The following is a 57113-nucleotide window of genomic DNA, read 5'->3' as shown; positions in this document are numbered from 1 at the left end:
ATCGAGCCCCATCTGGTGCCGGTGTCGTGGGTGGTGGCGTAGACGAGTTGCTGGCCGTTGTACGGGGCGACGGTGAAATCCTTCAGCGACACCCAGCCCGACCTCGGGGTCGCCAACTGGCCCGTCGAGGACCAGCGGTACGTCGACGGGAGGTTGCACGTGTCGGTCGGAGGCGGGGTGGTCGGCGGCGGATCGGTCGGTGGTGGGGTCGTCGGCGGCGGGGTCGTCGTTCCACCGGTGCAGGCGACACCGTTCAGAGCGAAGCTCGTCGGGTCGGGGTTGCTGCCCGTCCAGGACCCGTTGAACCCGAACGACACCGTGCCGTTGGTCGGGACCGAGCCGTTGTAGCTCACGTTCCTCGCCGTCACCGCCGACCCGCTCTGCGTCAGCGACGTGTTCCAGGCCTGCGTCACCGTCTGCCCGGCGCCGTACGACCAGGTCAACGTCCAACTGCTCAGCGGATCGCCCAGGTTCGTGATCGCCACGCTGGCACCGAAACCGCCCTGCCACTGCGACGACACGGCGTAGTTCACCGAACAACCCTCGGCCGCGGCGACGGCCGGCAGCGCCGCGACAACTGTCGACGACACCAGTAAGCCGATGCCGGCCGCCACCAGACCGACATTGGTGGCTCTGGATCTGGTCATATAGCACCCTCCTCGCGGGACGGCGGCCCAGACATTGGTGGTGGCCGCTGCGCGGCGACTGATTGTGAGCGTTAACAGGCCGCGTCAGGTATGGTACGGGAGCGCTCCCATACCATCAACCACCATCTATATTCGGCTTCGCCCACGGTTGGCTTTCCCGGTGTGGCGGCCCGGGAGAACGGACCGCACCCGGCCTGAGCAGCCGTGCTCAGCGACGATCGGTCTCCGCCACGGCGATCGCGACGGGAGTGCCGAGCTCGACGGTACGGGCGACGGTGCACAACCGATCGTGCGACTGCTGCAGCGACCGGGGCAGGGCCGCACGGGCCGCGTCGCCCTCCGCGCCCTCCGGAAACGTCACGGTGAACTCGACCCGCAGGTTCCGCATCCGGTTTCCGCCGGCCTCGTCCCGGACCTTGTCACCGGTGACGGCGACGGCGAACTCGGTCGGCTCGGCACGACGGCTGGTGATGTGGTCCACGTCCACCGCCGTGCAGCCGCCGATGGCAGCCAGCAGCAACTCCACAGGCGTGAAGCTGCCGTCCTCGCCCGTGCCCAACGACACCGACCCGCCACGGGTGTTCCGCACGACGTAGTTGCCCAGGCTGGTGCGCTCGATCTCCACCGAGCGGAAGGTGTCGTCAGTCATGACAGGAAACTACCGGCATCCGCGATCAGGAGTACATGAGATGCAGCGTCATCCCGGCATCGGCGTGCGCCAGGTTGTGGCAGTGGTTGGCCCACATCCCCGGGTTGTCGGCCCGGAACGCCACCTCCCACACCTCGCCCGGGCGCACGTCGAACGAGTCCAGCCAGAGCGGGCTTCCGGCCGCCGGCTCTCCATCGCGGGCCAGCACCAGGACGTGGTGGCCGTGCAGGTGCCACGGGTGCACGATCTGCGACCGGTTGACGATGGTGAACCGCACGACGTCGCCCAGGCGTACGAACTGCGGTGGGATGTCCGGGTCGGCCGCGCCGTTGACGGTGTGGGCGTACCGGGGCAGCAGTCCGTGCAGGTCGAGACCGCGATCGAGAACGAGGGTGAACCTCTTGTCGAACCGGGACCAGGGCACCGGGGCGGTCGCGCCGTAGCCGAGCGGATCGAGCACCGGCCAGGCGCCGGTCACCGTCGACACCGGGCCGGTCGAGTAGACCGCCCGTCCATCGACGAACAGCGCCACCGGGGTCGCCGGCGCGTCGAAGACCACGTCGTAGCGGCCCCCGGCCGGGATCAGCACGGCGGTGTCCACCAGCGACGTCGGGCCCCGCAGGTCGACGCCGTCGATCGCGGTCACCCGGAACGCGGTCCCGGCCAGGGCGTACCGGTGCGTCGTGCTGTCGGTGTTGATCAGCCGCAACCGCACCGGCACGCCGGCCTCGACCTGCTCCACTCTCGGCGCGGGCAACGGACGGCCCGCCAGGGTGTGCACCGGCACCGTGACGTCGAGGCCGGTCACCGGCCCCGGTCGCACCACCAGCACACCGTAGAGACCCATCCGCACGCCGACGTCGGAGGCCGAGTGCGTGTGGTACCAGTACGTCCCGGCCTGGTCGGCGCGGAACCGGTAGACGAACTCCTGCCCGGGCCGCACCGCCGCCTGCGTCACCCCGGGCACCCCGTCCTGGTCGTTCGGCACGTCGTACCCGTGCCAGTGCAGCGTGACGCCGCGCCCGATGTCCCGGTTGCGCAGCGTCACCTCCACGACGTCGCCGACGGTGGCGGTCAACTCCGGTCCGGGTACCTGCGCGTTGAACGCCCACGCCGCGACGTTCCGGCCGCCCGCGTCCACCGTGGCGGTCCCCGCCGTCAGGGTGAACCGCCGGGTGGGTTCGTCGGAGATCCGGGCCGCCGGATAACCATGATCATGCGGTACGGCGGGCGCGGCGTCCGGGGCGACGGTCAGCCCGGTTCCGGTCACCAACGCCGCGCCCGCCACCACGAGGGCCACCCGGGACACCGTCCGGGACGGGCGCGCGCCGAGGGCACGCCCGGAGATCGCCGTTGCCGCGACGACCCCGGCGACCGCGAGCAGCCCCGCCCCCGCCGACGCCGGATAACCGTGCAGGACCGTCACGAGCAGGGCGCTGCTCGTGGCGTACCCGGCGAACAGCAGCGGGACCGCGACGGCCCGGATGTCGCCCGGGGCCCGGAGCAACCGCGGACCGGCCACGCCCACCGCCGCGAGCGCCAGGGGTGCGGCGATGAGGACCTTCTCCGCGGCGAACCACCAGCCGGCGCGGGCGAGGGCGGTGATCGTGATCGCGCGGGCGAGCGTGGCGAGCAGCGCGACGGCCGCCAGGCCCAGTGCGAGCGGGCGGCGCCGCGCGGCGGCAGCGGCGCCACCACCCAGCCAGGCGGCGGCCGCGAGGAGCGCGATCACGAGGTCGGCCGCGAGCAGCGACCCGGTGGTCATGCCGGCTCTCCTTCCCGGGTGACCACCCGAGCGGCGTTGGCCGGCACCGGGACGGCCAGCTTGCGCGCCGCCCGGAGCACGGCGACCACGACGTGCACCGCGATGATTCCGTTGAGCGCGTGCAACCCACCGATGGTCAGGCCGAGCGGGGTGCTGACACCCGACGCGTCGGTGAACGCCTCGGCGAGCATGGCGATGAGCGGCTGGAGGACGACGAGACCGATCGGCAGGACCGCCAGCCCGATGAGCTTCCCCGGCGCCTTCGCGAGCGCGGCGAACAGGGCGGTGAGCACTGTGAGCACCGGGATGACCGCCATGCCGTTGACGCTGTGCAGCGCGTACGCGTCGTCGCCGGCGGGTCTCGTGAACCCGCCCACGGCGGCGAAGACGAACTGCAGGGCGAACGCGACGAGCGACACCGCGCTGATGATGACGAATGCCTTGCGCATGGGTTACCTCCTAGCGGTGCGCCGAGGCGAGGGCCTGGGCGACGTGATCGGTGGCCGTGATCGCCCCGTACGCGACCAACCGCACGAGGTCGGCGTCGGCCGGGTGGGAGAGCCGCCAGAGAGCGACGTCGCCCGGGCTGATCGCGCTGGGCGCGAACGCCGCCAACAACGCGATCCGGGTCCCGATGCGGTCCCTGCCCGGCACGTCCCGGACCAGATCGACGGCCCAGTCCGCGGGCCGGGCCGGAAACCGCCCGTCCTCCCAGCGCACGGTGGCCGTGACGGTCTGGCGCGCCACGTCGCCCAGCAGGTCGCCACCCCGCACGGCGGCGTCCCGCAACGACGCGTAGGCGACGCCCACCGGGCTGTCCCCCGCCCAGGCCGGCGCCGCCGTTACGTCGGCGTCGAGGAGCGGGAGGCTCCGTCCGGGCTCCTTCGGCTCCCGGGCCGCCCTGGCGTAGAGCCGACCCCCGACCGAGCGCACCAGTGGGGAGCGTTGCAGGCCGCCGGGGAGCAGGTCGGGGTCGAGCAACGCCGAGACGACCCGGTTGATGAAGTGGAAGGCGAGCAGGGTGCCGGTGATCTCCGGGCGGTGCGGGCTGGTCCAGTCGGCGGCCCGGGGGCTGCGGCTCGCCTGCGCCCAGTCGACGAGTTGGGCGTGCCGCGGCTCGGGCGGCGTCTCGCCCCGCGCGACGGCCTCGGCCAGCTTCGGTTCGCCCAGCGCGTGCAGCAGCAGCACGTGGGCGTCGACGCAGAACCGACAGCGGTTGGCCCGGGACACCGCGGCCGCGACGAGTTCGCGGTCGACCCGGGGCGCGTCACCGGCGAGCAGCGCCTCCCGCATCAGCGCCCAGGTCCCGGCCAGCACCTCCGGCATGGCCGAGAGCGCCTGGAAGGTCGGCAACGGCCCGAGAAAGTCGTCGCGCAACTGTTGGTAGACGGCGGCGGTGCGGCCGGTGGCCGCCCTCGTCGGCGTGGGGGTGAAGAAGCGGTAAGTCATGGGCTCGATGCTCGTGGCGGCGGGCCGGGAAAGCGTCGTGCCGCCGCAGACACTTGCCGTACCGCCGATACCGCGCCCGTGGTACGCCACAGCTACCACGCGCGCGGGATGCTGCACCGACGACGGCCGCTCTACAGTGCGACCATGCGCCGCGACCTCCCGTACGCCCTCGGCGGCCTCGCCCTCAGCGCCCTCCTGCTCGGCAACGCCGCGCTCACCCCGGACGCCGCGCCGGTCGAGGTGCTCGACATCGCCCTGGTCCTGGCCACGGCGGTGGCCCTGGCGGCGTGCCGGCGCCACCCGGTGGTGGCGCTGGGCGTGGTCACCGTCGCCATGCTGGCCGTCCACCTCCGGGTGCACCCGGGGGTGTCCGCCGCGTTCCCCGTCCTCTGCGCCGTCTACGTCGCCGCCTGGCAGGGGCACCGGTCGGCCGCAGCCGTGGCCAGCCTCGCCTTCCTCGGCGGCTTCCTGGCCCGCGACATCTCGATGGCGCCGCCAGGGCGCCCAGGCCAGCTCGTCGCCGAGCGGACGGCCCTGCTGCTGGGCTGGTTCGTGGCGGCCAACGTGGCCGGACTCGTCGCGCGGCAGCGCCAGGCCTACCTGGAGCAGGTCGAGCAGCGGGCGATCGAGGCCGAACGCACCCGCGAGGAGATGGCGTTGCGCCGGGCCGGGGAGGAGCGCCTGCGCATCGCCCGCGACCTGCACGACTCCCTGACCCACAGCATCTCGGTGATCAAGGTGCAGGCCGGCATCGCCGTGCACCTGGCCCGCAAGCACGGCGAGGAACCGTCAGCCACGCTGCTGGCGATCCAGGAGGCCAGCGGCGCCGCGATGCGCGAACTCCGCACGACCCTCGACGTCCTGCGCGCACCCGACGACGTCGACCGGGTCGGGCTGGCCCGGGTGGACGAGCTGGCCGAGCGGACCCGCGCGGTCGGCGTACCGGTGCAGGTGACCGTCACCGGTCAGCGCTGGGACCTGCCCGACGAGGTCGACCAGGCCGGGTACCGGGTCATCCAGGAGGCCCTCACCAACGTGGCCCGCCACGCCGGCCCCGCGACCGCGCACGTCCAGGTGCGGTACGCCCCGGCGGAGCTGACCGTCGCGGTCACCGACGACGGACAGGCGTCGCCGGCTGAGCCCCTGACCCCGGGCGTGGGCCTGCGCGGCATGCGGGAGCGGGTGAACGCCCTGGGCGGCACGCTGCGGACCGCCGCGCAGGACGACCATGGATTTGCGGTACGGGCCACCTTCCCGCTGGACGGCCGGCGATGACCGCCCACTGCGGGGAGAAGCCGGGATGATCCGGGTGCTGCTCGCCGACGACCAGGCGCTGATGCGAGCCGGCTTCCGGGCACTGCTCGACGCCGAGGACCACCTGGAGGTCGTCGGCGAGGCGACCGACGGCACCTCGGCCGTCCACCTGGCACGGTGTCTGCGCCCGGACGTCGTCCTGATGGACGTGCAGATGCCGGGCCTCGACGGCATCGAGGCCACCCGGCGCATCGCCGCGGATCCCGACCTCGCCGCGATCCGCGTTCTCATCCTCACCAACTACGGGCTCGACTCCTACGTCTTCGCCGCCCTCCGCGCGGGCGCCAGCGGCTTCCTCCTCAAGGACGCCGACCCCGCCGACCTGCTGCACGCCGTCACCGTCGTCGCGCGCGGTGACGCGCTGCTCGCGCCCACCGTCACCCGCACGCTGATCAGTGAGTTCGTGGCCGGCCCGCCGCCGGCCGTGCCGACGGCCGGACGCGACGTGCTGACCGCCCGGGAGCAGGAGATCGTGGAGCTGGTCGCGCGCGGGCTGACCAACGACGAGATCGCCGCGCGCATGGTGATCAGTCCGCTGACCGCCAAGACACACGTCAACCGGGCGATGACGAAGCTGCACTGCCGCGACCGGGCCCAGTTGGTCGTGTGGGCGTACGAGTCGGGCCTGATCACGCCACGTCGACGGTGATCGCGCTCGTCGAGAGCGGAGTCGACGAGCCCCCCTTGGGAACATGAGGGAGGGTCGACGCACTAGCATTGCCGCCGTCCGCGACGGCTCTGCTGAATCGAGGCGACATGCGTTGGCTCCGTCGATTGCTGGGCGGTAGGAAGGTCCAGCTCGACCCGGGACGCCAGCAGGCGCTGCTGCACGACGTCCAGTCCCGGTACGGCCCCCACGCGCGGATCCGGTTCACCGAGCAGGTCGAGGCGCTCACCGGTTCGCTCGACAGCGACGACGGCCTGGTGGTGGCGAGCCGGATCGTGAGTCAGGTCGCCGACGAGGCCCACGTGGACCTTCAGGCCCAGGCCCAGGAGATCCACCGACGGACGGGCCGGCGACTTCTGGTGCACCGCCGCAACTACCGGCCGCTGTGGAAGGAGGCCGGCCCGGCCCTGCGCTGGCCGCTGTTCGCGTTGCCGTGCGGCTTCCACCCGTACGCGCAGGTGGCCGCCGCCGTCACGGTGGTCGGCAACCGGGCGCCCCGGCTCGACCGGGTGACCGACCCGAACCCGCTGGTGACGCGCGTGTTCGAGGTGCTCGACCTCACCACGTCCGGCTGGGAGTACGGCCGGGTGCGAGTGGACACCGACGCCGCCACCCTGGCCGATCGACTGATCGTCAGTGCCGGGAAGGTCCTCGCGGCCATGGACGACCCACCGCGACTGCCGCCCGCGGTCCGTGAGCTGATGCGTCGCAACAACACCGTCGCCGTGCACGATCCGGCCGGCCCACGAGCGGTTGGCGGGATCAACCTGGGCGCGCGGATGCGGGAGGAGTTCCTGGTCTGACCGGGGCGGAGCGCCGCGACGACAACTGCGCGCAACCGCTTGCCGGCCTGCAGAGCGCGGCTCGACCATGTGCGGATGGGGCCGGAGCGTCGGGTGATCGTCGGAGTCGACGTGGGCACCACGGCCGTGCGGGCGACCGCGTTCGCACTGGACGGCACCGCACGGCACGCCGCGACGCGGGAGTGCCCGCTGCTTGAGCCGATGCCCGGCTGGCAGGTGCAGGAGCCGGACGTGCTGGTCGCGGCCACCCTGGCAGCGGTGTCCGAGTGTGTGGCTGGCACCGCCGGGGCGGAGGTGGTCGCCCTCGCGCTGGGTTCCGCCCGGTACGGCCTGATCGGGCTGGACGCGGCGATGACGCCGGTGACGCCGCTGTTGACCCGAGGCGACACGCGGTCGTCGGAGGCGGCCCGTGAGTTGCGGTTGTCCGGCCAGAGCCGGGAGCTGCACCGGTTGTCGGGTACACCCGTGCACCCGATGAACCCGCTCTGCAAGCTCCTGTGGTTCGCCCGCCACGAGCCGTACCTCTGCACGGCGACGCGGTGGTGGATCGGCCTCAAGGACTATCTGGTCCACCGGCTTACCGGGATGTTGGTGACCGAGTTGTCCTCGGCATCCGGCACCGGGATGTTCGACGTGCACCGTCGGGGGTGGAGTCCCGCCGTACTCGATCTCGCCGGGGTGTCCGAGCGTCAGCTGCCCCCGGTCCTGCCCACGACGGCGGTGTTGCGGCTGTCGCCGGCGGCCGGGCGCCCGGTGGGCCTGCCCTCCGGCACACCGGTCGTCGTCGGCGCGGGAGACGGTCCGTTGCGGAGTCTGGGCACGGCGGCGACCGACCCGACCGTCGGTAGCCTGACGCTCGGGGCCACCGGGGCCCTGCGCACGGTCGTCGAGGCTCCCCTCACCGACCCGGTCGACACGTTCTCCTGCGGCGCGTTGACCGACGACGCGTGGGTTGTCGGCAGCGCGGTCAGCAACGGCGGCAACGTCGTACGGTGGGCGGGACGTGTCTTCGGTGACGACAGTGCCGCGCCCGCGCTCCTGGATCTCGCCGAGCGGGTCCCACCGGGCAGCGACGGTCTCGTGATGCTGCCCTACCTGCGGGCCGACGAGGCTCCGCCGCAGCGCTGTGCCCCGCCGGGCGCGTTCCTGGGACTGCGCAGCGAGCACTCGCGCGGCCACCTGGTCCGGGCCGCCGTGGAGGGCGTCTGCCTGCAACTCGCTGGTGTCCGTGACCGGCTGGCCGAGCTGACGCCGATCGGCAGCGTCCGCCTGACCGGCGGCGCGTTCCGGTCTCCGCTGTGGCGCGAGGTGATGGCGGCCGTCCTGGACTGCCCGGTCCGCGTCGTGGGTGCGGCCGACCACGTCACCCTCGGCGCGGCGGCGCTCGGGCTCTTCGCGATCGGCCACACCTCCGATCTCCAGGAGGCGGTCACCCAACTCGATCCCGGGGTCGCCGGCGGCGAGCCCGTAGCGGTCGACCCGGCTCTCGCCGCGGCCTATCGCGGTCTGCGGACGAGGCTGCCCGCGCTCCTCACCGTCGCGGGCCGACTGGGTGAGATCCTCGACGCCGGCGCCGGCCTCAGTGCTCCGGCTCGTCCTTGACCTGGGCCACGAGCTGGGTCGGGTTGACGTAGCGCAGCGCGACGACGAGCAGGACCAGCATCATCGAGGTGTAGATGACCGCCATGGCGTCGACCGACTGCTGGGCTCTGATCCCGGACGCGGACATCGAGTAGTAGAGCGCCACCACCAGGGTCTGCGAGTCGGGCCCCGCGGTCAGGAAGGTCAGCTCGAACATGCCCACGGTCCGCACGAGCACGAGGATCGCGGAGGCGAGGATGCCCGGCACGAGCAGCGGCGTGAGGACCCGGAGGAACACCGTGCGCAGGCCCGCGCCGCACATGCGTGCCGCGCTCTCGATCCGCGGGTCGATCTGCTCGATGAACGGGGTCATGGTCAGGATGACGAACGGCACCGACGGTACGAGGTTGGCGAGCACCACCCCGGACATGTGCCCGGCCAGGCCGAACTTGTAGAGAACTGTCGCCAGCGGGATGCCGTACGTGATCGGCGGCATCAGGATGGGCAGCAGGAAGACGAGGAAGATCAGTCGTTTGCCGGGGAACGAGCGCCGCGCGAGGGCGTAGGCGGCCGGCACGCCGATCACCAGCGAGAGGCCCACGACGAGGACGGAGACCTCCAGTGTCACGACGATGACCTGCAGGAGCGCGAACTCCTCCCAGGCCCGCACGTACCAGTCGGTGGTGTAGCCGTCCGGGAGCCAGGTGTCGAACCACCGCCGGCCGAACGAGCTGACCAGCACGGACGCCACCACGCCGAGCAGGTTGAGGAAGAAGAAGATGACGACGCCCCACACGACCCAGGCGGCCGGCCGCGCGGCGATGCGCCGCCGCCGGTCGGTGCTGGTGGCGGGGGGCCGCGCCGGTGGGGCCTGGGTCGTCGTTGCCATCAGCCCTTGCCTCCGGTGGAGCCGGTGTAGAAACGGCCACGAGCGGCCAGCACCACCGCGATGATGACCAGCTCGACGAAGCCCATGATCATGGCGATCGCCGACGCGTACGGGTAGTCGTACTGCTCGTACGCCGCCTGGTAGGCGGCGAGGGAGATGACCCGGGTCTCACCCGCCGGGTTGCCGACCAGCACCGCCGACGGGAACACGCTGAACGCCAGCACGAACGTCAGGCAGAAGGTCGTGGCGAGACCGGGCATCAGCAGCGGCAGGGTGATCCGGGTGAACCGACGACGCCAGTCCGCGCCCAGCGTGGCGGCCGCCCGTTCCAGGGTCGGGTCGATGCCGGACAGGTACGAGAGCACCAGCAGGAACGCGAACGGAAAACCGGTGATCACCAGCGAGAAGAACACGCCCCAGTAGTTGTGGGTCAGTCGCACCGGCTCGTCGACGAGGTGGGTGGCCAGCAGGATCCGGTTGAACCAGCCGGTCGGGCCGAGGAAGTTCAGCAGCCCCTGTGCGGTGAGGACGGTGCCGAGCGTGATCGGCACGACCAGCAGCGTGGTGACCAGTCGCTTGCCCCGAAACCGGCCGCGCATCCGGTAGGCGATCGGCACCGCGGCGAGGACGTTCAGGAGCGCGGCGGGCAACGCGATCCGCAGCGTGATCCAGATCGTGCCCCGCTCGTAGGAGTCGGAGAAGAACCGGGCGTAGTCGCTGAACGGCCCGCCCCTGGTCGGCTGGAACGAGAGCGTCAGCCCGTAGAAGAACGGGTAGAGGAACAGGGCGATGACGAACACCAGGGCCGGGACCAGCAACCAGAGCTGACGGTCGACGCCCCGCTCGGCGAGACGGTGCCGCCAGTGCGTCAGTGGCCTTCCGGGCCCGGCGCCGCTCACCGCGCCGCCCCCGAGGCGTCCGGTTGGCGGTCGGTCGCCGCCGACGTGTCGGCGGGATAGACGAGCAGCCGCTGCGGGTCCACGGCGAGCTTGACCTGGTCGCCCGGTGCGATCCGCTGCTCGGTCCGCAGGTGCAACAGCAGCCCGGTGTCGGTGCGGGCCTCGGCCGCCAACTCGCGGCCCTGGTACTCCACCACCTCGACGGTCGCCGACATGGCGTTGCGGGTCTCGCCGGGCCCGTCGACGCGGATGTCCTCGGGGCGTACCGCGACCACCGCCTCCGCCCCGGTCCGCAGGCTCCCCACCACCTCGCCGAGCAGGCGGTGGCCGGACGACCCCACGGTGGCCCGGGCGTCGTCCACCTGCTCCACCCGCCCCCGCCACAGGTTGCGGTAGCCCATGAAGTCGGCGACGTGCCAGTTCGCCGGTCGGGTGTGCAGCTCGCGCGGCGAGCCGATCTGCTGCACCCGCCCCTCCCGCAGCACCACCAGCCGGTCGGCCAGGGAGAGCGCCTCCTCCTGGTCGTGGGTCACGTAGACGGTGGTGAGGCCCAGCGACTGGTGCAGCCGGCGGATCTCGGTCCGCATCTCCAGGCGCAGCTTGGCGTCGAGGTTGCTCAACGGCTCGTCCATCAACACCAGGGACGGCTCGAACACGACGGCGCGGGCGATGGCGACGCGCTGCTGCTGGCCACCCGAGAGCTGACCGGGCAACTTGTCGACGTGGTCCTCCAGTCGCACCAGCCGCACCGCCTCCTCCGTACGCCGGCGCGTCTCCTCCTTGGGCAGCCGCCGCATCCGCAGCCCGAAGGCGATGTTCGCCCGGACCGTCAGGTGCGGGAAGAGGGCGTAGCTCTGGAACACCATGCCGAAGCCGCGCCGCTCCGGTGGCAGCGTGTCGATGCGGCGCCCGTCCTGCCAGATGCTTCCTGCCGTCAACGGCAGCAGCCCGGCCAGGCAGTTCAACGCCGTCGACTTGCCGCAGCCGGACGGGCCGAGCAGGGCGATGAACTCCCCCGCCTCGATCGTCAGGTCCAGCTCGGTGAGCGCGGCCTGGCCGCCGAACCGGCGGGACACCCCGTCCAGCCGCAGCTGGGTGAAGGCGCTCATCCCTGCTTGACCTTGCCGCCGCCGATCTCGCGGTCCCAGCGGCTGAATGCCGCCACCAGGCTCTTCGCGTCGAGCGGAACCTCGGTCGGGTTCCCGGCGATCAGCGCGTCGTACTCGGGGCGACCGAACTCCCGGATCGCGTCCTGGCTCTTCTGCGGCGCCGACGAGAGCTGGACCTCCTTGATCGCCGGACCCGGGTAGAAGTAACCCTCGTCGTACGCCTTCGCCTGCTGTTCGGGGGTGAGCATGAACGCCAGCAGGGCCAGCACCGCGGCCTGGGTGTCGGTCGACACGCCCTTGGGCAGGACGGCGTAGTGCGCGTCGGTGACCCAGTGGAAGCCGTCGATGGGGGTGATCCTGGCCTCCTTGGGCACCGTGCCGAGCACTCGCGGGTTGATGTCCCAGCCGGTCGTGCTGACGATCAGGTGCGCGGTGCCGTTGGCGAGGTTCTTCATCGTCTCGGTGGTGCCGGACGGGTAGTAGTCGACGTACTGGCCCAACTCCTTGAGGAAGGCCCACGTCTTGTCCCAGCCCGCGGTGGGGTCCTTGGGGTTGGAATCACCCAGGATGTAGGGCAGACCCATCAGGAACGTCCGGCCCGGGCCGGAGTTGGCCGGGCGGGCGTACTGGAACTTCCTGGGGTTGGCTCTGGCCCAAGCGAGCAGCGCGTCCGCGCTGGTGGGTGGCGTCGCCAGGCGGGCCGGCAGATATTCGAGCAGCGGACCGGACGGGTAGTAGGTGACGGTGACGCCCGCGTTGCCGGCGAGCTTCTGCATCGCGGCGGCCGGCTCCAGGTAGTTGCCCATCCCGCCGAGGCGGTCCTGGAAGGTCGGCAACACGTCGATCCAGAGCCCCTGCTCGATCCCGGCGGCCAGACCGTCGACGCCGGTCAGCACGAGACCGATGTCCACCCGGTCCGCCCCCTGCTGGGCCTTGATCTTTCCGGCCAGCTCGGGCGCCGGTGCCTTCGAGTAGGTCACCCGGGAGATCACGTCGGGGTTCTTCGAGACGAACTCGTCGATCATCCCCTGGGTCAGCTGGAGGTTGCCCGCCACGTCGAGGACGTTGAGCGTGACGGCCTTGCCGGGCCGCTGTGGCACCTCGCCGGTGCTGTCGCCCGTGGAGTCGCCGGGCGCCTCGGGTGCCCCGCACCCGACCGCGCCCACCAGGAGCGACGATGCCGTGACCAGGAGAGCGCCGCGCCGCGAGATACCCATGAGCCGTTCCCTCCGCCAGGTGCCATCCCCGCTGATTCAGACAGCCGGTGCGCGGCGGTGGCAACGGGTTGCCATGTATTGCCTCGCGCGAATGCGATCGGGCCACCGGATTGTTGCGGGGGCATTGCCGAGTATTCACGGCCGCCATAGCATGATCACGGCGCGTAGCCGGGAGGAGCATGCAGATGCCCGACCACACCAGGCCGCCGGGACAACGAGTCACGATCTACGACGTCGCCCTGGAGGCCGACGTCTCACCGTCCACGGTGTCCCGCGCCTTCTCCCGGCCGAGTCGCGTCAACTCCGAGACCGCCGAACGGATCCGGCAGGTCGCCGAGCGGTTGGGCTACCGGACCAACCCCCTCGCCCGCGCCCTCACCACGTCCCGCAGCCAGATGATCGCGCTGGTCATCGCCGACATCACCAACCCGGTGTACGCGGAGATCGTGCGCGGCGCCCAGGAGGCGGCGACGGACGGCGAGTACACCACGGTGCTGATCGACGCCCAGGAGTCCGACCGGCTGGAACGGGCGGCGGTCGAACGCACCATGTCGACAGTCGACGGCATCGTGCTGGCCAGCAGCAGGATGTCCGACTCGGCCATCCGGATGGTCGCCAAGCAGCGGCCGGTGGTGGTCCTCAACCGCGCTCTCGCCGACGTGCCCTGCGTCGTCACGGACAACCCCCGCGGGGTGCGGCGGGCCGCCGAGCACCTCGGCGAGCTGGGGCACGACCACATCACCTACGTCGCGGGGCCGCAGGCGTCCTGGCCCAACGGCATCCGCTGGCGGTCGCTGCTCGAGGCCGGCATGGAGCTGGAGATCAAGGTTCGCCAGATCGGACCGTTCAGTCCCACCATGGCGGGCGGTGAGCGGGCCGCGCAGGAGCTGTGTGCGCGTCCCGCGACGGCGGTCCTCGCCTTCAACGACCAGATGGCCATCGGGATCATCCGCGGCCTCAGCCGGATGGGCGTCAACGTTCCGGGCGACGTCAGCGTCGTGGGTTTCGACAACATCCTCGCGGCCGACATCGTCACACCCGGGCTCACCACCGTCGCGGCACCGCTCTACGCGGAAGGCTCGGCCGCTACCCGGCACCTGCTCACGATGATCGGAGGGGCGCCCGGGCACACCGGCCGGCCGATGGTCCTGCCGGTACGCCTCGTGGTCCGCGACTCGACGGCGGCGCGCAACCCGAGCCCCGGTCGGGCCCGACCACCGTGGGTACGGCAGCGGCCCGTTCCCGGCCCGGCGGCCCACCTGCTGTGAGGTCGCCCGGCCCCCGCGACAAGAAACGACAACTCGTTGCCGAGGCGGAGCCACCCCGGACAGGATCGACGCACATCCATCCATCGACGTCGTCGCGCTCGCGGGACGGGCCGAACGGCGTCCCCCGCGGACGAACGAGGAGATGGCGATGAACCGAGCTTCGGTGCCCCGGCTACGGCGAACGCTCATCGTGCTGGGCACGGCACTCGCCACCGTCGCGGCCACCCTCACGGTCGCCACCACCACGCCGGTCGCCGCGGCCCCGTCGCCCGACGACTACAACGGCTCCGACCTGTGGCTGCGGTACGTGCCGGTCGACGACGCGAAGCTGCTGCGCGACTACCGCCGAGCGGCCACCGCGATCGTGGTCGAGAATGCCGACGCCACGAAGGTGCACCGACACACGACGGACCTCGCCATGGAGCCCGGTTCCACCGAGAAGCTCGTCGAGACCACGCTGGGCGCGGCCCGGGACGAACTGGTACGCGGCCTGGGCGGGCTGCTCGGTCAGCCGACACCCGTGGCGACGCTCGACGGCGGCACGGTCCCGGACGGCGCGGTCGTGGTGGGCACACCGACGAGTTCCCCGCTGGTGGGCCGCACCATCGCCGCCCGTGACCTGGCCCGGGTGGGCGACGAGGGCTACCTCGTCCGTTCGGTGTCGAAGGGCAAAGCACGGTTCACCGTCATCGCCGGCAACACCGACCTCGGCGCGCTGTACGGCACCTTCGCCTTCCTCCGGCTCCTGCAGACCCAGAAACCCATCGACCACCTCCGCGTCGCGGAGTCACCGAAGATCAAGCATCGGTTGCTGAACAACTGGGAAACCGAGCGTCTCTACGCGGGCAACAACGCCTCCGGGCTGGGCGGGCTGAACGGGGAGAGCGGGGCGATCTTCAACTTCGCCGCGACCGGGGCCAGCGCCGGCCGGAACCTGCCCGTCATCCTCGACCGCTACCTCGTGATGGCCCGTGCGCTGGCGTCGCTGGGCATCAACGGCATCACCATCAACAACGTCAACGCCGACAACGCGTACCTGACGAGCGTCCGCATCGCGCAGGAGGCCGCCCTCGCCGACGCGCTGCGGCCGTACGGCATCAGGTTGGGCCTGTCGATCCGCTACACCGCGCCCACCGACAGTCGGTTCGCGCCGGACACGCTGACCAACAGCCAGCTCGACCCGTACGGCGCGGACTTCCGGGGCTGGTGGCACCGCCGGGCCCAGCAGATCCAGGCCGCGATCCCGGACTTCATGGGCCTCACCGTCAAGGCCAACTCCGAGGGCCAGCCGGGGCCACAGGACTTCGGGTACGACCACGGTGACGGCGCCAACGCCATCGCCGCCGCGGTGGCGCCGCTCGGGATGACCGTGCACTGGCGGACGTTCGTCTACAACGCCGAGGTCGACAACGACCGGCTCAAGCGGGCCTACCTGGAGTTCGGGCCGATCGACGACGAGGTCCAGCCGGACGGCAGCCGGGGACGCTTCGCCGACAACGTGTTCCTGCAGACCAAGAACGGGCCACTGGACTTCCAGGCCCGGGAGCCCATCCACCCGATGTTCGGCCGGATGGAGAACACCAACCAGGCCCTGGAACTCCAAATCACGCAGGAGTACACCGGCCAGAACTGGATGCTTGCCTACCTCGGCCCGATGTACGAGGAGATCCTCAAGACCGACACGTACGCGACCGACGCGAACGGAAAGCTGCTCACGGAGCGCCTGGTCGGCGACATCGTCGACGGGACCGCCCAGCACCACCCGGACACCGCCATCGTGGGGGTCGCCAACCTCGGCAACGCCGACAACCTGACCGGGCACCACTTCGCCCAGGCGAACCTCTTCGCCTTCGGACGCCAGGCGTGGGACTGGACGCTCGACTCCGCGGACATCGCGACCGACTGGACGCGGATGACCTGGAGCAACGAACGGCGGGTCGTCGACACCATCCGCAGGATGATGATGGGCTCGTGGGAGTCGCTGGTCAGCTACCAGACGCCGCTGGGCATCGGCCACCAGTTCGCCGAGGGCGCCCACTACCGTCCCGACCCGGCCGACTGGGCCGGCCGCGACGACTGGAGCCCGATCTACTACAACAAGGCCGACAGCGTCGGTCTGGGCTTCGACCGCTCCCCCACCGGCAGCAACCTGGCCGCCCAGTACTTCCCCCGCTTGCGGCAGCGCTACGGGAACATCGACTCGGTCCCGGAGAACCTGCTGATGTGGTTCCACCACGTGCCGTGGGGCCATCGGATGGACAGCGGTCGGACGTTCTGGAAGGAACTGGTCTACCGCTACCAGATGGGCGTGCAGTACGTGACCTGGATGCGGGAGACCTGGGACGCGCTGCAGCCCGACATCGACGCACGCCGGTTCGCGGAGGTACGCGCCAAGCTGGCGGTGCACGAGGCGGACGCCGCCGACTGGCGGGACACCTCGGTGAACTACTGGAAGGAGTTCAGCGGGCGGGACATCCCGGTCGACGACGCGCCACTGTCGGCGACGATCGTCGTGAACGGGAAGACGTTCGGCGGCTTCAACCTGTCGGACACCTCGTACACCATCCCCGTGCCGGCCGGGGCGTCGCCGACCATCACCAAGGTGCGGACGGCCGACCGGAAGGCCCGCTACGAGGTCATCTCCCAGGCGGCCGACGTACCCGGCCAGGCGGTCGTCAAGGTCACGACGGAGAGTTTCTTCGGCCCCCTGGTGAAGAACTACGTCTTCAACCTGGTGCCGGACACGACGCTGACGGCCCTGCGGGTCGACGGCAGGCGCCTGACGTCGTTCGCGCCGACTGTGCTGCGCTACAACGCCCTCGCGCCGGCCGGCACCACGACCGTGCCGACGGTCACCGCCAGCGCCGCCGACCGCAGGGCCTCGGTAGCGGTCGAGCAGGCCACCAGCCCCACCGGGCAGGCTCGGGTCACCGTCACCAACGGCGGTGCCTCGTCGGTCTACACCGTGGACCTGAACACCACCATCACCGGCAGCGACGAGTTCGACTCGGCCCACCTCGGCCCACAGTGGCAGTGGGTCCGGCCGGACGAGAGCAGCCGGCGTCTGGCCGACGGATCCCTGGTCGTCACCGCGCGGCAGGGCGACCTTCAGGGCAACACCAACACCGCGAGGAACCTGGCCCTCCAGGACGTCGACGGCGACTGGACGGCCGAGTCCAGGGTCGTCTTCTCCCGCCCACTCAGCACGAACAACGAGCAGGGCGGTGTGCTCGGGTACGCGGACGACGACAACTACGTGAAGCTCGCCTGGGAGATGAGCAACGCGACCGCGGCCGTCAACAAGGCCCGGATCGTCTTCCTGCGCGAACAGAACGGCACGGCGTCGACGCTGGAGATCACCGGTGCCGACGCCCAGCGGATCGTCGGGGCCGACGGCGCCATCTGGCTGCGACTGACCAAGATCGGGGACACCTACCGCGCCTACTACTCCAACGACGGAAGCGTCTACCGCTACATCGGCTCCACGACGCTGAACGTCGAGCCGACGAAGGCCGGGCTGCTGGCCTTCAACCGGGCCGGCACCTCCACCGACCTCGACGTCGCCTTCGACTACTTCCGGATCGAGAGCCGCGGGGAGCGCATCCGCTGAGCATGGGCGTTGGCTGGCCCGGCATGTCGATGTGCTGTTGAGCGGTATACCTCAGAGTCATATTCATACCTCTGAGGTATACCGCTCGATACCGCGTCCGCCCCGAGCGAGGCGACCGACGGTCACCACCGACCGCCGGCTGCGCCCACAACCCCAGCCAGGATCCGGTGCCGTCAGCCCCCGATCGCGACGGCGAAGATGTGCATGGTTGGCACGTTCGTGGCGGGCCGGGCGCTGATGTTGGGCAACACGACCGAGGCCACCGCCTTGCTCTGCAGCGCGACACCCACGTAGTAGATGCAGGCGGCGGTGGCCTGGCGGCCGTTGTTTGGCCGGTTCTGGTACGCGGACACGATGGCCGCCGTTCCCCCGGATTGCGGCCCGCCGTACCAGTCGGGGCTGCTCAACGTGAACGTCTGGCGGGTGCCGTCGGCGTAGACCACCGTGCCGGTCCCCGACACCGCGCCGTAGGTGCCGGTCAGCAGGAAGCCGAGCGTGCTGCCGGTGCCGGTCACCCCGATGGTCTGACCCGAGGCGATGGCGTTGTCGGCGGCCCCGGAGCTGACGTTGGGCCAGCGGAAGTTGACCCCGTTGCGGCTCACCGTGCCGCCCGGGCTGGCGCCGGCCTGCGCCAGGGCCTGCGCGGAGAGCGAGGCCCCGCCGCCGTCGAAGTTCCCGACGTTTGTGTTGCTGTCGCTGGTGATGCCGACGTTGCTGAAGCTCTGCTCCAGCGTCGGCGTGGTGGCGCCGGAACTCGTGACCCGGTAGGTGCGCCCGGCCTGCACGGTGACGTCGATCAGGTCGGACTCGATCCGGGTGGTCCGGGCCGCCGTACCGTCGGCGGTGTCGACCACCGTGACGGTGCCGGTCAGGATCCGGGAGCGCAGGCGGACGGTGCCGGCGCGGTCCGGTCGGATGAGGATCTCGGTGGCCAGACCGCTCGCCCAGGTGATGCTGACCGTGTGCCCGCCCCGACCGCGCAGGCCGGTCACCCGTCCGCTCGGCCAGGCCGGCGGCAGCGCGGGCAGGACGTGCAGCTCCCCGGTGTGGCTCTGCAACAGCATCTCGGCGATGCCGGCGGTGGCGCCGAAGTTGCCGTCGATCTGGAACGGCGGGTGCAGGTCGAACATGTTGGGCGCGAGCCGGGCGGTGGTGGCGAGGTAGCGGATCAGGTCATGAGCCCGCTTGCCCTCCTCCATCCGAGCCCAGAAGTTGATTTTCCAGGCCAACGACCAGCCCGTGCCGTCGTCGCCGCGCAGCGCCAGGGTCCGCCGGGCCGCCTCGAACAGCTGCGGGGTGCCGCGCTTGGTGATCTGGTTGCTGGGGGCCAGCCCGTACAGGTGCGAGATGTGCCGGTGGTTGGGCTCGGTCTCCACCCAGTCGTAGAGCCACTCCATGATGTTGCCGCGCGAGCCGATCTTCATGGGCGGGAGCCGGTCCCGGGTAGCGCGAACCTGCGCCCGGAAGGTGCTGTCCACGTCGAGGATCTCGCTCGCCCGGGCGCACGCGTCGAACAGGTCCCGCAGGATCTGGTTGTCCATGGTGGGACCGGCGCACACGCTGGCGTTCGCGTGGTGGCTCAGCTCCGGCGAGTTCGACGGGTTGGTCACCAGGTAACCGAGGGTCGGCTCGGTCACCAGGGTGTTGAGGAAGAACTGCGCCGCGCCCTTCATGGCCGGGTAGTTCGCCCGCAGGAACTCGATGTCGCCGTTGAACAGGTAGTGGTCCCAGATCAACGTGGACAGCCAGGCGCCGCCGGTCTGCCACATGCCCCAGAACGCGCCGTCCACCACCGCGGTGGCCCGCCACGCGTCGGTGTTGTGGTGGGTGACCCAGCCACCGGCGCCGTACTGCACCTGGGCGGTCCGCGCCCCGGTGACGGCGAGGTCTCGGACCATGTCGAAGACCGGACCGTGGCACTCGGCCAGGTTGGTGGTGTTGGCCGGCCAGTAGTTCATCGGCAGGTTGGCGTTGATCGTGTACTTCGAGTCCCACGCCGGAGCCAGCGAGTCGTTCCAGATGCCCTGGAGGTTGGCCGGCTGAGTGCCGGGCCGCGACGACGAGATCAGCAGGTACCGGCCGTACTGGAACAGCAGTGTGGAGAACTGCGGGTCGTTGACGGTGTTGTGCTGGGCGATCCGGACGTCCGTCGTCTGGTCGGCCGCGGACGTGCGGCCCAGATCGAGCGTGACCCGGCCGAACAGCGCCTGGTAGTCGGCCACGTGCCGGCTGCGCAGCTGGTCGTAGCTGCTGGCGCGCGCGGCGGTGAGTCGCTGCCGGGCGATGCCCTGGTAGTCGCCGCCGACGTTGCGGTAGTTGACGTAGCTGGAGCCGATGGAGATCAGCAGGACCACGCTGTTGGCGTTGGTCACCCGCAGGGTCCCGCCGGAGCTGGACACGCTGCCACCGCTGACGGTCGCGTTGGCCAGGGCGAGGAAGCGGACCGCGCCGGTGACGCCCTCCATGTTTCCGGAGACGCCGTCGAGGCCGATGGTGGTGCCGTCCGGGCTGGACACCGTGGTGCGCTGCGGGCTGTCGAAGGTGGCGGTGAAACTGATCGAGCCGGTCCGGTCGGCGGTCAGTCGCATCGCGATGACCTGATCCGGCGCGCTGGCGAACACCTCCCGCTGGTGACGCACACCGTTCAGCACGTACGACGTGGTGACGGTGGCGGTGGTGAGGTCGAGCGTCCGGTCGTACTGGGACGCTCCGCTGGCGGATCCGAAGGCGAGCCGGAGGTTACCCACGGTCTGGTAGGCCAGCTGGCCGCCGGGGTTGCCCATCATGGTCTGGTTGATCAGATCCTGGGCCTGGGTCCACTGGTTCGCGTTGACCAGCCGCCGGATCTCCGCGAGCGCTCCCGCGCCTCGGGGGTTGCTGGGATCGTGCGGGCCACCGGCCCAGACGGTGTCCTCGTTGAGCTGAAGTCGCTCGGCGTCGACGTTGCCGAAGACCATGGCCCCGAGCCGGCCATTGCCGATCGGCAGCGCCCGCAGCCAGTCGGTGCCGGCTCCCTCGTCGTACCAGAGCGCGAGGTCCCCGGCGGCCAACACCTGCGGCGGTGCCACCGAGTCCGCCCGCGCCGTGGCGGTCCACGGCACCGGCAGGAGAGCGCCGCCCGCGCCGGCTGCGCCGATCTTGAGGGCTTGCCGTCGGGTCAGGTCTGACATCGATCCTCCAAACGGTGACCAGTCCGGCCACCCCGAAGCGTGACAACTATGGGACTCGACATGGGGATCCGCTTGGTGGGGCCAACCGGGACCCCGCCGGAGCAGGCCGACGCAGGCCTTGGCGAGCCAGACATCTGATGTGTTTCGGGAAGGTTACTCCGGGGCCACAGAATAGGCAACGGTCGATCGAAGGGTGGGCGCGATGCCCCTCCGGCCGGTCAGCAAGACGCAGGGACGGGTGAGCAGCAGCGAATCGGCGCGGCGCAGCACCGCGATTCGCGAGATCGACGCCCACGACCACGCACCCGGATGGACATACATCAGATGTACGATTCCCCCTCCCGGATCGGTCCGCGTCAGCGAGCCGCTGGGGCGTCGTGCGCTGACTGCCGCTCGGCACGGCGCCGACCGGTGTTCGCGATGATCAGCAGACCAGGGATGGCACCGAGCAACCAGACCGCGATCAGCGGCCAGTGGATCAGCGCGCCCACCGCACCGCGGATCCGCGGGCTCTTCCCGACGGTGTACGACGCCTGCTGGTCCCAGGTTCGGCAGGACAACGAATAGACGCCGGGCACGGGCACGTCGAAGGAGGCGACCCAGGCGTACGAGGCGTAGTCGCCCCCGTAGTCGCCCGGCGCGATGGTGACCACCGTCGCCGACACGACCACCCGGTCGACGCCGGTGACCTGGCAGTCCGGATCTCGCGGCGCAGAACCCACGGCGAAGACCGCGTACCGGCCGGCCGCCGGCAGCCTCAGCTCGCCCGACTGGCTGGCCGAGGCCGCATACGGTCCGACCGCCCCGTACTCGACCCAGTCCTGCCATTCCGTGCTGCCCTCCGCACCGAGCTGGACCGTCGTCTGCCCGAGCAGGGCGCCCACCACGGCGACGATCGCCCCGGCGACGTAGCCACGTCGGGCCGGCACGAGCCCCGGCCGCTCCCGACCTCGGCCGAGCAGGTGGCCGACCGTCGCGCCGCAGGCGGCCAGCAGAACGCTCCCGACCAGGACGTCCCGCCACGGCGCCGACCCGGTGAGCGGAACGACCCACCGGTAGACCGCCAACGTCGTACCCACGAACACCGTGCTGACCAGCGTGACCGCGACCACCGCCGCGACCAGGGTCCGCCCGGCACGACGCGGACCGGAACGCCGCGCTGCCACCACGGCCGCAAGGACGGGTGCCGCCCCCACGGTCCACCACAACGCCGCGCCGACCCTGGCGTTCTCCTCCCACCGGTGCGTCCACTCGAAGAAGACCAGCGGGGCCGGCACCGTCACCAGCAGCCACACCGCAAGAGCCATCGGTCCGGGGACCGACCGCCCCACCACCCGCCAGGTCGCCGCGTTCATGCACCGATCATCGGGCATCGAGCACAGCGGCTCCCGTACGCAATCGGGTTGTTCTCCGCCGTCATACGGGTGACCATGGGCGGCATGGCGGGAGCCCGGGGATGAGGTCGCCGCTTCAAGGTGGACTACCGCCGGGCGGCGCGGCGGTCGTCGGTGCCGTCGTGGAGATCGCCTGCGACGAGTCGGGATTCTCGGGCACGAACCTGTTGCACTCGACCGCCCCGGTGATCACGCACGCGAGCGTCGACCTGACCCTCGACGAGGCCATCGCGCTCATCACCGCCCTGCGGTCCGGGTTCCGGTTCGCACCGCACGAACTCAAGTCCGGGCGGTTCCTGCGCGGCTCTGGCGCGGACGAGGCGCTGGAGTGGTTCCTGGCGGCGCTGGCCGGCCGTGCGCACGTCCACCTCATCGACAAGGAGTTCTTCCTCGTCACCCGGATCGTCGACTTCCTGCTGACCGAGCCGTCGTACGCGGCGGGCACCCGCCTCGCTCGCGAGCACCATCCGGCCGCTCTCGCCCTGCACGAGGCCGGACGCTCGACCGGAGGCGACTGGGACGCCTTCCTGTCGGCGTTCGTCGATCTGGTGCGGATGAAGCGGCGGCTTCCGGTCGACCAGACGGTGCGGAGGTTCTTCCAGGCCCGCGACGCGCTACGGCGGCACGGGCTCGGCCCGGTGGCCGATGCCGTCCTCGACGGGCTCCGCCCGAGTCACGTCCGGTTCGTGGTGGCCAGGCTCGACGTCGACGACCGCACGGTCCCTCCCCCGCTGGAACCGCTGCTGCCGGCGCTGGCGGAGACCGTCCTGTCCTGGAGCGGCGGGCGGCGGCAGGTGCTGGCGACCCACGACGAGCAGAGTGCCCTGACGGCCGACCGGCTGACCCGTCTCCAGCGGGTGTTGGCCGACAACGGCGACGCGCCGACGGCCGGCCTCGACCGGGCTGGGGCACTGCCGAACGGGGTGTCACCCCTGGCCGGGCTGGTGATGGTCGACTCCCGCGACGATCCGCGCGTCCAGGTCGCGGATCTCCTCGCGGGAGTGGCCCGGCGGATCCCCGGCATCATCGACGACGCGCTCCGTCAGCCGCCGCCTGCGGGGTGACGGGCAGCAGCCGCGTCACGATCGGCACGGGCTCGGAGGGCTTGCGTGGTCGCCGAGTCGGCGGGAAAGAACGCCTCGACGGCCAACCCGGCGACTGTGACATCCCGCGGCGTACCGAAGAGGGTCGTGGTGCTGACGAAGGACAACTCCTGGTCACCGTGCCGGTATCGCAGCGGGACGAGAACACGGGAGAGGGCATCACTGACCGGTGTCGTGTCGACGTCGCCACCGGGATAGCCACGAAGCTCCTCGTGCAGGTCGTACAGGATCGGGTCGTTGGTTGACGCCGCCTGCTGGTGCAGCCGTTTCAGCAGGTGGGCACGCCACTCGGGCAGGTTGACGATGCGCGGTGCCAGACCGTCGGGGTGCAGGCTGAGGCGCAGCACGTTGATCGGTGGGGTGAGCAGGTGCGGCTGCGCGTCCATGGTGAACAGGGCGACGGCAGGGTTGGCGTCGACGAGGTGCCAGTGCTGGTCCACCAGCAGCGCGGGGTACGGGCGGTGACCGTCGAGGATCTGCCGTACGGCGGCACGTACCGGTGCCAACTCGGGGTCGCTCAGTTCGTGGCGGGGGTAAGCGGGCGCGTAGCCGCCGGCCAGCAGCACCGTGTTGCGCTCGGCCAGCGGCATCTCCAGGTGTTCGGCCAGCCGCAGGATGAGGTCGGGGCTCGGCCGGGATCGCCCGGTCTCGACGAAGCTCAGATGCCGGGTCGACACTCCCGCCTCGATCGACAGGTCGAGCTGGCTCATGCCGCGAGTTCGGCGCCAGTCACGCAGCAGTTCCCCCACTGGTCGCCCCGGCCGGGTCGAGATCATCACTCACCGACCCTAAATCCGCGCCGGCACCCGGGCCATTACCTGCGAGGTAATCGACAGCCCACCACCAGACCGGAAATATCTCTTCCGGCACGACCGGTCCGGTGCCGCGACGCGGCGGCCCACGCCGCCCGCCACCATCGCGACCCGGGGCAGAAGACCAGACGCAAAGGACAGGCAATCATGACCGCGTACGCGCTCGCGCACCTCCGCAAGGCACCCGTGCACGTCGAGGTGCTGACGTACCTGGAACGAATCGACGCCACCCTCGCGCCTTTCGCGGGCCGGTTCATCGTCCACGGCGGCGCCATCGACGTCCTGGAGGGCGACTGGCCCGGCGACGTGATCGTCATCGAGTTTCCCGACCTGGCCCGGGCCCGCTGCTGGTACCAGTCCAGCGACTATCAGGAGATCAAGCCCTTGCGGACGAGGCACCTCACCGGCGAGGTGATTCTCGTCGACGGAGTCGAGCCCGGCCACGACTCGTCGCAGCTGGCCGCGACCATCCGCCGCGCCACCGATCGGTAGCCCCGGACCCTCGCCCCGCCCGGGTCGACGCACGCGCGTCGTCTCGAAAGACCGGGTGGCTCGCCGCCCGCAAGGCACCCCGACTCCGGTCGGCCGGCCGTAGTCTCATCGGATGCAGGACATCCAGACGCACACCCTGGTCATTCCCGGCGTCGACCTGGTCTACGACGTCCGCGGTCCGCTACCTCCCACTGGCGCCCATCGCGCGCTGCTCATGATCGGCCAGCCGATGGCGGCGGAGGGCTTCACCGCGCTCGCCCCGCACTTCACGGACCGCACGGTCCTCACCTACGACCCGCGTGGCCTGGGCCGCAGCGTCCGCAAGGACGGTCGGTCCGACCACACGCCGCAGCAGCAGGCCGCCGACCTGCACGCGCTCGTCGAGGCGCTCGACGTCGGTCCGGTCGACGTGTTCGCCAGCAGCGGCGGCGCGGTGACCGCACTCGAACTGGTCGCCACCCACCCCGGCGACGTCGCCACGCTGGTGGCGCACGAGCCGCCGATCAACGCCGTGCTCCCCGACGCCACTGCCGCCGAGCGCGCCCGAGCCGGCTTCTACGAGGCGTACCAGGCGAAGGGCTCGGGTGCCGGGATGGCCGCGTTCATCGCGATGACGTCCTGGCAGGGCGAGTTCACCGATGCCTACTTCGCCCAGCCCACCCCCGACCCGGCGATGTTCGGCATGCCCGCCGACGACGACGGCAGCCGCGACGATCCGCTGCTGTCGAAGAGCTCGTGGGCGATCACCGACTATCGTCCCGACGCGGGTGTGCTCACCGCCGCGCCCACCCGGATCGTGGTCGCGGTCGGTGAGGAGTCGGCCGGGACGTACACCGCTCGCACCACCCTGGGGCTCGCGGCGCTGCTCGGTCAGGAGGCCGTGGTGTTCCCGAGCCACCACGGCGGGTTCCTCAGTGGCGAGTTCGGCTACGCGGGCAAGCCCGAGGAGTTCGCCGTGCGGCTGCGGGAGGTCCTGGACGCTGGCTGACGTCCGCTCAACCGGTGGTGTCTGAGTAGACCTCGACGTCGTAGAGCAGCTGGACGTTTCGGCGCCCGTTGGTGATGCCGACGAAGACCGGATCACCGAACGGGGTGCGGCCCTGGCGCCACACCTGCTCCCGGGCCGCCTCTCGTGACTCGTGATGGAACCTGCCCTCCTGGTGCAGTTGCAGCACCCGACGGGCGGTGGTCCGGTCAGTGTCGAGGTGGACTCGCAGGAGAGGCATGCCGGAACCTCCTCGGCAACCGTCAAGGCAACTTGCGTACGGACAGCTACCTTACCGTCGTTAAATAGCCTGTCCACGTGTTTAGGATGCCCCATGACCACCGTCGAGCCCGGTATGTCCAACTCGCCGTCGATGGCGCGCCAGGAAAACGGCACCGCACCGCCGGTATGGCTGCGTGCGGTGCCGTCGCGGGCGCGGCGCAAGCCGCCACTGAGCATCGAGCGCATTGTGGACGCGGCGGTGATCGTGCTGGACGAGCTTGGCGCCGAGGGCCTGACAATGCGCTGCCTCGCGCAACGGCTGGACGTCACGGCGACCGCGTTGTACTGGCACGTGCGGACGAAGGACGACGTGCTGGACCTGGCCGTCGACCGGATCTTCGGCGATGTGCCCGTTCCGGACGCGAGCGAGAGCTGGCTAGAGGACATCCGCGTCCTCGCTCGCGCCTGGCGCGGCGCCATGCTGGATCATCCCTGGGCCGCAGGGCTCATCGGCCGCCCCATGCTCGGTCCGAACGTGCTGGCCCGCACCGAGTTTCTGCAATCGGCGCTGGTACGCGGCGGCTGTAGCGGACTGCACCTCGCGGTGGCGACGCGCCTGCTGGCCAACTACATCATCGGCGCCTCGCTCACCGAAGCCACCTGGCGACGGACCACGGAGCCGGAAACCAGGGCCGCGGCCCGCGCCCATATCGTGGCGAGCGCCACCGCCTATCCGACCCTCGACGCCTCGGGCCACCTCGACGACACCCGATGGGACGACGACCTGCTGTTCGAGGAGGGCCTCAACGGCATTCTCCGGACGGCGGTCCGGCGATAGTGAGCGAGCCCATCGGTACCGGTGCGAGCAGACGGCGCCGACGCCGCACCGTCCGGAACGAGTAGGAGACTGGGAGCTCGTGCAGTTAGGCCGGCCAGCCGTATCGTGGGAAGCGGAGGCGACGATCCGCCGCCTTCGATGAAGTTCCTCCCGCGGCGGTCGAGGAGAACGAGATGACTGGTCTGACGGCCGTCGGCGCAATCGTGGGCGTCCTGCTCGTCGGTCTCGTGGTCCTGGTCCGCAAGCCGGCCAACACCCGGTCGGTGCTCAGATGGTCGGCCCTGGCGATCACCACGCTGGTGGCCGCAGCGCTGGCTCCCTTCACCGTGGACGACTCGGGCGCCGCCGCCAGCTATCTGCTCGGCGTTCCCGTCGTCGCGGCGCTGCTGCCCGTTCTCGCGCAGCGGGTCGGTCGGCTGACCCTGCTCGCCGATCTGGTGGCCGCGTTCGTTCTCACCGGATGGGGCCTGCTGCTCGGGCTGGGCATCGGTGTCGCGTTCCTGCCAGCGGTGATACTCCTGGTCGCCAGCGCCGCGGGCACCTGGGCGCCGCGACCGTCCACCACGTGACCCGGGCACTCGCTGTCAGCCGTCCGGGGTGAACAGCCCCTGGACACCCACGACGATCGCGATGAGGCCAAAGATCGCGAGCAACAGTCGGACACCGGTGGCGGCGTCCGACTGATCGTCGCGCGGCGTCGACCGCCCGGTCAACCGGCCCCACAGCAGGGCGAGCCCCACACCGATCCCCACCACCTCGAAGTGGAACACCCGGGGCCCGGACACCAGGTGGACGATGAGGTAGTAACCGCCGGCCACCAACGCCACGAGGCCGACCACCCACGCAATCGGGGCGGCCCGGCCGGCGAGGCGGCCCAGGTCGTCGCCGACCCGTGGCAGCAGCCGCAGCACCGCCACGGCGAGTAGGAAGCCACCGACGATGTTGGCGAGGTCGAGCAGCAGAGCCATAACCACGGGAATTCTCCGTCGATCGGGTGATCAGCCGGTGGGAGCGTACCCACGGATCTGGTCGGTTGAAACGATCCGGACCGGCACGCTCCGGCAAACCCCGTGGTGAAACCGCTCGACCCCTCAGCGCGTGCAGCGCCACACCAACGGCCGGTACGCCTGGTTCTCGTAGACCGCCCCGACCACCGTCAGACCGTCGTCGCTGATCCCCTCGGCCGTGTACGTGCCCGCCTCGGTCGTCCGGACCTCGGGTCGGCCCGGCAGCCGACGGGTGGTGCCGTCCAGGGCCACCACCAGCGGCGCACCGTCGGCGACCAGCAGGTCTCCATTGCCGGCGATGCCGGCCACCCCCGGGAAGGGCAACACGTTCACCGCCCCGGTGGCGAGATTCCACCGCACCGGCAGCATCTGCACGGCGCCGCCCCGCTCGCCGCCGGGAACCATGCCGATCGCCCATTCGCCGTGCGCCGAGTCGACCGACGCACGCGGGTAGCCGTCGGGCACCGCCAGCGCCGCCCCGACGCCCTGCGGCGTCCACCGGTAGGGCAGTTCGCCCATCGTGCCGACGATCGCGCCGTCCTCGGTGATCCCGGTCGCCGACGATCCGCGCTCGCCGAGCAACCGGTACCGCTGTGGGTGGTCCACCGACCACAGCACGGCGCGGTGTGAGTCGTCGGACCTGCGGGCGGTCCCGACGATGTCGCCCCGGCCGTTGACCGCGTGCACGAGCACCGCGTCGTAACCGGGCGGGGTGGCCAGGAAACGCAGCTTCCCGTCCCGGTACACCCACCCGGTGCCGTCGCCGTTGGTGCCGACCACGTAGCCACTGGCGTTGACCGCGGCCGCGTACCGCGCGGCCGCCGGCAGGACGACCGGCCGGCCGTCGCTCCACAGCACGACCCGCCCGTCCTCCTGTCCGGTGCCGATGTCGCCGACGATGTGCCGCCCGGTGGGGTCGACCCTGTTGGCCACCGCGACCGGGCCGTCGATGGGCTGCGACAACCACGACGCCTGACAGGTGACCGGCGGGCGCGGAGTGGCCGACCCGGTTTCGGCCGGTGACACCGCGAGCGCCGGTGTGGTCGGCGCCGGCGTGCTGGCGGTCCCGCCGACCTGAACGGCACCCACGACGCCGACCCCGGCCAGCACCGTCAGCGCGGCGATCCCGCCGACGCGGTGACGCCGACGGCGCCGCCGGCCGTCGCGGACCGCCCGGCTCACGTCGACCCGCGGCTCGGGAACCGGCACCGACCGCAGCAGTGCGGCGATCCGCTGGTCGTCCCCCGTGGTCATGTCGGACTCCTCACTGACATCTCGGTGACGTCGAGCACCTGGCGAACGGCCGCCAGCGCCCGAGCCGTCTGCGCCTTCACGTTGCCTTCGGAGCAGCCCATCGCGGCGGCCGTGTCGGTCAGCGACAGGTCGCACAGGAACCGCAGGACCAGCACGGTGCGCTGGCCGCGCGGGAGGCGGGCGAGCGCGGCGAGCAGGCTGTCCCGCTCGGCCAGGTCGTCCTGCGGCGTCACCGGCGAGCGCTCCGGCTCCGGCACCGACCCCAGCAGCCGGACCTTCGTCCAGCTCAACCGCTTCTCGTCGACCAGCTTGTGCACCAGCATCCGGTGTACGTACGCGTCGACGTTGTCGGCCCGGCTGACCCGGCGCCAGTTCACGTAGAGCGCCGTGATCGTCTGCTGCACCACGTCGTCGGCCAGATGGGCGTCGCCGCACATCAGGAACGCGGTCCGATGCAGGCTCGGCAGTCGCGCGGAGACGTACTCCACGAACTCGCCCTCGGCATCCACCATCGAGGCTCCCTCCTCCGCAAGCTCGACGGGACCGGAGGCCGATCAGGTTGCGTTCCCGTCGAAGGACGGTCGGAAGCCAGACCACTCGGCCGCGCCGGGGTCGGCCCCGTTCCGGTCTCAGCCGACGGCGCTGGCCATCCGGCGGACCGCCTCGGTGATGAGCTCCGGTGCGGTGGCCAGGTTCAGTCGCACGTGCCCGCCGCCGCCGGTGCCGAACGCCGAGCCGGGGTTGAGCGCCACCCGGCCACGGTCGAGGAACACGGTGGCCGGGTCGTCGCCGAGGCCGAGGGCGCGGCAGTCCAGCCAGGCCAGACAGGTGGCCGGGCCGGGGTGGTAGCGGATGGCCGGCAGGTGCTCGGCGAGCAGCGCGGAGAGGAGCCGCCGGTTGTCGTCCAAGCCGGTCAACAGGGCGTCGAGCCACTCGCCGCCGTCGCGGAAGGCCGCAGTGTGGGCGATCACGCCGAGGTGGCTGGTGCTGACGCTGACCCCGAACGGGACCCGGGCGAGGTCCCCGGCCGCGGCCGGACCGGCGACGAGGAGCCCACCGCGCAGGCCGGCCAGGTTCCACCCCTTGGACGCGGACATCAGCGACAGGCCGTTCTCCGCGCCGGGCACCGAGAGGTACGGCACGAACCGCGCTCCCCCAGCCACCACCGGAGCGTGGATCTCGTCGGCGACCACCCGCACCCCGTGCCGCTCGGCCAGACCCGCGACGGCGGACAACTCGGCCGCGCTGTGCACGACGCCGGTCGGGTTGTGCGGGCTGCAGAGCAGGTACGCCGCCGGCCGTCCACCGGCCCGAGCCCGCCGGAACGCGTCCTCCAGCACGCCGAGGTCGATCCGCAGGTCCTCGCCGAGCGGCGCCTCCACGATGCGGCGGTCGGCGTGGGCCACTGACTCGTAGAACGGCGGGTAGACCGGGCAGTTGACGACTACCGCGTCCCCCGGCTCGGTGACCAGTCGCAACGCCTCGACGACGCCGTGCATGACGTCGGGCACCAGCGCGGTGCGCTCCACGACCAGCCCGTCCCAACCCCATCGCCGGGCGGCGAACTCGGCCAACGCCTGCGGGTAGGCCGTGCCGGCGGTGTAGCCGGTGTCGCCGCGCGCGACGGCGTCGGTGATGGCCCGCGCGACCGGCTCGGCCAGCGGCACGTCCATCTCCGCCACCCAGAGCGGCAGCACGTCGTCGGGGTACTCCCGCCACTTGAGGCTCGTTCGCTGCCGGAGTTGCTCGATCGTGAGCTGGCGGAGGGGGTTGACGGCGATTGGGGCACCACTGAGCAGGCCAGTCATGACCCGAGCCTATTCCCCGCGTCCGGCCCGACGACCCGGGCAACCGCTGATCTGTCCACTGTGGTCGTGCCGGAAGGATTTTCCGACGTTCTTTGGCATTGACCAGCGTCTTTGCATGCGAGCCCCGATCCGTTTCGGGATCAACGGCGAAAGATTGCTGCGGGTCGCCCGTTCATAACCTAGGCTCCCGAATACCCACATCGACGGCCCGCCCTCACGCCGTGCCAGCCACCGACCTCGCACGCCGGCCATCGCCACCCTCGACGCCGATTGGAGTATTCGATGACCTGGCGTCCCACCATTGCCGCACTGGCCGGCCTGTGCCTCGCGGTCAGCGCCACCACACTGCCCGCCGGTGCTGCCGTCGACGCTGCGCATGTTAGCGCTCACGCCACCCTCGCCGGCCCGCCCGGCGCACCGCCCGGGGTCTGCCCGACGGGGGCCAACTACGGCTCGCCGCTGCCGGCCAGCACCGTGACGGCCCCACGAATCCAGGGCGGGTTCACCTTCCTGGAAGGGCCGGTCTGGGTCGCCGACGGTGGCTACCTGCTGTTGTCCGACATGGCCGCCGGCACCGGGCCGTACAACGTCCAGCCGTCGACGATCCGCCGGTTCACCCCGCCGGCGACCTTCGACACGTTCATCGCCAACGCCGGCAGCAACGGGCTGGCGCTCAGCGCCGACGCCCAACAACTCGTCGCGGCCACCCACGACCAGCGCAGCGTGTCCACGTACCGGCTGAGCGACCGGGCCCGCGGCACCGTCGCGGCGAACTACCAGGGCCGGGCGTTCAACTCGCCGAACGACGTCGCGGTCCGTTCCGACGGCGTCGTCTACTTCACCGACCCCAACTTCCAGCGCGGCAACCGCGCCGACCAGATGAGCGGGCGGACCAGCGTCTTCCGCGTCTCCAACGGGCAGGTGTCGCTGGTGGACGACCGGTTGCGCCAACCCAACGGCATCTCACTCTCGCCGGACGGGACCGCGCTGTACGTGGGCGCCTACTCCGAGAACAAGATCTATAAGTACGCGGTCCAGCCCGACGGCAGCATCGGCGCCCGCAGCGTCTTCGTGAACTACATCGGCGGCCCGGACGGCGGCACGATCGACTGCGCCGGCAACGTGTACTGGACCTCCGGCGGCGACTCCCTGGTCCACGTCTACTCCCCCACGGGCACCCAGCTCGGCACGATCCGGCCCGGCAACACCGGCACGACAAACGTGGCGTTCGGCGGCCCCGACCGGCAGACCCTCTATGTCACGTCGGGCCCGTGGGGCGACTCCGGGCTGTACAGCGTGCGACTCAACATCCCCGGATATCCGTACTGAGCGACGGCTGATGGCGCGCCGCTGCCGTCGTGGCCCGACGTGGCGGCGCGCTACCCGGCGGTGGCGGCGATGAACACCACCGCCCCGACCACCACCAGCGCGGCGGCCAGGAAGGTCTGCCGGCGGGCCCGGCGTAACGCCTCCCGGACCTGCCAGGCGTGCGCGGTGGTGAGCAGCCACCGCAGGCGGTCGGTTCAGTCGGCCCCGCCGATCCGGTGCAGGGTGACGACGTGTCCGGGCGCTGCGGCGGTCAGGGTGTCCCCGGTGCAGCTGTAGCCGGCAGGCAGGGCGTAGTCGACGACGTCACCGGTGCCCAGCGCGATGGAGCCGCGCCGCGCACCGCCGATGCTGCCGGTCAGGGTCGCCGAGACCCGGTCCGCGGTGAAGGTGAGCTGACCGTTGGTCGCGGCATAACGCCACTGGATGATGCCGGCGCTGAGATAGGCGATGTGCTCCTGCGGCGCCGTCTCGGACCGGGCTGTGCTGTCGCCGAGATGCAGTGTCGCGGTGCCCTGCCGGGCGAACGACCACACCGCGCCGGAGCTGGCGAAGATGGCGACGTCGGTGGTGCTGATCGGCTGTACCTGCCGCCTGGACTGCTCCACCCAGTAGCCGGGCAGGCATCCGTCGGCGACCGTGGAGGTCGCGCCGTCGGTGGCCGCCGGGAGGAGCAGAACCGTCAGCCGGGGTAGCTCGGTCGCGGCGAACACGGTGCCGACGACCAGCACGGCCAGCACCGGCACGAGCCCGCGCGTACGGGCCCGGCCGCTGGCCTGCCCTTCGGCAGGCGGCGCAGCCTCGTCCGGTGCGGGTCGTCGAGGCCGCCGTGCCCGCCACACCGTGCCGGCCCCGGCGGCGAGCAGCGCGACCGGCACCGCCACGATCCCGGCCCAGGCCAGGACGATGTCCAGGTACAGGGTGTGCTCCCTGATAGGGGCGCCGCTCACGCCGCAGGTCACACCGTCGACGTAGATGTCCAGGCAGCGGGCACCGGTCCTGAGGAGATAGAGACCGGGTGCCGCGGTGGTCACCGCGACGAGCGCGGCCAGCGTGACGAGCGCGGGCCGCATCCGTTCACTGCGGAAGGCCACCGGCGCGGTCGCCAGCAGCACCGCTGCGGCGGTGGCCAACCCGTAGGTGTAGAGCAGGACGACGGTGAACGGGGGTGCCCCGGCGAGCTCGAATTCCTCGGTGGGGTGCCGGACAGCCTCGGGCAGTGACCACTGTGCGGCGAACGGAAGCGCCACGGCGACCAGCAGTGCTGCTGCTCCCGCGACGACTCCGGTGATGAGGGTGGGGCGCAGCCGCGCCAGGGCGACCCGTGCTGCCAGCAGTGGCGCACACGCGAGGGCGACGAGGGCGAGACCGAGGGGCAGGTTGCTGAGGGTGACCACGGGCAGATAGGTCGTCGAGACCACCCGGGCCAGGTCGCGGTACCAGGTGATGTCCGCCCCATAGGTCGGCGGGGGGCCGAGCTGGACGGCTGTCAGGTGCTCGGCGCCCACCAGCCAGTAGAACAGAAACACCGCGCCGACCAGCACGAACAGCGTGGTCAGAACGGCGGGTGTGAACCGGGTGGCCCGGTCCGGCCGCCACGAGGCTCGGTGGGCCGACGTGAACCAGACGTGCAACAGGCAGGCGCCCAGGCACAACAGGGCGGCGGCGGCGAAGGACGCGTCCGCGCCCACCATTCCCGCCCCGCTGGTGAAGGCGGACAGGGCGGAGACCGCAGATCCGGCGCCCACGCTGAGCCCGAGCAGGGTCGGCACGCCCCAGTACTGTCCGCTGGTGGGATTCGTCGGGTATGCGCCCGCGACGGACCGTCGCGCGCAGGCCGCGAGGAAAAGGGCCAGGGCGGCGGCCACCAGAACACACACGAGTACGCGGCCCGGCGTCGCGCCCACCGCGGCGGGCACCACGTACAGGAGGTTGGCCAGCGCGACGCCGACGGCGAGACCGAAGACCACCACGTCGGTGGCGCCGGTCCGCAACAACCGCAGTGGGTCGACGACAGTGGCCCGCCGCAGACCGGGGGCGGGGTGGGTGCCGTACCAGGAGAATCGGCGGCCGGAGGGCCAGGGCAGCACGTCGATCGCGGCCAGCAGGGCAGAACGGCTCCCGGCCGCGGCGGCAGCCACATCGGCATAGTGCTCCCTGGTGCGTAACACCGAGTTACGGGCCAGGTAGACCATCGCGGTGAGCAGGGCGATGGACGCGAGCACAGCGACCAACTGCCACCCGCTGTTCAGCCCCGCACCGATCATCGTTCCCGGCAGCACGGGCGCGAGCAGGGTCAGCAGGAGCAGGGGCAACGCCGTGCCGACAAAGACCCACCAGACGGCGATTGTCAGGTAGGTGATGCCGACGTCGCGGTTGCGCAGGTGCGCCAGTTCGTGCAGGACGACGGCGCGAAAGCGGGGCCGGTCGGTCGCCAGGAGCACCCGCAGCCCGACATCGAGCCTGATCCGTGGGCTCCACGGCAGGCCGTACGCCTGCCCGCTCTGCCCGTACGAGTAGGGGGCCAGCATCCACTGTGGCCCTCGCCGCGGCGGGAACCGGTCGAGCAGGTCGGTCAGTTCGTCCCGCAGCACCGGATCGGCATCCCCGTCGAACCTCTCCAGCCGGCCCCGGCGGCGTACCCACCAGGGGTGTAGCCCGTACACCAGCAGCACGAGCCCGACCTGTGCCGCCAGCGCCCAGCCCACCCAGGTGGCCTGGGCCAGGGTGGCGGGTGCGGTGCACTCCACGAACGCGGTGACTGTCGCTTCGTCCCGGGCCAGGTTGTCGACGAGTGTCGTGGGCACCGAGCCGGCCGGGCCGCGTAGGACCGGCTTACACTGCGCGAAAACCGTGCGGTGCGATTCCAGGTGCGGTGGGATCGCCAGGTATGCCATCGCGAGGATGACCGCGCTGGTCGCCAGCGCGGCCGTGATGAGCAGCAGGAACCGCAGGTGCGTCCCGGACGGCGCGGCGAGGACGCGTTCGGTGTCGTCGTGGCGGCGCTGGGGCGGATCGAGGACGGTGGTCACGCCTTCGGGCCCTCGCCGAGTCTGCCCCGGCCCACGACCGCGTCTGCCAGCAGAGCTGCCCGGCTGGGCGGGATCTTGCCGGGGCCGGTCAGCACCTGCGTGACGAGTTGGTGCACGTGATTCCACTGCTCGACCGTCAGTGCCAACGGTGACGAGTCACTCGACTGCTCGGTATCCGGCGACGCGGACTGGTCGCCGAACATCTGCCGCGCCGCCGCACCCGACCAGCTGATCCCCCGCCGAGTGGCATCTTCGACCAGGTACGCCCACACCACCCGGGCTGTTTCGAGCATGAGGGGGGTCAACAGCAGAACCGTCTCGTCCGCCCCGAACTTCAGGGCACCACCCGACGGCGCGCCGGCGAGCGCGCGGCGCCGGTCCCGGAGGAAGGCGGACGCCAGCACCGGGAACAACGCCCTCTCGGCGTCGACCGAGGGCTCTACCACCGTGGCGCGGTCCACCATCAGCCGGGCGAGGTCGGTCACGGCTTGTTCGTCCTCGGCAGACCGCACGGGTTCCTCGATTCGTCCGAGCGTCACGACATCGGCGTCACGCCATTCCTCCCCCGCCAGCCACCGTAGCGATTATCGCGCCACAACCCGGAGCTTGGGTGTGTCAAATTAATGGCTCTCGCGGAGGGAAAGTGGCGTAACAATTGATACACCGTGATAACGATTCGCTTTTCGCGGACAAAATGGTCGGGCACCGTGAGCCGGCTACCGGCTGACGTCCGGCGCCACTGTCGCTGGGCCGCTGGCAGACATCGGTCCTCTGCCAGAGCGGCCCAGCGACCCCCCACCAACAAGCGGCGGCCGGCGGGGCAAACCTGCCGCCACCGACCCGACGCGCCGGTCAACGCCGCGGGAGGAGCCCCCCGTTCCGCTCCTTGCGGAGCTAACTCCTCCCACCGGTGGCGCGCCCGGTTCGGCCAGCCGGACACCCCCATCCGGCGCGCAACGGGTGTTGAGCCGATCGGGTTCACACTCAACACACGTTGCTCCAAACAGGAGCGAGCATACGCTCACGTTCCGTGCACGTGTCAACATCTGTTTTGCCTCGCGGCGCATCTGCGACACTGTCGTTTAGGCGGCTGGAGGGTGAAGATTCATGGTTGACGATTGGCACGCAGAGCAGGAGCTGCCGCCCCTCGACACGCTGGCCGCGAGGCTGGAGTACCTCTTCGACAAGATCCGCCCGACGCCCGACGAGCTCAGCGACTCCGACGAGTCCGGGCGCAGGTACACCAACCGGGAGATCGCCGACAAGATCAACGAGGTGGCGGCCGAGACGGGCGTGACGATCAGCGCCGCCTACATCGGAGAGTTGCGCCGGGGCGTGGCCAGCGATCCCCGTACCTCACACGTCCGTGCCCTGGCCGCCGCCTTCGGGGTCAACTCGGGCTACTTCGTCGACGACGCGGCAGCACGACGAACAGCGGACCAGATCACGCTGCTCAACGAGCTGCGCCGGATGGATGTCAAGCAGGTGGCGCTGCGCCAGGTGCTGGCCGACAACGGGCTCTCCGCGACGGACACCATGCTCATCGAGCAGATGGTGACCCGCTTGCGAGCCGTGGCGGCAGGTGTCGACGCTGGCACGACCAGTTCCGCGCCGGCCGATCGCGGCTAGCCGTGCAGATCCTTCGGTGGGAGTACACCGACGAGCGGGAGAACGCTGACGTGAAGTTGCACCGACTACGCAGGCGCTGCGAGCGGATCGTTGCCGAGCTTGAGGTGCCCGAGCCCTTCGACATCCGGAAGCTGTGCGACGTCCTCGCCGAGCGGCGTGGCCGGCCGATCCACCTGGTGCCGATCAAGCTGCCGGCACAGACCGTGTGCGGGATGTGCGTACCAACCCGCGACTTCGACGCCATCTTCTTCGAGCAGGACACCTCGCCGCTGCACCAGTTGCTGATCATCGGTCACGAGTTGGGTCACCTGCTCGCCGGCCACCGGGCGACCGAGGTGCTGGACGCGGACGCCTCCCGCCTGCTACTACCGGACCTCGACCCGCAGCTGGTCCAGCGCAGCCTCGGTCGCAGCAACTACGCCGCGGACGAGGAACGCGAGGCCGAGATGATCGGCTCACTGCTCCTGCGGCGGGTCCGTGGCAACCGCAGCGACGTGGACGACGCGCCGTTGACCGGCCAGGACGTCGAGCTGTACGGCCGGCTGCGGCACTCACTCGAACATCCCCACTGGTAGCGCCGGAATGGACACCGTCCTCTACGCGGTATGCGCCGCGGTCGGCTGGATCGCCCTCGGCTACATGGTGCGACTCCAACGCCGGCACCCCAGCCAGGCCCGCCGCGCGATCTGCTTCGGTCTCGGCGCGTTCGCCGCCGGGATCACGGTCGCCATCCCGCCCGTCGCGACCGCGATCGACGAGGTGTCGGGGCTACCCAACCTGGCCAAGGTGATGGCCCACGCCGGCGCGCTGACCATCTCGGCGAACGCCGAGATCATGCTCCTGCACTTCGCGCTTCCCCCGGCGACGGCCAGCGCCCGGGCCCGCAAGTGGATCTGGGTCACCGCGTGCGCGTTCCTCGTCATGGTCGGCTTGTTCGCCTACACCCTCACCTACGACGAGCCGGTGCTCCTGACGGTCGAGTACGCCACCGACCCCGTCGTGACCGCCTACCTGCTGATCTTCCTGATGCTCGGCTTCTTCGCCTACTGCTTCGACATCGCCCGGCTGTGCTGGAGCTTCGCGAAGATCTGCGGACGACCCTGGCTGCGCCGCGGCCTCCGCATCACCGCAGTCGGGGCCGCCTTCGCGCTGCTCTACAGCACCAACAAGATCGGGTATCTCGTCGCCTACTGGGCCGGCTACCAACCGGCCGGCGAGCGACAGATCGCCGCGGTCCTGGTGACCATCGGCGCTCTGCTCATCACGATCGGCCTCACCATGCCGGCGTGGGGGCCCACCCTCAAGATCACCCGACGGTGGGAGGACTACCACTCCTACCGACGACTCGAACCGCTCTGGCGTGACCTCATCGCGGCCCTTCCCGAACTCGAACTCGACCCCACCCTGCGCCGACGCCGGGCAGCCATCCGCGACACCGACTACGCGCTGACCCGCCGGGTGGCCGAGATCCGCGACGGCCGCCTGGCGCTGCGCCCGTACTCGGATATCAGTGTGACGACCCTGGCCGCACAGTTCGCCGAGCGAGCCGGGCTGACCGCCGAGGAGCGGCAGGCATCAGTGGAGGCCGCCCACCTGGCCTGCGCCCTGCGTCGCCACCGCGCCGGTCGGGTGGCCGCGGTCCCGCAACCCGCCGACGAGCTGCACCGCCCGGACGGCGGCTACGCCGGTGAGGTCGCCTGGTTGACGCTTGTCACCGAGGTCTACGCCCGCTCGCCGGTGGTGGCCCAGACGATCGCCGCAACCCGGGAACCGGCCACCCCGCATCCCACCGCTGGAGACGCCCGCCGATGAGAGGCCGCTACGCCAACCTGACCCGTACCCGCGCTCTCGACCCGGAGCGCGACTACCTGGACATCTACCAGACCATGCTGCGCTACGAGTTTCCGTGGGACCTGAAGCTCGGGCTCAACCTCGCCTTCAACAGGTCCTTCTCGGTCCCCGCCATCGCCAGGGTGCACACCGCCACGGGCGAGTTGACCGAACGCACCCAGAAGCGGATCGACGACACCGGCCTACTGATGTACGAGATGGTGCTCAACGGCTTCGACCAGCCGCGGGGCCGCGAGGCGTTGCGGCGCGTCAACCAGCTGCACCGTCCGTACGACATCAGCAACGACGACTTCCGCTACGTCCTCGGCTGCCTGGTCGTGATCCCCACCCGGTGGTTGCAGGAGTACGGCTGGCGCCAACCCTGCTGCCACGAACGTCACGCCACGTACCTCTTCTACCGGGAGCTCGGCCGACGGATGGGCATCACCGACATCCCCGGGTCATACGACGAGTTCGAGACCTGGTTCGACGCGCATGACGCGGCTCACCTGCGGCCCAACGACGACGCGGCGGCCATCGAACGCGCCACTCGCATGCTGATGCTCACCCGGCTCCCCCGAGTGCTCGCGCCACTGGGAAACGCACTGGTCAGCGCCATGTACGACGCGCCGCTGCGACGGGCAACGCGGGTCGACACGCCAGCCTGGCCGGTTCGGGCGGGGCTGCACCTGGCCTTGAAGACGCGCTCGCGGTTGCAACGGTGGTTCGGAGCGCCACGGACGACGGCGTTGTTCGCCGATGGGATCAGGGCCAGGAGCTACCCCGACGGGTACGAGATCAGCCAGCTCGGCCCGGACCACGACCGGGCGCACGAGTAGCACCTCCGCCCTGCCGGCGTCGTCGGCTCAGCCGAGCGCCGGGTCTGGGCTGCCGCCTCGACGGGAGGCTGGCCGGATCGAGGCCGGCCGGGGCGGGCGATGCGCCGCGACCCAGCTGGGGCCGGTCCGCCGACCGACCACTGGGGACAATCGGCGGACCGGCTCTTTCAGCGGACGTCGGTGGTGGTCCAGCGTGGGGAGGCGTTGGTGACCGGGATGGTGTCACCGACCAGCGTGGTCACCGCCTGGGCGTCCCGCCGCCCGCTGGTGCCGACCCAGAGTTCGACGTCGCCGGACTCCACGACGCGGGTGAACGTCCGGTCGGAGAAGGCCAGACGGGTGGTGGGGACGGTCAGCTCGACCGTGACGGACTGGCCCGGTTCCAGGTGGACTCGCCGGTAGCCGAGCAGCTGCGCCACCGGCCGGGTCACCGAGGCGACCAGGTCGCGACCGTAGAGCTGGACCACGTCGTCGCCGGCGACCGCGCCGGTGTTCGTCACCCGCACGGTCACCCCGAGCGCCCCGTCGGTGGGCACCGTGCCGGGCACGGTGAGGTCGCCGTACGCGAACGTCGTGTAGGACAGGCCGTGGCCGAACGGCGCCACGGGCGTCGCCGGCAGGTTGGTCACCTCGTTGCCCGCACCGAGGGTGGGGTGCAGGTAGGAGTACGGCTGCGCGCCGGCCGACCTGGGCAGGCTGACCGGCAGCCGGCCCGACGGGTTGACCCGCCCGGAGAGCACCCCCGCGATCGCCCCGGCGCCCTCCTCGCCCGGGAAGAACGCCTGCACCACCGCCGCGCATCGCGAGAGCGCCCAGCCGACCGCGTACGGCCGGCCGGTGAGCAGCACGAGGACGACAGGTGTGCCGGTAGCCAGCACCGCCTCGACCAGTTCGCGCTGGACGCCGGGCAGCTCCAGGTCGTCCCGGTCGCAGCCTTCGCCGACCGTGCCGCGTCCGAATAGGCCGGCGTGGTCGCCGACGACCAGCACGGCGACGTCCGCTCCGGAGGCCGTGGCGACCGCCTCGTCGAAGCCGGATCGGTCGTCGGTGTCCACGTCGCAGCCGCGCGCCCAGGCGACGAGATCGCCGCCGAACTCGGCCCGCACGGCGTCGAGCACGGTCGGCACCTCGATGCCGGTCTCCACGCCGGGGTGCTGGACGAGGACGTGGTTGAGGAATGAGTAGCACCCGAAGAGCGCACCCTGCCGGTCGGCGTTCGGGCCGATGACGGCCACCCGTCGCCCCGCCGGCAGCGGCAGCGCGTCCCGGTTGGCGACCAGCACGATCGACTCCTCGGCGAGCCGGCGGGCGATCGACCGGTGCTCCGGCGAGTCGAGGTCGATGGCCGGGGGCGGCTCGTCGCCGAAGGTCGCGTCGAGCAGACCGAGGTCCTGCTTCTGCCGCAACACCCGCAGCACCGCGCGGTCGATGAGCGCCTCGTCGAGCTTGCCCGCCCGCACCGACTCCCCCAGGGTCAGATAGGCGTCGCCGGTCGGCAGTTCGACGTCGACACCGGCGGTCAACGCCTGCCCGGCCGCGTCCGCGTGATCGCCCGCCACGTGGTGCAGCAGGTTGAGGAACGCGACCCCGTAATAGTCGGCCACCACCGTGCCGTCGAAGCCCCACTGGTTCCGCAGGATGCCGGTCAGCATCGTCGGGTCGGCGGCGACGGGCACCCCGTCGATCTCGGCGTACGAGTGCATGACACTGCGGGCGTCACCGTCGAGGATCGCCATCTCGAACGGGAGGAGCAGCACGTCGGCCAGTTCCCGGCGGCCGACGTGCACCGGGGCGAAGTTGCGCCCGGCGCGCGAGGCGGAGTAGCCGGCGAAGTGCTTGAGGGTGGCGTGCACCCCCTGCGACTGCAGGCCGCGCACGTACGACGTGCCGATGGTGCCGACCAGGTACGGGTCTTCGGCGATGCACTCGTCCACCCGACCCCAGCGGGGGTCACGGATCACGTCGAGCACCGGAGAGAGCCCCTGGTGGACGCCCAGGGCCCGCATCGAGGCGCCGATCGTCGCGGCCATCTCGGCGACCAGTTCGGGGTCGAACGCGGCACCCCAGGCCAGCGGGGTGGGGAAGGTGGCCGCCTTCCACGCGGACAGCCCGGTGAGGCACTCCTCGTGGACGATCGCCGGGATGCCGAGCCGGGTCCCGGTGACCAGGTCCCGCTGGAACTTCCACAGCCAGGCCGCGCGTTCCGCCGCGTCCAGGGGGCGGGTGCCGTAGGCGCGGGTGAGGTGACCGAGCCCGTGCCGGGAGAAGTCCTCGAGCTTGAAGGCGTCGCCGAACTCTCCCTGCAACGGTGCGACCGCCTCGCCGTCCTCCTTTTCCCAGAAGCCGACGAGCTGGGCGATCTTCTCCTCGATCGTCATCCGGCCGAGGAGATCGCGTAGGCGCGCCCCGCCGTCGTGCCCGTCCGGTCGGCCGTGCTCGGGACCTGCCTGAGCCGGCGCCGGCCCGTCCACCACCGCGTGGACCTCAGTCATGCTGTGCCTTCCTGTGGTTGTGCTCAGTACCGCTGCCGCTCAGCCCTTGACCGCGCCCTGCAGGCCGCCGACGATCTGCTTCTCCGCGAGCGTGAAGAAGAGCAGTGCCGGCAGCATCGCCAGCGAGGTGAAGGCGAGTACGCCTGCCGTGTCGGTGGTGTACTGGCTGGAGAAGTTCTGCACGCCCAGCGGCAGCGTGTGCAGGTTGACGTCGCTGAGCACGAGCAGCGGCAGCAGGAACGAGTTCCAGCTCGCCACGAACGCCAGGACGCCAACGGTGACGAGCGCGGGCCGCGACAGCGGCATCGCGACCCGCCAGAGGAAACCGAGCCGACTCGCACCATCGATGGCGGCGGCGTCCTCCAACTCTCTCGGGATGGCCGAGAGGAAGGGACGCAGGATCACGATCGTCAGTGGTAGTGAGAAGGCGACCTGCGGGAGGATCACCGCGTAGTAAGAGTTGATCAGGTTCAGGTCACGCAGCATGAGGTAGAGCGGCAGGATCGCCGCCCCGGCCGGAAACAGCAGGCCGAGGGTGAAGAAGGTGTAGAGCCCCTCCCGTCCGCGGAAGGTGTAGCGGGCGAGCACGAACGCGGCGGCCAGCCCGAGCACGACCACGGCCAGCGTGGTGCCGAGGGCGATGACCGCGCTGTTGAACGCCTGTTGCCAGAAGTTGCTCTGGGTCAGCACCCTGGCGTAGTTGTCCCAGACGAACGGGTCGGGGAGGCCGGCCGGGTCCGCGACGATCTGCGGGGTGGTGCGGAACCCACCGATGACGACGTAGATGACCGGGGCGATCGACACCGCCGCGATCGCGAGGGCGAGCGCGTAGGTGAGCGGCGTGCCCCAGGAAACCTGACGGCGCCCGGTGGACGGGGGGAGAACCGTGTTCACGGCCATCGTCACTTCGCCCTTCCGGTGATGGCGCCCTCGATGTCGCGGCGGAGCAGGAACCGCTGGAACAGCAGCGCCGCCACGAAGGAGATGACGAACAGGATTACCGCCACGGCGTTGCCGTAACCCCAGAGCCGGGCGAAGAACCCGTTGTCCACCATGTAGGTCGCCATGGTGGCCGATGCGCCGAGGGACCGCACCGCGGGCACCGAGGTCACCCAGATCATGTCGAAGATCTGCAGCGAGCCGATCATGGACAGGAACATCCAGATCCGGATCGTCGGGCCGAGCAGCGGGATCGTGACGTGTCGTTGGATCTGCCACCAGCTCGCGCCGTCGATGGCCGCCGCCTCGGTCAGTTCGTCGGGCACGTTGGACAGTCCAGCGAGGAGCAGGATGATGGCGAAGCCGACGTACTTCCAGGTGAGGATGGCCAGCAGGGTCCAGATGACCACATCCAGGTCGGCCAGCCAGGCCTGCACCAGGCCGCCCATTCCCAGCGACCGCATGAGAGCGTCGACAGTGCCTTGGTCGGTCAGCAGCAGCTTCCACATGATGCCGACGGTGACCTCGGCCAGCACGTACGGCACGAACACCAGCAGGCGGAACACCGCCCGCCCACGGAAGCGACGGTTGAGCAGCAGGGCGACGCCCAGGGCGATCGGGCCCTGGATCAGCAGCGACCCGAACACGATGATGGCGTTGTTGCGCAACGCGTCGAGGAAGATCGGGTCCTGGAAGGCGAGGGTGTAGTTCCGCAGGCCGACGAACTCGGTGGGAGGCCCGACACCTCTCCACCGGAACAGGCTGTAGTAGACCGCGAAGCCCATCGGCACCAGCACGAACATCACGTAGATCAGAACGGCCGGCGTGGTGAGCCCGATGATCTCGTACCACTTGCGGCGGTTGTCGGCTCGGCGGGCGGCGTCGCGCCCGGCCCTGTGGGGGCCCGCCGGCGACGCGGAAGCGCCGCCGGCGGGCATACGGAGCTGATTGGCGGAGGTCACTTGCTTGCGGCCGCCTTCATTGCCGAGACGACCTTCTCAGGCGTCCCGTTGCCGGCGAAGATGGCGACGATCGCGTCGTTCATCGCGTTGCCGACGGTGCTGCCGTAAGCCGTGTCCAGCCAGAGCTGGACGTAGCTCGCGCTGGAGGTGGCCTCCAGGATGGACTTCAGCGCGGGGTCCTTCACGGCGTCCGCCGCGCCCTTGGCGACAGGCAGGCCGGTGCCGGTCTCGGCGTAGCCCTTCTGCACCTCGGGGCTCACGATGTACTTGAGGAACTCGACGCACTCCGCCGGGGCGTTCTTGGCGCAGGAGAACCCGTCGCCACCGCCGAGGGCCGCCTTCGGGTCGCCCGGCGAACCGGAGATCGCCGGCACCGGGAACCAGCCGAGGAACGAGGCGAGCTTCGCCTTGTCCGTGGTGACGGTGTCCAGCGTGCCGCGGTTCCAGTCACCCATGAGCTCCATCGCGGCCTTGCCGTTGGCGAGCATGCCGTTGGCGCTGGTCGGGTCGTTCTGGCCCGGCGTGGCGATGAAGTTGGGCTGGAACGGCTTGGTGTCGATGAACGTCTTCAGGTCCTGGCCGGCCTTGACGAAGCACGGGTCGTCGAAGTTCTTCTCCGCGGAGGCCTTCTTGAGGGCGTCGACCGAGCAGGCGCGCAGCGCCATGTTGTACCACCAGTGCGCGGCCGGCCACTTGTCACCGGCGCCCACGGCGATCGGAATGACGTTGGTCGCCTTGAGCTTGGTGACCGCGGTGTTGAGCTCCTCGAAGGTGGTCGGCGGAGCCGAGATGCCCGCCGCGGCGAACATGTCCTTGTTGTACCAGACGCCCTCGATGCCCATCCGGAACGGCAGGCCGTACTGCTTGCCCTTGACCTGCCAGATCTCCGAGGCACTGCCGATGTTGCCGACCTCGGTCTTGGTCTGGTCGGTGATGTCCTTGAGGTAGTCGGCCTCCACCTGCTCGGTCATCTCGCCGCCGCCCCAGGCCTGGAAGATGTCCGGCGGGTCGCTGCTCAGCAGCGCGGCAGGGAGCCGGGTGCGCTGGAGCTGGTTGGTCTCGATCGCCTCAATCTCGATCTTGACAGTGGGGTGGAGCGCGGAGAAGTCCTTGGCGACCTTCTCCCAGTAGGTCTTGCCGGGCCCGTCCTGTGAGGCGTTGTGCCACCAGGTCAGGGTCACCGGGTCCTTGTACAGCTCGCTCTGAGGGGCTGCCTCTTCGCCGCCGCCGGAACACCCGGCGAGGACGACAACACTTGTCATTAACAGTGCCAGGACGGCACTCGCACGCCGCTTCGTTGCCATCGATGTCTCCTCGACTAGTCAGTCGCGGTACTCGGCCTGCGGCGAAGTTTTACAGTCATGTAACTTGATGTCAATCGGTATCGATAACGTTTTCGAGTCGCCGACGACGCACCTCCGGCGGGGCCCTATCATCATCGACGTGGTGTTTCAGCAGCGCGTCAAGATGTCGGATGTGGCACGTACTGCCGGCGTCTCGGTCGCGACCGTGTCCAAGGTCGTCAACGGCCGCTACGGCGTGGCCCAGGCGACCGTGGAGCGCGTCCAGCAGGTCATCCACGAGCTCGGCTACGAGGCGAGCCTGGGGGCGCAGAGCCTGCGCAGCCACCGCACCAACGTGCTCGGCATCCTGGTCGCCGAGTTCGAGCCGTTCTCCACCGAACTGCTCAAGGGTGCGTCGCAGGAGGTCGCGGGGAGCGGATACCAGCTGCTGGCCTACTCCAGCGGGGACGGCGAGGGCGCCGCCGTGGGGTGGGAGCGGCGCTCGCTCGCCCGGCTCTCCGGCACTCTCATCGACGGCGCCGTGATCGTCACGCCGACCGTGGTCGAGACCGAACACAGCTTCCACGTCGTGGCCGTCGACCCACACACCGGTCCGTCCGACCTGCCCACCGTCGATTCGGACAACTTCGCCGGCGCCGTGCTGGCGACCAACTACCTACTGTCGCTCGGCCACACGCGGATCGGGCACATCAGTGGCCGCACCGACCTGAAGTCGGCGCAGCTGCGCGAGGCCGGCTTCCGCAGTGCGATGGCCGAGGCCGGCGTGCCGGTGGACGAGCGGCTCGTCCGCGTCGGCGGGTTCCGGATCGAGAGCGCCGCCGGCACGGCCGCGGAGCTTCTCGCCCTCACCGACCGGCCGAGCGCGATCTTCGCGGGTAACGACCTCTCCGCGATCTCCACGATGACCGTGGCCCGCGACATGGGCCTGTCGGTGCCCGACGACCTGTCGGTGATCGGCTTCGACAACGTCCCGGAGTCGGCGCTGGTCAACCCGCCGCTGACGACCATCATGCAGCCGCTGCAGCGGATGGGCGCCGAGGCGTTGCGCCTGCTCATCGACCTGATCGCCGGTGTCGAGCGGGACACCCACATCCGGCTCCCCACCGAACTGGTCATCCGGTCGTCCTGCCGCCCGCACCCCTGACGCCCCCGGGCCCGCGCGCGACACCGGCCGGCGAGCGCTCCCGTCTCCGCGAGCGCCGGTCCGGGCCGGAGTCGTCGCGGTGGGGGCACGCGACAGGGTGGCGGAACATGAATCTCACCTAAGTCGACAATTCTCCCCCTAGGTTCGATGCGCAGGACGCAGCCGAACCGGGGAGAGACGTGGACAGCTATCCGGCGATCGAGGATCACGGGCTCATCGGCGACCTGCAGACCGCCGCGTTGGTGACGTGTGACGGGACGGTCGACTGGTTCTGCGCGCCGCGGTTCGACTCGCCGAGCATCTTCGCCGCCCTGCTGGACAAGGAGAAGGGCGGCTACTTCCAGATCGCGCCGCACGACGTGCGGTACGTGACCAAGCAGCTCTACCTCCCCGGCACACCCATCCTGATCACCCGGTTCATCAGCGCCGACGGCGTGGCCGAGGTGATGGACTTCATGCCGGTCACCGGCGAGCGGGCCACCGACGCGCACCGCCTGGTCCGCACCGTCACCATGGTCCGAGGCAGCATGCGCTTCCGGGTGGAGTGCCGGCCGCGGTTCGACTACGCCCGCGAAGAGCACCAGCTGGAACGCCACCACAACGGCTACGTCTTCCGCAGCCGGTCGGCGACGCTGACGTTCAACCCGGTCGACCCGGTGCGGCGGTTGATCTCCGAACAGGGTGACGTCCACCTCGAGGGCGGCGACCTCGTCGCGTACGGCACCCTGAACGAGGGCGACACCGGCGGGGTGGTCCTGGAAACGGGCGGTACCGAGCCGCGCGTCATCCCGCCGGAAGAGATCCAGGGCATGTTCGAGTGGACCCGGGACTACTGGCGACGCTGGCTCGAACGCTCCCGCTACACCGGCCGTTGGCGGGAGATGGTGGAGCGCTCCGCCATCACGCTGAAACTCATGACGTACGCGCCCACCGGCGCGATGATCGCCGCGCCCACCGCCGCGCTGCCGGAGCTGGTCGGCGGAACCCGTAACTGGGACTACCGCTACACCTGGGTACGCGACACGTCGTTCTCGGTGCACGCGCTGCTCGGCCTCGGCTTCACCGAGGAGGTCAGCCGGTACATGAACTGGCTGGACGAGCGGATCCGCGAGGCCGGCGACCACCAGGACCCGCTGAAGATCATGTACCGCGTGGACGGCTCCTCCGACCTACACGAGGAGGTGCTGGACCACCTGGAGGGCTACCGCGGCTCCCGGCCGGTGCGGATCGGCAACGGCGCCGCCGACCAGGTCCAACTCGACATCCACGGCGAGGCGCTCTACGCCATGCACCTCGCCGACGAGCAGGGCATCCGCGTCTCGCACCAGGTGTGGAAGAGCACCGTCCGGCTCGTCGACTGGCTCTGCCACAACTGGGACCAGCCCGACGCCGGCATCTGGGAGAGCCGCCACCACCCCCGCAACTACACCTTCGGCCGGGTGATGTCCTGGGTCGCGCTGGACCGGGCCATCCGGCTGGCCACCCGCACCGGCCGCCCCGGGGACATGACCTGCTGGACCGAGCAACGCAACCGCATCTACGACCAGGTCATGGCCCGCGGATACGACCGGACCCGTGGCACCTTCGTGCAGGCGTACGACGAGACCGTGCTGGACGCGGCGCTGCTCGCCATGCCGACAGTCGGGTTCGTCACGCCGAGCGACCCCCTGTGGCAGTCCACCCTGCAGGCGATCGAGCGCGAACTGGTCTCCGACAGCCTGGTCCACCGGTACGACCCGGTGCACTCCCCCGACGGTCTCCCCGGCCACGAGGGCACCTTCAACATGTGCACCTTCTGGTACGTCGAGGCGCTGGCCCGTTCCGGCCGTCTCGACGATGCCCGACTCACGTTCGAGAAGATGTTCACCTTCAGCAACCACCTCGGCCTCTACGCCGAGGAGATCGCCGCAACCGGGGAGCAGATCGGCAACTATCCCCAGGCGTTCAGCCACCTCTCACTGATCAACTCCGCGCTGACGCTCAACGACCTGCTCGACACCGAGGCCGACGCCCGCCGCCGCCGGTAGCGCGGGCACGCCCCGGTCGGCCGCCGTCGCGTGGCCGACTTCGGGAAGGGCTTGACGCGCCCACGTCCAACGCGCATGGTCGATACGCATTGACCATCTCGAATGTATTTGACGCGGGGAGAACCGATGAGAGCCTTCGTCACCACCGCCTCGGCTGCGGTCCTGCTGCTCCTGGCCACGGGCGGGACATCCCACGGCCAGCCGGCGGCCGACCCGCCCTGCACCGGACAGGTCCACCCGAACCCCGGGTTCGAGCGCGGCACCACCGGCTGGACAGCCGGCCCCCGCATCGTCGTGTTCGGCGACGCGATCCGGCCCGCACACACCGGCCGCGCGTACGCCGCCTTCGCCGGACTGGACGTGACGCGTACCGACCTGCTGCGCACCACCGTCACCGTGCCGGCCAACTGCGACCTGACGGTCCGCTTCTGGGTCCGGACCACGACCACGGAGACCAGCCGAAGCGACTATCTGAACGTCGGACTGGCGGTCACCGGGATACCCCCGAAGACGAGGTTCTCGCTGGCCTTCGACGGCGGGGCGCAGTGGCGGGAGTACGCCATGTCGAGCGGAACCGCGACGACCGAGCGGACCGCGACGGTCAGCTTCGTCGGCAGCGAGACGGCCGGCAACGGCGCCACGGCCTTCGACGTCGACGACGCGACCTTCACATTGAGCTGACCTGAGCGGGGACCACTCGCAGAACAGATAAAGACCGGACTGTCAATAAGCGAATCCGGATTGGTGAGGCCACAAGCAACCCCGGAACTGCAAGGCATTGAGATTCCGATCTCTGCCGACGGATTTCCTGGCCGATGGGGAAAAGCAACCCTATGCTTGCCGCCGAATGCACTGCGGCTCGTCCGGGCCGACGGTTCCACCGATACGGGGATTTGCGAATGCACCGGGAGTCTGCTCTGAGCAGCGGCACTGTCGACGTCAGCGAAGCAACGGACGGCCAACTGCCAACCTCCACCGCAGAGGGTGCCGCGCGTCGATCCGCTGTCGCCGAGGAACAGGCGTTTCTGGATGTGGCCACGGCCCGTCGCGACAGGCTGGCCGACCACCTACAGGCCGAGCTTTCGGCAGAGACGCTGGACGCGTTGGAGCAGGCCCGGCAGCGCATGCTCCGCCGGCAGTACGACGAGCTCCGGCGAGCAGGGGAAGGGTTGGTCTTCGGCCGCCTCGACGGCCGTGACGGCACCGTGCGCCACGTGGGCCGTGTCGGTCTCCGCAACGACGGCGAGGACGGTGAGCCGCTGCTGGTGGACTGGCGCGCTCCCGCAGCTCGGCCGTTCTACACCGCGACGGCCGTCGACCCTCAGGGTCAGGCACGGCGCCGGCACATCCGTACGACGGGGTCGACAGTCGTCGGCGTGGACGACGAGCCGCTGGACGGGACCACGACGGCGGAACTCGTCGGCGAAGGCGCTCTACTGGCCGCCCTCGACCAGCGACGCACCGGGCACATGTCGACAGCCATCTCCACCCTGCAACGCGAACAGGACGACATCATCCGGGCGGAGGCGACCGGCCCGCTGATCGTCCAGGGCGGTCCCGGCACCGGCAAGACCGTGGTTGCTCTGCACCGCGTCGCGTACCTCCTGTTCACCCATCGGCAGATGGCCGACCAGGCGGTCCTGGTCCTCGGCCCCTCGCCGCGGTTCCTCCAGTACATCGCCCAGGTGCTGCCCGCGCTCGGTGAGACCGCCGTCGTCTCGGCGACCTGCGACACCCTGCTCAGTGACATCCAGGTGGGTCGCGACGAGAGCCGACTCGTCGCCGAGATCAAGGGACGTGCCCTCTGGCAGCCCGCGCTCGAGAGCTACGTCGCGTCGCTGCTCCCCCGGCCCCGCGAACTCAAGCTGCGCTGGGAGGGGGAGTTCTACGTCATTCCCGCCGCAACCGTGGCGCAGGCGCTGGCCTCGGCGGTGCAGGGACGCCCGTACCACCGTGCCCGCGCGGCGTTCGCCGAGCAGTTGCACCACCTCCTCGCCGATGTCGTCGCCGAGCAGCGCGAGGCGCTGATGGACGAGATGGAGGAGGGGTTCGAGGACATCCTGGCCCGCGTCGACAGGGGCATGGGGTACGCGCACCACTCCGCCCGGACGTCCACCGGCAGCGACATCGACGGGTTGCTCTCCGAGGAGGAGATCGAGCAACTGCGTGGTCGGATCGCCGAGGACCCCACGATCGCCCGGTTCATCGAGGCATGGTGGCCCACCCGCGACGCCGAAACCCTGCTGGGTGATCTCCTGACCGACCGCGCCCTGCTGGCCCGGTTCGCTCCGCGACTGTCCCCCGAGGAGATCACCGCCGTCGCGGCCGAGCCCGCCCCGTGGGCCCCAAGCGACATCCCTCTGCTCGACGCCCTCGCCGACCTGCTCGGCGAGGTCGACGCCCCGCAACCACAGGGCGAGTTCGTCGCCGACCGGGCGCGCCGCCAGCGCGGCTGGGTGTACGGCCACGTAGTGATCGACGAGGCGCAGGAGCTGTCCGAGATGCAGTGGCAGATGGTCCTCCGGCGGTGTCCCAGTCGCTCCATCACCGCGGTCGGCGACATCGACCAGGCCGAGGCGGCGCACCGGCACACCAGTTGGGCACAAGCGGTGCAGGCCGTTTTCGCGGATCGCTGGACCGCCGCGGAACTCACCATCTGCTACCGGACCCCGCGCGAGGTCATGGATCTCACCGAACCGGTCCTGCGGAAGGCTGGCAGCCACAACACGCCGCCACGAGCCGTACGCTCCTCCGGCATCGTTCCGTGGGAACTCGCCGTCCCGACCGCTGAGCTTGCCGATGCCGCCGTCGAAGCGGTGCGGCAGTTGCAGCAGCGGTGGCACGGCGGCACGGTCGGCGTCATCGCCCCCGCGGCCCGCGTCTCCGCACTCCTGGCCGTGCTGGGTGATGTGCCGGTGCTCACCGCGACCGAGTCCAAGGGATTGGAATGGGACGCGACGCTCCTCATCGACCCTCAGGGAATCGCCGCCGAACCGCGCGGCTGGAACGGCCTCTACGTCGCGCTCACCCGATGCACCCAGGAACTCGGACAGCTGATGCTCACGGCGAGGGCTCAGGACAGGAAGTAATGCAGCGCCGCGGTCAGGTCGTCGGGGTTCTCCTCGGCGACGTGGTGGCCGGACTCGATCGAGTGGCCGCGTAGATCGGGGGCCCACGGGCGCCAGACGGCTAATGGATCGCCGTACAGGTCTTCCATGTCGTCCCGGGTCGACCACAGCAGCAGGGTTGGGCAGCGGACAGTACGGCCGTCACGCCGGTCGGCTTCCTCGTGCGCGCGGTCAACGCCGAGGCCGGCCCGGTAGTCCTCCAGCATCGCCCGTACGGTGGCGGCGTCGTGGATGGCCTGCCGGAACTCCTGGTAGTTCTCGGCGCCCATGCTCTCGGGCCGAGCCTTGGTGGCGTACCAGGCGTCGGGGTCGGCGGCGATGGCTCGCTCTGGCTTGTCTGGCTGGGCGAAGAAGAACCAGTGGTACCAGTCATGGGCGAACTTCGCATCGCACCGGGCCAGGGCCTCACTGATGGGTACGCCGTCGATGACCACCAGGTGACTGACCGCGTCGGGATGGTCCAGCGCCAGGCGTAACGCCACGTACGACCCACGGTCGTGCCCGACCGTCGCGAACGTCGGGTGGCCCAGGTCAGCCATCAGCCGGACCATGTCCGCGGCGACCACCCGCTTGGACTGCTGGGAGTGGTCCGCGCGGATCGTCGCCTTGCCGGATTGCCCGTAGCCGCGCATGTCGGGACAGACGACGGTGAACCCGCGATCAACCAGCTGCGGCGCGACTCGATGCCACGTCGACCCCGTACGCGGATGTCCGTGAATGAGGAGGACCGGCGGCCCCTGCCCCGCATACCGGACCCGGAGTTCCACCTCCCCGACGTCGATCCGCGCGTCCTCGAAACCGTCGAACATGCGCGACAAGTATCCCGGCCCCGGTCAGGGAAAACATCCACCCACCCGGATGCGCGGACGCCGATCGGCACCTGGCTCTCGTCCCGGCGCGGACGGCGCCGGGACGAGTGCTCGGTTCGCCGTCAGCGGCCGTATGTCTCCAACAGCCGCAGCCAGACCTCGCTGACGGTCGGGTACGCCGGCACCGCGTGCCACAACCGGTCCAGCGGGACCTCACCGACGATGGCGATGGTCGCGGCGTGGATCAGTTCCGCCACGTCCGGGCCGGCCAGGGTGAAGCCAACGATCACCTTCCGGTCCTCGTCGACGACCATCCGGGCGTGCCCCTGGTAGCCATCCGCGTGGAGCGTGGACCCGGCAACCGCACCCAGGTCGTAGTCCACGACCCGGGTCCGCAGCCCAGCCGCCTCGGCCGCGGCCGCCGTCAAGCCCACCGACGCGATCTCCGCGTCGGTGAAGACCACCTGCGGCACCGCACGTTCGTCTGCCGTCGCCACGTGCCGGCCCCACCGGCCGTCCTCGACCGTGGCACTCTTCGCCCGGGCCACGATCACATCGCCCACCGCCCGGGCCTGGTACTTGCCCTGATGGGTCAGGAGCACCCGCCGGTTGACGTCGCCCGCGGCATACAGCCACTCGCCGCCACCGACGACGCGCAGGGTGTCGTCGACCGCCAGCCACGCACCGGGCGCCAGCCCGATGCCGTCGAGGCCGATGTCCTGGGTGTTCGGCGTACGACCAACCGCCACCAGCACCTCGTCGGCCTCGACCCGCTCGCCGGAGGCGGTCTCGATGTGGACCGTTCCGCTGCCGTCGCGCTTGACGGATACGGCCTCCGCGCCGAGGTGTACCGACACGCCGGCCTCGCGCAACGAATCCGTGACCCGCTCACCGGCGAACGGCTCCGCCGACGGCAACAACCCATCGCGGGCCAGCACCGTCACCGACGACCCCAGGGCGGCGAACGCGGTCGCCATCTCGGCCGCGACCACGCCACCACCGATGATGGCGAGCCGGCGGGGCACCGACCTGGCCGACGCGGCCTCGCGGCTGGACCACGGCGCCGCCTCGCGTAGACCCGGGATGTCCGGCAACAGAGCGCTGCTGCCGGTCGCGACGACCACCGCGTGCCGCGCGGTCAGCGTCGTCGTGACACCGTCGACGCCGGTCACCTCGACAACCCGGGCGGAACTGATCCGCCCATGACCACGGTGCAGCGCGATGCCGGCCGACTCCAGCCACGAGACCTGTCCGTCGTCCTGCCAGTGGGACGCGAAGGAGTCCCGCCGGGCCAGCACCGCAGCCGCGTCCAGGTCTCCCGTCACTGCCTCACGCGCACCCGGCAGGTGGCGAGCCGCCCGCAACGCGGACGCGCTGCGCAGCAACGCCTTGGTCGGCATACAGGCCCAGTACGAGCACTCGCCACCGACCAACTCCCGCTCGACGATGGCCGCGGTCAGCCCACCCCGCACGACCCGGTCGGCGACGTTCTCCCCGACCGGACCGGCACCGATCACGACGACGTCGTACTCGATGGTTGTCATGTCAGTTGCTCTTCGCGGCGCGGCCGAGGCGGACAGCGGCGATCAGGAAGAAGATGGCGCCGGGAATGGCGTAGCCGGCCGCGTTGGTCAGCGAGGGGTGGTCTGCGGAGGCTCCGGCGATGAAGGACCCACCAGCGAGAACGGAGATGCCGCCGCTGATGATCATCGGCCACTGGCCGCCCATCTTCCGTCGGGTGACACCGACGATCAACTGGACCAGCCCGGCGACGATCGCCCAGGCGCCCCACACCCGCAGGACGGCGGGAACACCGGACGCGCCCGCGACACCGACGCCGACCGCCGTGATCAGGCTCACCGCGACGTTCACGTACAGCAGGGCCGGCGAGCCGGTGGTCCGTGAGGAACGGAGGTCGTAGATGGCGGCGCCCACGTCGAACAAGGGGTAGAGCACGAACAGCGCCACCGCGAGCGGACCGATCTCCTTGGCGGTGGCGATCGTCACGAGTGCCCACACGATGGCGAACGCGAAGCGGACGAAGTACAGCCGCCGCAGTGCGGACGCGGTCTGGGAGATGCCGGTCGGAGCAGCAATGGTGGTCACGGGTGACCCTTTCAGCGGAGAGGTGAGGAGACCGAACGTTCTACCCACCGAGCATGACAGGCTCAGCCCTCAGCGTCAAGACCGACCGTTCTATCCACCCCCAGTGCTCGTCGCCATCGACGTGCCGCCGCCGAACCTGCGGCCGTTCGCGTCCATCAGACCGAACGTTCTATCCGCTAAGCTGGTGGTATGACGCGCGGAAAACCCGACGCTCGGCCCTCTGAGGCGCGCCTCCGGCTCCTCGCCACGGCGACCAGGCTCTTCTACTCGGAGGGCATCCATTCCGTCGGCATCGACCGGATCATCGCCGAGGCGAAGGTGACCAGGGCGACGTTCTACCGGCACTTCCCCAGCAAGGACGATCTGATCCTCGCCTACCTGCGGGAAGTCCACGAGATGGAGCGCAGCACGGTCGACGCGGCCATCACCACCGACTCGTCGCCGGTCGACCCACTCCTGGCCATCGCCGGCTCCATCGCACAGAACATCCAGTCCCCCGGGTTCCGTGGCTGCGCCTTCCTGAACGCCGCAGCGGAGTATCCCGCCGCCGAACACCCCGTACGCAAGGAGATCATCGCCCACCGGCAGTGGTTCCTGGACACGCTCAGCACACTGATGGCACAGGTCCACCAGGAGACGGCGGATCCCGCCGCGCGCCACTTCGTCATGCTCCGCGACGGCGCCATGGCCGCCGGATGCCTCTTCGACCCCGCGTTGGTGTCCGAGACCTTCCTGCGCGGCGTCGAAGGCCTTCTGTCGATCAATGCCGAACGCCAGTCGAGCGAGTCCGCCGGCTAGTACCACGACAGCCCCGCAACGACACCGTGTTACGCGGCGGGGCAGGCAATCACGGCGGTGCCATCCCCAGGTGGTCGTCGGTCCGCCACGGCCGCGCGGTCACGCCTCGGAGTCGCGAACCTCGGCTGCGCCCCGCCCGATCGGCGAGGCGGGAACCTCCACCGGCTGTCCCCGGCTCCGCAGCGCGTCGAGGAGCGCGACCAGTATCAGCACTCCGGCCACCACGCTCAGCCCGACCATCGGCGTCCAACGGGCCAACGCCGGCGTGAACACCAGCAGGGCCACCAGTCCGATCACGCGGGACCGGGTGACCCGGCCGAAGATCTCGTACTCCAGCCTCGTACGGGCGACCAGGAAGAGCATGGGCCCGCCCACCACGAACAGCAGCCAACTGGGCTGCGGCTGCCCGAACGGCTGATCGATCACCAGCTCGTAGCCGACCGACGTGACGAGCACGCTGAGCACGACCAGCAGGTGCGTCCGTTCCGACGCCGCGCCCAGCCGGCCGGGCATGACCGCCCGGTCCAACGCATCGGTCAGCAGCAGACCGGCGCGGTGGAAGTAGATCCGCCAGAGCAGCGCGCTGGTGGCGAACGCGACCGCGAAGGCGGCTGCCCGCTCGGCGGAATAGTCGGTGCCGCTGAACACCACGCCGATGACCAGAATCGACTCACCGAGCGCGATGAGAAACACCTGCTGGTAGCGGTCGGCGAGATGAGTCCCCGCGATCCGCCAACGGCTCACATTCGAGGCCCCGAGCCACGGCAGCGGCCAGCCCAGGGACCAGGCGAGGTAGTCGACGGCGAGGGCGGCAGCCCACAGCGGCAGGCGAAGTCGGTCCGGACCCAACGCGCCGGCCAGCCACAGAGGCGCGCTCGCCGAAGCCCACACCGCAAGCCGGAACGGCACCAGCCGTCGCGGATGGCTACGCAGCGCGGCGGCGACCACCAGCGGCCGTACCACCATCACCATCAGGTACGCGGCCACGAACGGCAGCGCCCGCTCCTCCATGGCCCGCGGCAGCGTCACCGCCATGATCAGGCCGGCGAACATGGTGCCGACCACGACGGCCTGAATGATCGGCTGCTCTGGTTCGTAGCGGCTGGTGATCCAGGCGGTGTGCGACCAGATCAGCCAGAGCGCCAGAAAGAGCAGCAGGGTACGTCCGAACCCTGTGACGAGCGCCCAGCCAGTGTCATCGCTCAAGCCGGCGAATCGTTGCGAGACCCGGGTGAGGGCCACGACGAAGGCCAGATCGAAGAACAGCTCCAGGAATGTCGCGCGGCCTGAACTGGTGGGAGGACGCAGCAGCTCGGCACCCCGACCCGCCGCCATCGTCCGCCTCCGTCCCCGCCCCTGGTGAGCAACGAGCCGGCAGCCAGCGGAGTTGCGTCAGCCCTCACTGGTGTGAGTTGGGGTGCCTCAATCGGTCACGTGGCGGGCGTCAGGTCGCGAACGCGGCTGGCAGGCCGAGTTCGGCCCGGGCCACCTCGATGAATCGGCGCTCGGCCTCCCACAGGGCGTCGAACCGATCGGCGGGCAACGCCTGGGCGTCGCTGTCCGCCCGACTGGCGGCCAGGAGCCGGGCCTGGCGCACCAGCTCCGACGAACCGCTCACCACCTCGACCTGGCCGGCCACCAGCCGAAGCGCGGTCTTGGTGCTCTCCAGCCGCTCCCGGTAGCGGCTGCCCTCGTCGTCGAAGAACGGCATGAGATCACTCGGATCACGCGGGCGCGGCACCGCGGTGATGCGGGCGGCCGGGTTGAGGACGAAGGCCACGTACTCCCGGACCGCG

At 70.6% G+C, this 57113-nt stretch carries 49 protein-coding genes (2 of these 49 cut by a window edge); 21 read left to right on the top strand and 28 right to left on the bottom strand.

Features of this window, described 5'->3' with window-relative positions; translation table 11 throughout:
- The 5 genes from ACFYL6_RS24725 to ACFYL6_RS24705 form a co-directional block, all read right to left on the bottom strand.
- Positions 1 to 647, bottom strand: partial view of a non-reducing end alpha-L-arabinofuranosidase family hydrolase gene (locus ACFYL6_RS24725; RefSeq protein ID WP_387174601.1) — the beginning only. 748 nt of this gene lie to the left of the window's left edge; only the first 647 of its 1395 coding nucleotides appear in the window; its start codon is at positions 645 to 647; its stop codon lies beyond the left edge, outside the window.
- A gap of 208 nt (positions 648 to 855) precedes the next feature.
- Positions 856 to 1296 carry an OsmC family protein gene (locus tag ACFYL6_RS24720; protein ID WP_387174600.1) on the bottom strand — a complete coding sequence of 147 codons (441 nt, stop codon included), beginning with the start codon at positions 1294 to 1296 and terminating at the stop codon, positions 856 to 858.
- Positions 1297 to 1321: 25 nt separating this feature from the next.
- A complete protein-coding gene (locus ACFYL6_RS24715; protein ID WP_387174598.1) occupies positions 1322 to 3061 on the bottom strand; it encodes a multicopper oxidase family protein in 1740 nt (579 codons plus the stop codon).
- A complete protein-coding gene (locus ACFYL6_RS24710; RefSeq protein WP_387174596.1) occupies positions 3058 to 3510 on the bottom strand; it encodes a DUF6220 domain-containing protein in 453 nt (150 codons plus the stop codon). Before ACFYL6_RS24710 ends, ACFYL6_RS24715 begins: the two co-directional genes overlap by 4 nt.
- A 10-nt stretch (positions 3511 to 3520) precedes the next feature.
- The gene (locus tag ACFYL6_RS24705) at positions 3521 to 4510 is read right to left on the bottom strand and encodes a carboxymuconolactone decarboxylase family protein (RefSeq protein ID WP_387174593.1); all 990 of its coding nucleotides are present in this window, start codon (positions 4508 to 4510) and stop codon (positions 3521 to 3523) included.
- Between the two features lie 144 nt (positions 4511 to 4654).
- Here ACFYL6_RS24705 and ACFYL6_RS24700 point away from each other — a divergent pair, with 144 nt between their 5' ends.
- The 4 genes from ACFYL6_RS24700 to ACFYL6_RS24685 all read left to right on the top strand — a co-directional run bounded on the left by ACFYL6_RS24700 (position 4655) and on the right by ACFYL6_RS24685 (position 8896).
- Positions 4655 to 5785 carry a sensor histidine kinase gene (locus tag ACFYL6_RS24700; RefSeq protein ID WP_387174591.1) on the top strand — a complete coding sequence of 377 codons (1131 nt, stop codon included), beginning with the start codon at positions 4655 to 4657 and terminating at the stop codon, positions 5783 to 5785.
- Positions 5786 to 5810: 25 nt separating this feature from the next.
- Positions 5811 to 6473, top strand: coding sequence for a response regulator (locus ACFYL6_RS24695; RefSeq protein ID WP_387174589.1), 663 nt, complete (start codon positions 5811 to 5813; stop codon positions 6471 to 6473).
- A gap of 107 nt (positions 6474 to 6580) precedes the next feature.
- Positions 6581 to 7294 (top strand): hypothetical protein, encoded by a 714-nt coding sequence (locus ACFYL6_RS24690; protein ID WP_387174588.1) that lies wholly within the window; start codon positions 6581 to 6583, stop codon positions 7292 to 7294.
- A 75-nt stretch (positions 7295 to 7369) separates the two neighbouring features.
- Positions 7370 to 8896 (top strand): gluconokinase, encoded by a 1527-nt coding sequence (locus ACFYL6_RS24685; protein ID WP_387174587.1) that lies wholly within the window; start codon positions 7370 to 7372, stop codon positions 8894 to 8896.
- On the opposite strand, the gene ACFYL6_RS24680 is transcribed toward ACFYL6_RS24685, so the two are convergent.
- The 4 genes from ACFYL6_RS24680 to ACFYL6_RS24665 are packed head-to-tail and all read right to left on the bottom strand — an operon-like array spanning position 8874 to position 12989.
- Entirely contained in the window at positions 8874 to 9764 is an 891-nt protein-coding gene (locus ACFYL6_RS24680) for an ABC transporter permease (RefSeq protein ID WP_387174585.1), read from the bottom strand. The genes ACFYL6_RS24685 and ACFYL6_RS24680 overlap by 23 nt on opposite strands.
- Positions 9764 to 10663, bottom strand: a complete 900-nt coding sequence (locus ACFYL6_RS24675) for an ABC transporter permease (protein WP_387174584.1) — start codon at positions 10661 to 10663, stop codon at positions 9764 to 9766. The genes ACFYL6_RS24680 and ACFYL6_RS24675 overlap by 1 nt, the downstream gene beginning before the upstream one ends.
- Positions 10660 to 11772 carry an ABC transporter ATP-binding protein gene (locus ACFYL6_RS24670; RefSeq protein ID WP_387174582.1) on the bottom strand — a complete coding sequence of 371 codons (1113 nt, stop codon included), beginning with the start codon at positions 11770 to 11772 and terminating at the stop codon, positions 10660 to 10662. The genes ACFYL6_RS24675 and ACFYL6_RS24670 overlap by 4 nt, the downstream gene beginning before the upstream one ends.
- Entirely contained in the window at positions 11769 to 12989 is a 1221-nt protein-coding gene (locus ACFYL6_RS24665; protein WP_387174580.1) for an extracellular solute-binding protein, read from the bottom strand. Before ACFYL6_RS24665 ends, ACFYL6_RS24670 begins: the two co-directional genes overlap by 4 nt.
- 185 nt (positions 12990 to 13174) lie before the next feature.
- Between ACFYL6_RS24665 and ACFYL6_RS24660 the strand changes: the two genes are divergently transcribed.
- The gene (locus ACFYL6_RS24660; protein WP_387174578.1) at positions 13175 to 14257 is read left to right on the top strand and encodes a LacI family DNA-binding transcriptional regulator; all 1083 of its coding nucleotides are present in this window, start codon (positions 13175 to 13177) and stop codon (positions 14255 to 14257) included.
- A 148-nt stretch (positions 14258 to 14405) separates the two neighbouring features.
- Positions 14406 to 17867 carry an alpha-glucuronidase family glycosyl hydrolase gene (locus ACFYL6_RS24655; protein ID WP_387174576.1) on the top strand — a complete coding sequence of 1154 codons (3462 nt, stop codon included), beginning with the start codon at positions 14406 to 14408 and terminating at the stop codon, positions 17865 to 17867.
- Between the two features lie 173 nt (positions 17868 to 18040).
- Here the strand turns inward: ACFYL6_RS24655 and ACFYL6_RS24650 are convergent, their stop codons facing one another.
- On the bottom strand, positions 18041 to 21037 hold the full coding sequence (locus ACFYL6_RS24650; protein WP_387174574.1) for a glycoside hydrolase N-terminal domain-containing protein: 2997 nt from the start codon (positions 21035 to 21037) through the stop codon (positions 18041 to 18043).
- Positions 21038 to 21393: 356 nt separating this feature from the next.
- Positions 21394 to 22392, bottom strand: coding sequence for a hypothetical protein (locus ACFYL6_RS24645; protein ID WP_387174572.1), 999 nt, complete (start codon positions 22390 to 22392; stop codon positions 21394 to 21396).
- Between the two features lie 101 nt (positions 22393 to 22493).
- On the opposite strand from ACFYL6_RS24645, the gene ACFYL6_RS24640 reads away from it, so the two are divergent.
- Complete coding sequence (locus ACFYL6_RS24640) at positions 22494 to 23495, top strand: hypothetical protein (protein WP_387174571.1); 1002 nt, start codon at positions 22494 to 22496, stop codon at positions 23493 to 23495.
- Here the strand turns inward: ACFYL6_RS24640 and ACFYL6_RS24635 are convergent.
- Positions 23474 to 24310, bottom strand: a complete 837-nt coding sequence (locus ACFYL6_RS24635; protein ID WP_387174733.1) for a helix-turn-helix domain-containing protein — start codon at positions 24308 to 24310, stop codon at positions 23474 to 23476. The two genes, ACFYL6_RS24640 and ACFYL6_RS24635, sit on opposite strands and share 22 nt — an antisense overlap.
- A 183-nt stretch (positions 24311 to 24493) precedes the next feature.
- On the opposite strand from ACFYL6_RS24635, the gene ACFYL6_RS24630 reads away from it, so the two are divergent.
- Both ACFYL6_RS24630 and ACFYL6_RS24625 read left to right on the top strand, forming a co-directional pair.
- Entirely contained in the window at positions 24494 to 24838 is a 345-nt protein-coding gene (locus tag ACFYL6_RS24630; RefSeq protein ID WP_387174569.1) for a DUF1330 domain-containing protein, read from the top strand.
- A gap of 112 nt (positions 24839 to 24950) precedes the next feature.
- Positions 24951 to 25826, top strand: coding sequence for an alpha/beta fold hydrolase (locus ACFYL6_RS24625; RefSeq protein WP_387174568.1), 876 nt, complete (start codon positions 24951 to 24953; stop codon positions 25824 to 25826).
- Between the two features lie 7 nt (positions 25827 to 25833).
- Here ACFYL6_RS24625 and ACFYL6_RS24620 read toward each other — a convergent pair whose 3' ends face one another.
- On the bottom strand, positions 25834 to 26064 hold the full coding sequence (locus tag ACFYL6_RS24620) for a hypothetical protein (RefSeq protein ID WP_387174566.1): 231 nt from the start codon (positions 26062 to 26064) through the stop codon (positions 25834 to 25836).
- 93 nt (positions 26065 to 26157) lie between these two features.
- Here ACFYL6_RS24620 and ACFYL6_RS24615 point away from each other — a divergent pair, with 93 nt between their 5' ends.
- Both ACFYL6_RS24615 and ACFYL6_RS24610 read left to right on the top strand, forming a co-directional pair.
- A complete protein-coding gene (locus ACFYL6_RS24615) occupies positions 26158 to 26883 on the top strand; it encodes a TetR/AcrR family transcriptional regulator C-terminal domain-containing protein (RefSeq protein ID WP_387174564.1) in 726 nt (241 codons plus the stop codon).
- 173 nt (positions 26884 to 27056) lie between these two features.
- Entirely contained in the window at positions 27057 to 27452 is a 396-nt protein-coding gene (locus ACFYL6_RS24610; protein WP_387174563.1) for a hypothetical protein, read from the top strand.
- 15 nt (positions 27453 to 27467) lie between these two features.
- On the opposite strand, the gene ACFYL6_RS24605 is transcribed toward ACFYL6_RS24610, so the two are convergent.
- From ACFYL6_RS24605 to ACFYL6_RS24590, 4 genes are all read right to left on the bottom strand, one after another.
- A complete protein-coding gene (locus ACFYL6_RS24605) occupies positions 27468 to 27851 on the bottom strand; it encodes a hypothetical protein (RefSeq protein ID WP_387174731.1) in 384 nt (127 codons plus the stop codon).
- A 123-nt stretch (positions 27852 to 27974) separates the two neighbouring features.
- A complete protein-coding gene (locus ACFYL6_RS24600; RefSeq protein WP_387174561.1) occupies positions 27975 to 29144 on the bottom strand; it encodes a hypothetical protein in 1170 nt (389 codons plus the stop codon).
- Positions 29141 to 29656: a SigE family RNA polymerase sigma factor gene (locus ACFYL6_RS24595; protein WP_387174559.1), complete on the bottom strand. Its 516-nt coding sequence runs from the start codon at positions 29654 to 29656 to the stop codon at positions 29141 to 29143. The genes ACFYL6_RS24600 and ACFYL6_RS24595 overlap by 4 nt, the downstream gene beginning before the upstream one ends.
- Before the next feature lie 117 nt (positions 29657 to 29773).
- Positions 29774 to 30952, bottom strand: coding sequence for a MalY/PatB family protein (locus tag ACFYL6_RS24590; protein WP_387174557.1), 1179 nt, complete (start codon positions 30950 to 30952; stop codon positions 29774 to 29776).
- A 282-nt stretch (positions 30953 to 31234) separates the two neighbouring features.
- On the opposite strand from ACFYL6_RS24590, the gene ACFYL6_RS24585 reads away from it, so the two are divergent.
- Positions 31235 to 32281 (top strand): SMP-30/gluconolactonase/LRE family protein, encoded by a 1047-nt coding sequence (locus ACFYL6_RS24585; protein WP_387174555.1) that lies wholly within the window; start codon positions 31235 to 31237, stop codon positions 32279 to 32281.
- A gap of 194 nt (positions 32282 to 32475) precedes the next feature.
- Here the strand turns inward: ACFYL6_RS24585 and ACFYL6_RS24580 are convergent, their stop codons facing one another.
- Positions 32476 to 35310 (bottom strand): M48 family metalloprotease, encoded by a 2835-nt coding sequence (locus tag ACFYL6_RS24580; protein WP_387174553.1) that lies wholly within the window; start codon positions 35308 to 35310, stop codon positions 32476 to 32478.
- Positions 35307 to 35795, bottom strand: a complete 489-nt coding sequence (locus tag ACFYL6_RS24575; protein ID WP_387174551.1) for a hypothetical protein — start codon at positions 35793 to 35795, stop codon at positions 35307 to 35309. Before ACFYL6_RS24575 ends, ACFYL6_RS24580 begins: the two co-directional genes overlap by 4 nt.
- Before the next feature lie 622 nt (positions 35796 to 36417).
- Between ACFYL6_RS24575 and ACFYL6_RS24570 the strand changes: the two genes are divergently transcribed.
- The 4 genes from ACFYL6_RS24570 to ACFYL6_RS24555 are packed head-to-tail and all read left to right on the top strand — an operon-like array spanning position 36418 to position 39608.
- Complete coding sequence (locus ACFYL6_RS24570) at positions 36418 to 36939, top strand: hypothetical protein (protein ID WP_387174549.1); 522 nt, start codon at positions 36418 to 36420, stop codon at positions 36937 to 36939.
- Positions 36940 to 36941: 2 nt separating this feature from the next.
- Positions 36942 to 37514 (top strand): hypothetical protein, encoded by a 573-nt coding sequence (locus ACFYL6_RS24565; protein ID WP_387174547.1) that lies wholly within the window; start codon positions 36942 to 36944, stop codon positions 37512 to 37514.
- 7 nt (positions 37515 to 37521) lie between these two features.
- Complete coding sequence (locus tag ACFYL6_RS24560; protein ID WP_387174545.1) at positions 37522 to 38751, top strand: MAB_1171c family putative transporter; 1230 nt, start codon at positions 37522 to 37524, stop codon at positions 38749 to 38751.
- Positions 38748 to 39608: an oxygenase MpaB family protein gene (locus ACFYL6_RS24555; RefSeq protein ID WP_387174543.1), complete on the top strand. Its 861-nt coding sequence runs from the start codon at positions 38748 to 38750 to the stop codon at positions 39606 to 39608. Before ACFYL6_RS24560 ends, ACFYL6_RS24555 begins: the two co-directional genes overlap by 4 nt.
- A 167-nt stretch (positions 39609 to 39775) precedes the next feature.
- Here ACFYL6_RS24555 and ACFYL6_RS24550 read toward each other — a convergent pair whose 3' ends face one another.
- Genes ACFYL6_RS24550 through ACFYL6_RS24535 form a run of 4 tightly spaced genes read right to left on the bottom strand, consistent with a single transcriptional unit; the run spans position 39776 to position 45182 of the window.
- Complete coding sequence (locus tag ACFYL6_RS24550; protein ID WP_387174541.1) at positions 39776 to 42100, bottom strand: glycoside hydrolase family 3 N-terminal domain-containing protein; 2325 nt, start codon at positions 42098 to 42100, stop codon at positions 39776 to 39778.
- Between the two features lie 39 nt (positions 42101 to 42139).
- Positions 42140 to 43000, bottom strand: a complete 861-nt coding sequence (locus ACFYL6_RS24545) for a carbohydrate ABC transporter permease (RefSeq protein ID WP_387174539.1) — start codon at positions 42998 to 43000, stop codon at positions 42140 to 42142.
- A 2-nt stretch (positions 43001 to 43002) separates the two neighbouring features.
- Positions 43003 to 44001 carry a carbohydrate ABC transporter permease gene (locus ACFYL6_RS24540; protein ID WP_387174537.1) on the bottom strand — a complete coding sequence of 333 codons (999 nt, stop codon included), beginning with the start codon at positions 43999 to 44001 and terminating at the stop codon, positions 43003 to 43005.
- Positions 43998 to 45182 (bottom strand): extracellular solute-binding protein, encoded by a 1185-nt coding sequence (locus tag ACFYL6_RS24535; protein WP_387174535.1) that lies wholly within the window; start codon positions 45180 to 45182, stop codon positions 43998 to 44000. The genes ACFYL6_RS24540 and ACFYL6_RS24535 overlap by 4 nt, the downstream gene beginning before the upstream one ends.
- 262 nt (positions 45183 to 45444) lie before the next feature.
- On the opposite strand from ACFYL6_RS24535, the gene ACFYL6_RS24530 reads away from it, so the two are divergent.
- The 4 genes from ACFYL6_RS24530 (at position 45445) to ACFYL6_RS24515 (ending at position 51565) form a co-directional block, all read left to right on the top strand.
- Positions 45445 to 46449 (top strand): LacI family DNA-binding transcriptional regulator, encoded by a 1005-nt coding sequence (locus tag ACFYL6_RS24530; protein WP_387174533.1) that lies wholly within the window; start codon positions 45445 to 45447, stop codon positions 46447 to 46449.
- Between the two features lie 179 nt (positions 46450 to 46628).
- A complete protein-coding gene (locus tag ACFYL6_RS24525) occupies positions 46629 to 48476 on the top strand; it encodes a glycoside hydrolase family 15 protein (protein ID WP_387174531.1) in 1848 nt (615 codons plus the stop codon).
- Positions 48477 to 48602: 126 nt separating this feature from the next.
- Entirely contained in the window at positions 48603 to 49157 is a 555-nt protein-coding gene (locus ACFYL6_RS24520; protein WP_387174529.1) for a hypothetical protein, read from the top strand.
- A 218-nt stretch (positions 49158 to 49375) separates the two neighbouring features.
- Positions 49376 to 51565 (top strand): HelD family protein, encoded by a 2190-nt coding sequence (locus ACFYL6_RS24515; RefSeq protein WP_387174527.1) that lies wholly within the window; start codon positions 49376 to 49378, stop codon positions 51563 to 51565.
- Here the strand turns inward: ACFYL6_RS24515 and ACFYL6_RS24510 are convergent.
- The 3 genes from ACFYL6_RS24510 to ACFYL6_RS24500 all read right to left on the bottom strand — a co-directional run bounded on the left by ACFYL6_RS24510 (position 51550) and on the right by ACFYL6_RS24500 (position 54519).
- The gene (locus ACFYL6_RS24510) at positions 51550 to 52413 is read right to left on the bottom strand and encodes an alpha/beta fold hydrolase (RefSeq protein ID WP_387174525.1); all 864 of its coding nucleotides are present in this window, start codon (positions 52411 to 52413) and stop codon (positions 51550 to 51552) included. The genes ACFYL6_RS24515 and ACFYL6_RS24510 overlap by 16 nt on opposite strands.
- 122 nt (positions 52414 to 52535) lie before the next feature.
- Positions 52536 to 53957 carry a dihydrolipoyl dehydrogenase family protein gene (locus tag ACFYL6_RS24505; RefSeq protein ID WP_387174523.1) on the bottom strand — a complete coding sequence of 474 codons (1422 nt, stop codon included), beginning with the start codon at positions 53955 to 53957 and terminating at the stop codon, positions 52536 to 52538.
- Between the two features lies 1 nt (position 53958).
- The gene (locus ACFYL6_RS24500) at positions 53959 to 54519 is read right to left on the bottom strand and encodes a hypothetical protein (RefSeq protein WP_387174521.1); all 561 of its coding nucleotides are present in this window, start codon (positions 54517 to 54519) and stop codon (positions 53959 to 53961) included.
- 189 nt (positions 54520 to 54708) lie between these two features.
- Between ACFYL6_RS24500 and ACFYL6_RS24495 the strand changes: the two genes are divergently transcribed.
- Positions 54709 to 55317, top strand: coding sequence for a TetR/AcrR family transcriptional regulator (locus tag ACFYL6_RS24495; RefSeq protein ID WP_387174519.1), 609 nt, complete (start codon positions 54709 to 54711; stop codon positions 55315 to 55317).
- 99 nt (positions 55318 to 55416) lie between these two features.
- Here the strand turns inward: ACFYL6_RS24495 and ACFYL6_RS24490 are convergent, their stop codons facing one another.
- Positions 55417 to 56652 carry a low temperature requirement protein A gene (locus ACFYL6_RS24490; RefSeq protein ID WP_387174517.1) on the bottom strand — a complete coding sequence of 412 codons (1236 nt, stop codon included), beginning with the start codon at positions 56650 to 56652 and terminating at the stop codon, positions 55417 to 55419.
- A gap of 109 nt (positions 56653 to 56761) precedes the next feature.
- Positions 56762 to 57113: the 3' portion of a hypothetical protein gene (locus ACFYL6_RS24485; protein WP_387174515.1), read on the bottom strand. The gene runs 158 nt beyond the window's last position; only the last 352 of its 510 coding nucleotides appear in the window; its start codon lies off the right edge, out of view; it ends in the stop codon at positions 56762 to 56764.

The organism is Micromonospora sp. NPDC007208, assembly GCF_042869175.1.
Lineage (GTDB): Bacteria > Actinomycetota > Actinomycetes > Mycobacteriales > Micromonosporaceae > Micromonospora > Micromonospora foliorum.
Note: the sequence above shows the minus strand (reverse complement) of the source record. Positions and strands in the feature narration are given on the sequence as shown.

Excerpts from the sequence above, each read along its gene's own strand:
- ACFYL6_RS24720 (WP_387174600.1), bottom strand. The coding sequence starts at position 1,296 with ATGACTGACGACACCTTCCGCTCGGTGGAGATCGAGCGCACCAGCCTG.
- ACFYL6_RS24715 (WP_387174598.1), bottom strand. The coding sequence starts at position 3,061 with ATGACCACCGGGTCGCTGCTCGCGGCCGACCTCGTGATCGCGCTCCTC.
- ACFYL6_RS24710 (WP_387174596.1), bottom strand. The coding sequence starts at position 3,510 with ATGCGCAAGGCATTCGTCATCATCAGCGCGGTGTCGCTCGTCGCGTTC.
- ACFYL6_RS24705 (WP_387174593.1), bottom strand. The coding sequence starts at position 4,510 with ATGACTTACCGCTTCTTCACCCCCACGCCGACGAGGGCGGCCACCGGC.
- ACFYL6_RS24700 (WP_387174591.1), top strand. The coding sequence starts at position 4,655 with ATGCGCCGCGACCTCCCGTACGCCCTCGGCGGCCTCGCCCTCAGCGCC.
- ACFYL6_RS24695 (WP_387174589.1), top strand. The coding sequence starts at position 5,811 with ATGATCCGGGTGCTGCTCGCCGACGACCAGGCGCTGATGCGAGCCGGC.
- ACFYL6_RS24690 (WP_387174588.1), top strand. The coding sequence starts at position 6,581 with ATGCGTTGGCTCCGTCGATTGCTGGGCGGTAGGAAGGTCCAGCTCGAC.
- ACFYL6_RS24685 (WP_387174587.1), top strand. The coding sequence starts at position 7,370 with ATGGGGCCGGAGCGTCGGGTGATCGTCGGAGTCGACGTGGGCACCACG.
- ACFYL6_RS24680 (WP_387174585.1), bottom strand. The coding sequence starts at position 9,764 with ATGGCAACGACGACCCAGGCCCCACCGGCGCGGCCCCCCGCCACCAGC.
- ACFYL6_RS24670 (WP_387174582.1), bottom strand. The coding sequence starts at position 11,772 with ATGAGCGCCTTCACCCAGCTGCGGCTGGACGGGGTGTCCCGCCGGTTC.
- ACFYL6_RS24665 (WP_387174580.1), bottom strand. The coding sequence starts at position 12,989 with ATGGGTATCTCGCGGCGCGGCGCTCTCCTGGTCACGGCATCGTCGCTC.
- ACFYL6_RS24660 (WP_387174578.1), top strand. The coding sequence starts at position 13,175 with ATGCCCGACCACACCAGGCCGCCGGGACAACGAGTCACGATCTACGAC.
- ACFYL6_RS24655 (WP_387174576.1), top strand. The coding sequence starts at position 14,406 with ATGAACCGAGCTTCGGTGCCCCGGCTACGGCGAACGCTCATCGTGCTG.
- ACFYL6_RS24650 (WP_387174574.1), bottom strand. The coding sequence starts at position 21,037 with ATGTCAGACCTGACCCGACGGCAAGCCCTCAAGATCGGCGCAGCCGGC.
- ACFYL6_RS24645 (WP_387174572.1), bottom strand. The coding sequence starts at position 22,392 with ATGAACGCGGCGACCTGGCGGGTGGTGGGGCGGTCGGTCCCCGGACCG.
- ACFYL6_RS24640 (WP_387174571.1), top strand. The coding sequence starts at position 22,494 with ATGAGGTCGCCGCTTCAAGGTGGACTACCGCCGGGCGGCGCGGCGGTC.
- ACFYL6_RS24635 (WP_387174733.1), bottom strand. The coding sequence starts at position 24,310 with ATGATCTCGACCCGGCCGGGGCGACCAGTGGGGGAACTGCTGCGTGAC.
- ACFYL6_RS24630 (WP_387174569.1), top strand. The coding sequence starts at position 24,494 with ATGACCGCGTACGCGCTCGCGCACCTCCGCAAGGCACCCGTGCACGTC.
- ACFYL6_RS24625 (WP_387174568.1), top strand. The coding sequence starts at position 24,951 with ATGCAGGACATCCAGACGCACACCCTGGTCATTCCCGGCGTCGACCTG.
- ACFYL6_RS24620 (WP_387174566.1), bottom strand. The coding sequence starts at position 26,064 with ATGCCTCTCCTGCGAGTCCACCTCGACACTGACCGGACCACCGCCCGT.
- ACFYL6_RS24615 (WP_387174564.1), top strand. The coding sequence starts at position 26,158 with ATGACCACCGTCGAGCCCGGTATGTCCAACTCGCCGTCGATGGCGCGC.
- ACFYL6_RS24610 (WP_387174563.1), top strand. The coding sequence starts at position 27,057 with ATGACTGGTCTGACGGCCGTCGGCGCAATCGTGGGCGTCCTGCTCGTC.
- ACFYL6_RS24605 (WP_387174731.1), bottom strand. The coding sequence starts at position 27,851 with ATGGCTCTGCTGCTCGACCTCGCCAACATCGTCGGTGGCTTCCTACTC.
- ACFYL6_RS24600 (WP_387174561.1), bottom strand. The coding sequence starts at position 29,144 with ATGACCACGGGGGACGACCAGCGGATCGCCGCACTGCTGCGGTCGGTG.
- ACFYL6_RS24595 (WP_387174559.1), bottom strand. The coding sequence starts at position 29,656 with ATGGTGGATGCCGAGGGCGAGTTCGTGGAGTACGTCTCCGCGCGACTG.
- ACFYL6_RS24590 (WP_387174557.1), bottom strand. The coding sequence starts at position 30,952 with ATGACTGGCCTGCTCAGTGGTGCCCCAATCGCCGTCAACCCCCTCCGC.
- ACFYL6_RS24585 (WP_387174555.1), top strand. The coding sequence starts at position 31,235 with ATGACCTGGCGTCCCACCATTGCCGCACTGGCCGGCCTGTGCCTCGCG.
- ACFYL6_RS24570 (WP_387174549.1), top strand. The coding sequence starts at position 36,418 with ATGGTTGACGATTGGCACGCAGAGCAGGAGCTGCCGCCCCTCGACACG.
- ACFYL6_RS24560 (WP_387174545.1), top strand. The coding sequence starts at position 37,522 with ATGGACACCGTCCTCTACGCGGTATGCGCCGCGGTCGGCTGGATCGCC.
- ACFYL6_RS24555 (WP_387174543.1), top strand. The coding sequence starts at position 38,748 with ATGAGAGGCCGCTACGCCAACCTGACCCGTACCCGCGCTCTCGACCCG.
- ACFYL6_RS24550 (WP_387174541.1), bottom strand. The coding sequence starts at position 42,100 with ATGACTGAGGTCCACGCGGTGGTGGACGGGCCGGCGCCGGCTCAGGCA.
- ACFYL6_RS24545 (WP_387174539.1), bottom strand. The coding sequence starts at position 43,000 with ATGGCCGTGAACACGGTTCTCCCCCCGTCCACCGGGCGCCGTCAGGTT.
- ACFYL6_RS24520 (WP_387174529.1), top strand. The coding sequence starts at position 48,603 with ATGAGAGCCTTCGTCACCACCGCCTCGGCTGCGGTCCTGCTGCTCCTG.
- ACFYL6_RS24515 (WP_387174527.1), top strand. The coding sequence starts at position 49,376 with ATGCACCGGGAGTCTGCTCTGAGCAGCGGCACTGTCGACGTCAGCGAA.
- ACFYL6_RS24510 (WP_387174525.1), bottom strand. The coding sequence starts at position 52,413 with ATGTTCGACGGTTTCGAGGACGCGCGGATCGACGTCGGGGAGGTGGAA.
- ACFYL6_RS24505 (WP_387174523.1), bottom strand. The coding sequence starts at position 53,957 with ATGACAACCATCGAGTACGACGTCGTCGTGATCGGTGCCGGTCCGGTC.
- ACFYL6_RS24495 (WP_387174519.1), top strand. The coding sequence starts at position 54,709 with ATGACGCGCGGAAAACCCGACGCTCGGCCCTCTGAGGCGCGCCTCCGG.
- ACFYL6_RS24490 (WP_387174517.1), bottom strand. The coding sequence starts at position 56,652 with ATGGCGGCGGGTCGGGGTGCCGAGCTGCTGCGTCCTCCCACCAGTTCA.